Origin of the sequence: Haloarcula japonica DSM 6131 (assembly GCF_000336635.1) — an archaeon.
GTDB classification, from domain to species: domain Archaea; phylum Halobacteriota; class Halobacteria; order Halobacteriales; family Haloarculaceae; genus Haloarcula; species Haloarcula japonica.
In genome coordinates, this window is record NZ_AOLY01000008.1 from 1 (window position 1) to 56972 (window position 56972).

Here is a 56972-nt window from a genome sequence, read left to right on the forward strand (position 1 = left end):
CCGCTCAGAGATGTGTATAAGAGACAGCCTGCTCTTCTTCCTTCTTGTCGAGTTCGCGCAGGCGCTTCTGGACGCGGACGAAGTCCTCGTGGTGCTGGTCGGCCGCTTCCTGGGCTTCGACGAACTCCTCGTGCTTCTCGTCGGCCTCGTCACGGATCTCGTCGGCCTCGCGGTAGGCCTCGATCATCTCGTTGTGGTGCTTCTGGGCCTCGTCGGCCAGCTCCGTGACCTTCTGGTGGTGCTTTGAGGCTTCCGAGCGGACCTCTTCCGCTTCCTCTTTGAGCTCTTCGAGGTCGCCGCCCTGATCGAGCTTCTCCTGTTTCTCCTGAAGCTTCTCGCGCTTCGTCTCGATCTTCTCGATGAGCTCCTTCTCGTCCTCCGAGGAGAGCACTTCGGTCTGTTGCTTGAACTCGAGGTCTTCGATCTCCTCTTTGAGCTGTTCGACCGACGTGCCCTCGTCGAGTTCGAGGTCGTTTTTCAGGTTGTCGACCTTATCGAACAGCTCGTTTGCTTCCGCATTGAGCTCGTTACGCTGGTCCTTGTGCTCCTGGACCTGTTCGTTGAGCTCGTCGCGCTTCTCGCGGTGTTCCTGTGCTTCGTCGACCTTCTCGCGAGTCTTCGCGTTCAGGTCGTCGCGGGCGGAGGCCCGCTCGGACGCCATCTGGTTCAGCTCGTTTCGTCGGTCGCGGAGCTGGCCGGCGAGTTTGATGAGCTCGCCTTTCGATTTGTTTTCGAGATCCTCTTCGGTTACTGTAACGTTCTTTGATTCGTCTATCGAGTCTGCCATTGTTGAATCCTCTATGCCATCACCGCTTCAGCACAGACAGTCGGCCCACTACTGAGGGGCTGACACCAATAACAAGGGTTCCCTCTCATGTTGGGCTGAAAGCGATACTGCCTGAACGCGGAAGCGTTCTGGTGTCTACAAATAGAGGAGGATATTGTTTAAACATTCCGGTGCATTGAATACCGCGTCAACCTCTCACACGCCATATTTCAGGGGTGAGACGGTCGCTATCACACCGTGGTTCCCCTGTATATCATGGACATGTATTACTCGCTAATACGATACTCGTTCTTGACGACAGTCTGGCCGTCGGTGGCGGCGAGTGTCACGTCGTCACCGGCCGATAAAGTAAGCGTATCGACGGTGACGCGGGCAAACGGGCCGACGGTGTGTTCGGCCTGTTCGCGATCCCCGTTGCAGTCCCATTCCACTGTGAGGTCCGCTTTTTCCGGACGGTCGTGGAGGACAACGATATCTTGTTCGCCGGGCGCTGCGTCCGAGAGGACGACTTGTGTGGGTTCGTAGCTGTCGGCGAGAGCGCGGAATGCCGTCTTTTCGGTACCGTCAGCGGCGAGCAGACCCATGCCCGCGTCACCGACATCACGGAGGCTATCCACGACGATGAGCGGCGCGTTACGTTGCCGGAGCGTTTCGGCGACCTCGCGGACGACGCCGGACTGATACGCCTGCGATGCTTCGACTCCGCCGTCGACGTGGCGGTCGTGGCAGGCGCTATCGAACCCAGGGCTGTCGCCCGGGTCCGGCGTTCCTAGCGAACCAGCGCCAAAACCGGCGACGACATCCCCAACGTCGAACTGGGAACAGAGCCACTGGAGGTCGGCTGTGTCGCCGTATCGCCAGCCGGGGTACAGCGTGACCGCATCGGGATCGATTCCGGGGGGGCCGACCACCGGGAACGTTGGGACGGAGTCGACAGCCGTCGCCACCGATGCGGCATCCGCATCGTCGTAGCTGGCTCGCCAAGCGCGCCAGCGAAAGCGAAGCCTGTCGAGGAACCCGGTACCCAGTCCGTCAGCGTACGACGGCACCGGTTCGTCATGAACACCAACCGCCGTGAAACTGGGATGCTGTGCGTATGCCGCATCAAGCTGCGTCGCGATGGCAGTTCCCCGTTCGGTGTCGAACGAACCGGGACCCGACAGCGGGAGGTCCTGCCAGAGCAGGACGCCGTGATCGTCACAGGCGCGGGCCACCTCCGGCGGCGTCCCCTGGGCCCGTACCCGGACCAGGTTCGCGTTGGCGTCGACGGCCCGTGCGACATCCTCGGCGGTCGGGTCGAGCAGCGTCACGCCGCGAACCGGCATGTCCTCGCCGTTGACCCGCAGACCATCGTCGTACGAGACGGTGCGCAGTCCCGTCGTCACCGAATGTTCGGCGTCCCCGAGCTTCGCGCTGAGGACATAGCGGGACTGCTCGCCGCGGTCGTGGGGCCACCACAGCGACGGGTCCCGTACGTCCATCGTGTAGCTCACCGTCGCCGTCTCCGCGTCGGTCGAGACACGGGCCCGGTCCATCATCCCACCGCCGCGAACGTCGCCCTCCGGCCGGAGCGAGAGCGTGATCCGGTCATCGAGTGGCTCCTCGGTCAGGACGGTCGCCGACACCTCCACCGTCGCGTCGGTCACGTCTGCTTCCGACACCTGTGGCTGGACCGAGAGCTCGCTCACACAGGGGTCCGGTCGGGTTTCGAGGCTCGCGTCCCACCAGATGCCCGGAACGCAGCGCTCTGGTGGGAGTTGGTCGGTCGCGTGTAGACCGCCGAAACGGTCCTCGGGCGCGCGACATTCCACGACGACCCGGTACTCCTCACTCTCGGGGAGCCGCACCCGGAGCGGTTCGAAGTAGGCGTCGTGACTGGCGAGCCGGTCGCCGTTGCACCACACGCGTGTGTGTGCGTATGTCCCGTTCAGTACGAGCAGGGTGTGTGCGTCGCTCTCATCCCGCGGGTCCGAGAACGTCGTTTCGTAGGCCACGGCCTCGGCGCCGGCGAACTGCTCGGGTCGGCCGGGCACCGATACCGGCTCCCACGACTCCGGGGACGGCATCTCGTCGTCCGGCGCAACCGCCGCGCCGCGCCACTCCAGCGACATACCTTGTGGCCCGTTCCCCGAGGGCATATCCTTTGCCCCACGGCTTCACTTTCACTTTCACTCCGGGGATGGCTCGCTTTGACATAGGTAGCCACCTACTATCCAGATATGCTCACCGAACTGCACGAGGCGGCGACACCGACCTGCGAGGCCCAGCACTGCGAGCGCCCGCTCGGCGAGCCAGCGCTGGTGTTCGAAACCGAGGCCGGTCGCCGTGAGGCCCACGAGTGTGCTTGCGGTGCGGTGACGGTTACCGTCGTGAAAGCGGAGTCGTCCCGCTGAAGTACGCCCGGCAGTGACGGGGAAGTATGACACTTGAGGAAGTGGTCCGGGCACAGGGCCACGAAAACGTCTCCGGCGAGCACGCCAGCACGCTGGAAGTGACGAGCGACGACTTCCTGACTCCTGCAGGTGACTGTATTCTAGCTATCGAAGCCGACCGCGTCCCCGCCGACTTCGATGAGGAGTTTGTGAAGGCCTGTCAGGACGCCAATGCGACGATTACGGCGACTATCGAGGCCGACGATCAGAATGTTACCGTGACCGGGACCGGCCACCCCGACCTGTCCTTTGAGAACGACCGCAGCCACGTCTTGCGGACGAGCGACTACGTCGACGACCGGACGGTGATGGTGAACGCCGACGCCGCAGCCGGTGACGTGGATCGGGACCTCGTCGACGCGCTCGCTGACGGCAGTGAAGCGACGCTGACACTGTCCGTCGAGCACAGTAACGAGTAAGCGGCGTCTTCTCTGTCGGCGGTCGTGCCGCTATTCGGCAGTGTCAAAAGAAAACAGGTTAGAGCGCCTGTACCGCTATCTCGCTTAACTCGACGAGATGACGTCGTCGATGCGGACGATCATCGTCGCCGCCTCGGTGGCGGAGTCGACCGCTTCGCGCTTGACAGCGGCGGGGTCGAGGATGCCGTAGTCGACGGGGTCACCGACGACGCCGGTCTGGCCTTCGCTGATGATGCCGGCGATGCCCTCGCTCTCGTGTTCGGCGCGGAGATCGACGAGCGCGTCGATGGCGTCGAGGCCCGTGTTCTCCGCGAGCGTGCGGGGGAGCACGTCGACGGCGTCGGCGAACGCTTCGACGGCGAGCTGCTTGCGGCCCTCGATGGACGCCGCTTCGGAGCGGATGTGGTCGGCGATGGCGATCTCAGTCGCGCCTGCGCCGGGGACCACACCGCCAGCGTCGAGCGCGGCGATGACGGTGTCGAGTGCGTCATTGAGCGCGCGTTCAAGCTCGTCGACGACGTGTTCGGTGGAGCCGCGGGCGATGACCGTGACGGACTCGGCGGTCGCGCCGCCGGTGATGAACGTCACGTCATCGTCGCCCTGCTTCTCGACGTCAACGCTGTCGGCGTGGCCGAGCGCGTCCTCGTCAAGGGATTCGAGGGAGCCGACGCGCTTTGCGCCGGTCGCCTCGACGATGTCCTTGGCGGTCGAGGAGCTGATGCTGTCGGCAACGAAGACGCCTTCCTTGGCGAGCTGGGAGGCGACGCGGTCGGCGACGTCCTCGGTGACGAACGCGACGTCAGCGCCGCTTTCGAGGACATCCTCGGCGTAGCCCTGCAGTTCGCCCTCTTCGGCGTCGAGTGCGGCGTTGAGCTGGTCGACGCTGGAGACGTTGTACTCGGCGTCGATGTTGCTCTCGCGGACGTCGAGCTCGGTGTCGATGACCGCGATGGACGCGTCCTCGACCGAAGTCGGCATGTTGTCGTGGACGGCCGTCTCGTCGACGATGACGCCCTCGACGAGCTTGGTTGCGGAGGAAGCCGCACCCGTCTGGGTGTGGACTTCGATGTTGTCCCGGCGGACGCCGTTGTCGCTCTTGGCGTGGCGGACGGCGTCGACGACGACTTCCGCGAGTTTCCCGGCCTCGACGTCACCGGTGCCCTTACCGGTCATCGAGGATTCGGCGACTTCGACGAGCGTCTCGTCGTCGAGATCGACGTCGAGGACGATCTCGTTGATAGCGTCCTGTGCGAGTTCGGCCGCGGCGGAGTACCCCTCGACGATTGTTGTCGGGTGGACGTCGTCGTCGAGCAGGTCCTCGCCCTTCGTCAGCAGTTCCCCGGCCAGCACGGACGCGGTCGTCGTGCCGTCGCCCACTTCGTCCTCCTGCGTCTGGGCAACTTCGACGATCATCTGGGCCGCGGGGTGCTCGATGTCCATCTCGGAGAGGATGGTCGCCCCGTCGTTGGTGATGACCACATCACCGTCGTCGGAGACGAGCATCTTGTCCATGCCGCGGGGACCGAGCGTGGTCCGTACGGACTCGCTTACGGCCTTTCCGGCGGAGATGTTCGATGACTGTGCGTCCTTCCCGTGTGTGCGCTGGGCGTCCTCATCAAGGATGAAAAGAGGCTGGCCGCCCATGCGTCGCTGGCCAGATGACATATGTGTTGAACCTCACTTAAGACAAGGCAAGCGGTTCTATATAAAACTTTCTAACGGCGTAGACCGCTCGTCGGGCGACAGCGCCGTGCTGTCCCTGTAATCCTGGCCGGACCTACACACCTTTTAATATGGGTTATACACACCGTATAGTAGATGCTGGAGCTGGAGCACGGCTTTCGCGTCGTCGACGTACACGCACGACTGGAGCCCGACGAGCAGCGCCGAGCCCGAGACGGCATGGGTGATCCGGAGCAACTGGAACGGGAGATGCACCAGGCCGGCGTCGTCCGCTCCGTCGTCTTTCCTGGCGAGCGAGACGGCTCGTATCTGAAAGCGAACAACGCTGTCGCCCGGATGACTGTCGAGCGACCGATGATCGCCTTCGCCAGAGTCAACGGCGCTCGGGATCCAGGGACCGGCCCCGGATCGACCCTTCGCAACCTCGCGAGCAGTCGCACGGAGGAACACACCTCTCCTGCGGATATCGAACAGTACGCCTACGACGACCGGTTCTACGGCTTCAAGCTCCATCCGCCGACCGACGGGCTGCCAGACGAGGACGTGCTCGCAGAGCTAGAGTCGGTGTCGCTGCCCGTCATCGTCCACGGCGGCGAAGGCTTCCAACCCGAAGCCGTCGCCGAATCGCTGTTAGCCTACGACTTCCCGGTTATCCTCTCACATTTCGGCGCGCATCCGCTCCGGAAGGACCTGATGGAACGCGCCATCGACCTGCTGGAGGGCCACGACAATCTGTATCTCGATACCAGTGCAGTCCGCTACCGGGGGCCGATGGAACGAGCGGTTCTGGAACACCCCGACCGCGTTCTCTTCGGGAGTGGCGTCCCCGGCGTCCATCCAAACGTGGCCGTAATGGAGATTCTGACACTGGACGTCCCCGAAGACGCGATGCGCAAGGTCTTTTCGAACAATCCAAACCGCGTCATCGAGGCGCTGGCCCCCTGACCGCCACAGCGCGGGTCGCGTGACTACCGCCAGTCGTACACAGTAACTGCGCGGTCCGCGCGCGCGGAGCGGCCGTTCGGGTTCCGACAGGGTGTCCGGTCGGTCACCCGTGCGCGGAGCCCGTCGACGATTCCTGACCCGATCCCGCCGAACACGTCCTGCCCGTTGCCGAGCCACTGCGACGGGGTCGTCTCCCCGCGGATGACATCGATCAGCGCATCTTTCGCGTCACCGACCGCGTGGCTGAGGAGTCGCCGTACCACGGTTGGCCGGACGTTGTAGTTTTTCACCAGCCGATACGCAAGCGAACGGTACTTCCAGTTCCAGTCGGTCTCTGCGATGCCGCCGTCGGCCTCGAACTCGCGACTGACACACATTTGGGTGCTCCAGTCGACGCCGTACTCACTGGCGGCCATCCGGTGTGCGAAGTCCCGGGCGCTGCCGACGTTCAGATACTCGTCGAACCCGTCGAGTGCTTCCAGCACCTCCGCGTCGAACGCGACGTTGCCGGGGTTGAAATACGTCACGTCGCGACCGGCTATCGTCCGTGTTTCCTCTGTTTCGGTCGTCATCCCGGCCCACAGCTGCTGGTGTGTTGGCCCGGTGATGGCTTGGGTTGCCCCCGAGAGCCCGTTTTTCACGGCGTCAGCCCAGCCGGACTCGACAGAGAGCGACTGATGGACGAGCGCGATAACGTCCCCTGTCGCACGGTCAATCCCTGCATTGCGGGCGACCGTGACTGAGCGGTCGGCGATTTCGACGAGAATAGACACGTCATCCCGGTCGCGAATCATTCCGGTCGTGCCATCGGCCGACGGGCCGTTGACGACGATCACTTCCGCATCCGGAACCTGCTCGGTGAGTGCGTCCAGACAGCCGGTCAGCTCTTCCCGGCCGTTCAGCGTCGGGACCACTACCGAGATATCCATACCTCTGGGTACGACGGCGAAGGCGCTTAAAAGTCGCGGGAGACGGATGGCGACCCTCTCATTCGGTGGAAAACGGGTCGTTCGAGCCGCGGGACGCTACACGTGGGTGTTCCAGTACGACACCGAAGCCAGCTTTTCACCCAGTGGCGTGCCGCCAAGCGCAGTATCGAGCGAGCGGAACGAGGCGGCCAGTTCGTTCGGAATCTTCCGATAGAAGCCGTAGGGAAGCAGCCAGTCGTGGTTCGCGTCGGTCAGTTCCAGCCCGGCCCCGTCTAGCAGCCGGTCGATCTCCCAGCGGGAGTAGAGCCGCGACCCCATCGGGAGCGCCCAGTTGTATATCGAGCGGGTCGAGAATCGATTGAACGTATCGAAGAAAACCTGTTCCTTCGAGACGCGGCGCATCTCCGCGAGGAACGCCGCCGGCGTATCCGCCAGATGGAAAAAGCGCATCGCAAACACGGTGTCGAAATGGTCGTCCGGGAACGGTAGCCGGGCCGCGTCGCCCCGCATAAACTCGACGTGGTCGTCGACACCGGTCGCCTGTGCTTTCTCACGGCCCTGCTGGAGCATCGGTCCTGAGATGTCCAGTCCGGTGATGTTCGCACCGCGCTCGGCCAGCATCACGGTGAACCGTCCGGTCCCGCAAGCTACTTCCAATACGTCCTTGTCAGCCACAGGGCCGATAGCGTCGAGGACGGCCCGCTTCTCGCGTCGGTCGATCAGTCGACCACCGCGGGAGAACCGCTTGGCCTCGTACTCTTCGGCCACGGTGTCAGCCTGATACCACTCCTGCCCTTTCACGGTGTATTGCTCACCCCGCGGGGGATAAAACGATACTGGAATCCCCTTTCATCGGTCGGATGGGTTGCCAACCAATCCAGCGCTGGCCACACCCCCAACCCTGAAGCTTCTGGGCGTGCTTTCTGGATAGCGACCGGAACCGCACGATGGCGGATCTGTATAAGGGTACATTAAACACTTCATAGAATCTGTATTGTTTGGTCATGCATATAGCCAAGTTTTACCAGTAAGTCTGGAATATCAGCCACTATGAGCGCATTAACTGAAAACGCCGCACCGGCACCGTTCACCGACGAGGAGTTCCGCGATACGCTTCGTGAACTCCCACCGAGCGCGAAGCTCGTTGCGAAGGTGCTGGAGGACGACGCCCCGCTGTCACAGGGCGAACTGGCCGAGAACTCACTACTCCCGGACCGCACCGTCAGGTATGCCCTGAACCGACTGGAGGAGTCTGAGCTGGTAGACTCGCGGTACAGTTTCACCGACGCACGCAAACAGGTTTATTTCCTCACGGTCTGACCCGCCGGCATGGACTGGCAGCGGGCCGACGTGTCCGTCCCGACACGGGCACCGACCGGCAGCACGGCAGCGTACGTTTGCGGCGACGAGGCGGCTCTTCTCGTGGACCCCGCGGCGACGGCTGATGCGCTCGATTCGCTTCTCAGTGACCGCACCCTCGCCCACATCGCGCTCACGCACCACCATCCTGACCACGCCGGAGCCGTTGCACACTACGCCAGAGAGACGAACGCGACGGTCTGGGCGCGCCACGGTCGGGCGGGTGCGTTCGAGGCCGCGACCGGCGTTTCCCCCGACAGATTACTCAGCGAAGGGACAACGATTCCGACCGATGCAGGCCCAGTGACCGTCCTCGACACACCGGGCCACGCGCCGGAGCACGTCGCCTTCGCAACCGACGGGACCATCGTCTCCGGCGACCTCGCTGTCGCCGAGGGGAGCGTCGTCGTCGTCGCACCCGAGGGCGACGTTCGGGCCTACCTCGCGTCGCTGCGTCGTCTCCACGCCAGAAACCCCGACGCACTGTTGCCGAGCCACGGGCCACGTATCGAGAGCCCACGGGAGACCTGTGCGCGCCTCATCAATCATCGACTGGAGCGCGAGCGGCGTGTTCGGGACGCTGTCGACGACGGGGCCGATACCCTCGACGAAGTCCTCGACGCCGCCTACGAGAAGGAACTCACCGGCGTGCGTGATTTGGCCCGCGCGACAGTGCTGGCCCATCTGGAAAAACTGGCCGTCGAGGGCACGATCTCGTGGGACGGCCAGCGGGCCGCACCGAATCCGGCGGACTGACGCCTTTTTGCCTATCGGCCCGCTATCGAGGCTGTGGACTCCCTGGAAACCGAACTCGAACGGGCCCGTACGCTCGACGAGTCGGAACTGGCCGACGCTATCGAGACAATCGGGTTCGAATGCACCCGCTGTGGGGCCTGCTGCAAGGCCGAGTCGGCGTGTGGCGAGGGTGGAGAGAGTGACAACGAGGTTGGCGGAGCCGCCGGTGGCGACTCCGGGACCCACGGGTCCGGCGAGAACGCTGCTTCCGCCGAAAACGATGCTGAACCCCACACTGCGACGGTGTTTCCCGACGAGATTCGACGGCTACAGGCGGCCGGGGAGTACGACTTCCGGGACGTGGCCCGGCCGATGCCGTACGGACTGGCCGACGGCCCGGACGGTCCCGAGGGCGAGACGTTCGAGTGGGCGCTCCAGACCGACGACTGCGGCGACTGCACGTTCTACGCTGAGGACGACGACGGCATGGGAGCCTGTACGGTCCACGACGACCGGCCGCTCATCTGCCAGACTTACCCGTTCAGCGTCGCGCTCGGCGGGACGAGCCAGCCGATGGGTGAAGCCGTCGACGAGGAAGGGATGGTCCGGGCCCACGAGTGCGAGGGGCTGGGTCGGGACATCTCCAGAGCCGAGGCCGAGGAATTAGCCGCGGCGCTCAAGGAACGTGCCGTTCGGGAACTCGAAGAGGCCATCGGCGTCCGCGACAACTATCAGCCGGTCGACCCGTCAGCCGGACAGGTCGTCGTCCACGACTCCGAAGGGGCAAAGCGCCCCGACGGCAGTCCCTACGAGTAGCTTCAGACGTCGTCGATAATTTCGCCGACCGCGAAATTCGACTTGACTTCGGTCACTTCGATCTTGACTCGTTCGTCGATTTCGGCCCCCGGAACGATGATAACGTAGCCGCGCTCGACGCGGGCGATGCCGTCACCCTGCTTCCCGATGTCTTCGATCTCGACGTAGCGCGTCTCGCCCGGTTCGACCGGCGGCTGTGGCTGGTCCGGTGGCGTGTCCGACACCGTCTCCTCGTCCATTTCCGTCCCCTCGTCTGTGGAGATGAGCGCAACACGGTAGGTACTGCCCGAGTCGACTGCGCCCGTCTCGATCTCTCGACGCGGGACCTCCACGACATACCGGTCCCCCTCGTCGCGGATATCAGCACTGAACAGACACAGCAGTTGATCCGAGATTTCCAATGTGATAGACCTCCGTTCGGCCACAAAACGGGCCAATACTAAAGAACTGCCGGAGCGAACGACTGTTACCGTCCCAACTGCGGAGCGATGACGAGCGCTCACGGTGTTTCCCGCCTGTACCAACTACCTGTCGCGTGGCCCAACTCGCGGCAGTATCTCCACTTCAAGCAAGAGAAAACCGCAAGACAGCGAGCCGTTAACCGTCTGTACCAAATCCCATAAGGGTGTCTCGGTACTGTTAGTAACTGTACTAATGAGCGCCACCGCACAAACCACCGACAGTCCGCTTTCGGACAAGCAGCGACGTATTCTGGAGTATCTCCGGTCGAACGCTGACGACCAGACGTATTTCAAGTCACGGCTTATCGGCGACGCGCTCGACCTCTCGGCCAAGGAAGTCGGGACCAATATGACCGCCATCGCCGATGGCGACTACGACCTGGCCGTCGAGAAGTGGGGATACTCTTCTTCGACGACTTGGATGGTCGAAGCCTGAACAGGAACCGACTCTGACGCGGATACACCGGCACTCTCCCTGCCGTCCGAGCGGGTCCGCGATAGAAGTCTGTGTAGTAGAGCCTCGGTGTCGCCACTCATTCTTTGTTACAGCTACTTTACCCTGATATGCCAGAATGTATTGTAACTTGTGAATGTCTATATTAATAACTAATGAGTCCATAGTCAATCACATCAATGGGCGAGGCTGGTTCCGCGATCCGGGTGCTTCACGTCGATGATGACCGGCAGTACGCGGAGACGGCAGCGGCGTTCCTCGAGCGCGAGTCGGCCGAGTTCGATATCGATATCGCAACAAATGCGCAGAAGGGCGCGCGTCTGCTCGAAACAGAACCAGTTGACTGTATTGTTTCCGACTACGAAATGCCCGACCAGAACGGCATCGACTTCCTCGAATCGGTCCGTGAGGACTATCCGGACCTCCCGTTTATTCTGTACACTGGCCGCGGCAGCGAAGCGGTCGCCGGTGATGCGATCTCCGCAGGCGTCACTGACTATCTGCAGAAATCCTCAGACACCAGCCACTACGCCCTTCTCGCGAACCGAATCGTCAACGCTGTCGAGCAGTACCGATCACAGCGAGCCCTCGAAGAGAGCAAAGACAGACTTTCGCTGTTTATCGACCAGTCGCCGCTCGGTTTCGTCGAGTTCGACCGGGATTTCGAGATCATCCGCGTCAACGACACCCTCACAGATATCTTTGGTTACACCGAAGACGAACTGGTCGGGGAAACGTGGGAGGTGTTCGTCAGTGATGAAAGCTACGACCACGTCGAAGCAGTCACGTCTGCCCTCAGCGATGTCAGTGGCGGTTACCACAGCATCAACGAGAACGTCCGGAAAGACGGCGAGCATATCGAGGTCGAGTGGCACAACCGACTCGTCACCGACGACTCGGGCGATGTTGTCACCATCTTCTCGCACTGTCAAGAGGTCACCGAGCGGATCGAGCACGAACAGAACCTTGCCCAGTTACGCGACTTCTTCGACGAGGCGGAGCAACTCGGCGACCTCGGAGCTTGGGAGTACGACGAAAGCGGGATGTCAACTTGGACGGCGGGCACCCGCCGTATCCACGAGGTCGACGACGACTTCGACCCGACGGTCGACGACGGACTATCGTTCTACCACCCCGATGACAGAGAGACGGTTGCGGACGCCGTCGAAGCGGCCCTCGAACACGGGGAACCGTACGACCTTGAGGTCAGGCTCGTCACCGCCAGCGGTAACTGTCGGTGGGTCCGGACCCGCGGCAAACGTGTTGAGGACTCGGAGAGGCGGACAGTTCGGGGCTTCATTCAGGACATCACCGAACAGAAGGAACGCGAACGCCGCCTTCGTGTCCAAAACGAGCGCTTGGATTCCTTTGCCAGTGTCGTCAGCCACGACTTACAGGGGCCACTGACAGTTGCACAGGGCCACTTAGAACTGGCCCAGCAGGAAGTGACCAACGACCATCTCGACAGCATCAACGATGCCCACGAGCGGATGCAGACGCTCATCGACGATATCCTGACGCTGGCACGGGACGGACGTGCGGCGACGACCACTGAGGCCGTCGCGCTCCAGACTGCCGCGACCGCGTGCTGGGAGACTGTCGACACGGGGAACGCGACTCTAGAGACCACGACGGACAGCGTTGTGTTCGCTGACCCTCGCCGACTACAACGCCTGCTGGAGAATCTATTCCGAAATTGTGTGGCGCATGGAGCGGCACCCTCGCTCTCCCAGTTACAGGGAGAGCGTTCGGAACGTGAGTCGATGACCGGTCTGGGACAGTCCGACAGTGCCGTCGAGAACGACGGTGGGGTGACTGTCACTGTCGGTGACCTCGACGGGGCTAGCGGGTTTTATATCGCCGATGACGGTCCGGGTATTCCCGAAGACGAGCGAGACACGGTGTTCGAAGCGGGCTACTCGACCGCATCCGAAGGCACCGGCTTCGGCCTCGCAATCGTGGCCGATATCGCCGCCGTCCACGGCTGGGAGGTCAGCGTGACCGACAGCGAGTCGGGCGGAGCGAGGTTCGAAATAACCGGCGTCGACAAAGAGACGTAAGCGAGAAACGGATGCAACCGGGCCGACAGTGGGCGGGTTCTACCGCTAGTGTCACGGGTCGTAGCGCAGCAGCGAGTCGGCCTCGCCGGCCAGCGCGGCGACATCATCACCGAACGAATCGGCGTACCGTATCAGCAGCGTCAGGACGGTTTCGGGTTCCGTAACCGCGTACCCGTCTTCTCGTGACAGGAGCCCGGCAGACTCCAGGTCAGCGGCGTAGTTGCTCACCGTCGGACGCGACACGTCCAGTTCGCTGGCCAGTTCCGAGGCTGTCACGTCCGGGCGACGGAGGAGCGTGACCAGCATCCCGCGGGCGGTCGACCGGCGGAGGTAGCCAAGTGCCACTTGCTCGAACTCTGTAAATTGGCCGGCCGGGAAGTAGCGCCGGTAATCGCCGTCCTTCTGTGAGGCGACGACGCCCTCGTTTTCCAGTCGGTGGAGGTGGTGCTGGGCCTCACCGGTCCCGAGTTTGAGGTCGTCTCGAAGCTTCGAGAAGTGTGTCCCAGGATGTGCCGAGACGTACCCGGCGATGGCGTCGGGCGCGTCGCTCTCGCTCCCGCTGTCGCCGAAGCGGGCAAACGGGCTCGCTGCCCCGAGGGCGGCAAAGCGACGGAGCGTCGCTCGCTTGTCCTCGTCCACGTCGCCCTTACGTGTCATTGCTACCGAAAAGGTGGGTCGGTAATAAAACGTCTTCGCCTGATTATCAGGCTTAGTCGTCCTTGTCGACTTCCGACGTTCGCGTCGTGTCGTCGGGACCGCCGGCCACATCCGTCGTGCCCGAGTCGTCGTCGATTTCAGCGTCCATCTCCTGAATCATCTCATCGGCGCTGTCGAGGCCACTGTCCTGACCCTGCTTGATTTTCTGTGCCTCTTCTTCCATAGCCTCGACATCGACTTCGGCTTCCTCGTCGATCTGACCGAGGATCTCCTCAATATCGTCCAGACCGAGCATCTCGCGGGTCTCGTCGTCGAAGTCAAGCGCTTCCAGGGAGTGGCCGTTCTCCTTCACGTCCGAGCCCTGGAGGTGCTTGCCGTAGCGGCCCACCAGCGAGGTGAGTTCCTGCGGGAGGATGAACTTCGTCGACTCGCCCTGGCCGATCTCGGCGAGCGTCTCCATCCCCTTGTCGATGACGGCGCGCTCGCCCATCGATTCGGCGGATTTCGCACGCAGGACGGTCGAGATAGCGTCACCCTGGGCTTCCAGGATCTGGCTCTGCTTCTCACCCTGGGCGCGGATGATGTTGGACTGCTTGTCACCTTCTGCCGTCTCGATGGCGGAGCGCCGTTCACCCTGGGCTTCCAGGATCATGGCACGGCGTTTCCGCTCGGCGGAGGTCTGTTGCTCCATGGCCTGCTGGACGTCCTTCGAGGGGTTGACCTCGCGGACCTCGACGCTCTCGACACGGACACCCCACTCATCTGTGGGTTCGTCGAGTTCTTTCCGGATTCGGGCGTTGATTTCGCCCCGCTTGTTTAGCGTGTCGTCCAGTTCCATGTCACCCAGTACGGCACGGAGGGTCGTCTGAGCGAGGTTAGAGACTGCACGCTCGTAGTTGTCGACTTCGAGGAAGGCCTTCTTCGGGTCCATCACCTTGATGTAGACGACGGCGTCGGCGGTCACCGGCGAGTTGTCGCGGGTGATAGCCTCCTGCCGTGGCACGTCGAGCGTCTGGGTACGCATGTCGAACCGCGTCACGTCGGAGACGAAGGGGTAGATGAAGTGAATCCCCTGGTCGAGGACGCCGCGGTAGGTACCGAGGACCGTGTAGGCACCTTTCTGGTACGGGCGGATGATCACGACGCTGGAATACACCAGCGCGATGGCGATCAGGAGGAAAATGACGGTAACGAAACCGACGAGTCCTCCCAGACCTTGCAGCGGTGTCGCGGGGAACATGACAACCGAATCTCCGGAGCGCGCAAGGAAAAGGCTTCGGTGTCCCTGTCACAAACTACCGAATCTCACACCTACGCCCGCTCGGACTCTCGTTCCGGCTCGGCGTCCGTATCGCCCCGGTTTCGATCACGTTCGAGCGCGCGGTCGATTTCGTCGCTCGCTGACTCCACCGCTTCGACTTCGAGCACGTTCCCGCCGCCGGGGTCAATGACGATGATTTCCGCCCCCTCTTCGATGGGGTCGCCGGAACTGCGAGCCTGGTAGTAGGGATTGAAACCGCCGTCTTCCAGTTTGACCTCGCCGTCACTCCGGGTTACGCGCTCAGTCACAGTCCCGAACTGGCCCGTGAGCGAGTCGGAACTGAGCGTCTGGCCACGGCCGGGGGCTGCGAAGTCGAGCTTTCGATACCCCCAGAGCGTGACCGCTGTCGTCGCAAGGACGACGACCGTGAGGATGAGTGGCGCGAGGATACCCAGGCTCGCCGGGATGAACAGCCCGACCAGCCCCGCCGTCAGCAGGGCCACGCCGAGAACGAAGAAATGCGTCCCGGGGGCGAGCGCCTCGCCCACGATGAGGCCCGCGCCGGCCAGAAACAGCAGGATGGAGAGCGACATACCTAACAGTGGTTCGGCCTGCAGCGGGGCAACTGTCGCCAGCGGGTTCACCATGCCCTGACTTAGTGTCGGAGCAGGATTAAGTGTCGGGGTGGAGAGCACGACTCTGTAGTCACCGGTGTAGTCTCACGCGTCGCTCGTCCGGACGAAGAACCCGTACAGCGCCGCCGTACCGATTGCAACAGCCAGAACCACACCGCCGAGAGTCATCGGCGCGTATATCTCCGCCCCGAGGAACATCCGGCCGAACGCGAGAATCGCGATGCAGACCCCCAGCGCGACGAAGACCACGTTCTCGGGCTTCGGAACGCCGGGCGTCACGTCCAGGTCCGGGGCGAACGAGCCGGCGACCGCGCCCTCCTCGTCGGCGGCGTCACTGTCGGGTTCATCCTCGATACGAATCACGTCGGCGTCTGTCGCCAGTTCGTACTCCTCGGTGAACGTGTCGCCCGTCGCGGCCGCGTCGTCCTGTGCGGCCCCGTCGTCATTCATGGGTCGCGGTACGTGCCGTGACTACAAAAGCGCTGGCGACTGCCGTTACTTGATGCGGGTCCCCAGCGGGGCGTCCTCGTGGGTCGTCAGCAGGTCCGCCTCGTCGCCGGCGGCCAGCACCATGCCGTTGGATTCGATCCCGAACAGCTCGGCTTTCTCCATGTTGGCAAGCAGAATGACCCGCGTCCCTGGGAGGGCTTCGGCGTCGTGGAGCTGCCGGAGGCCGGCGACGACCTGCCGGACTTCGTGGCCGATGTCGACCTCCAGGCGCAGGAGCTTGTCCGCGCCCTCGACCGGTTCGGCGCTGCGAATCTCGCCGACGCGCATGTCGACCCCCTCGAAGTCCTCGAAGCTGATGCGCTCTTCGACGAGCGGCTGGCGGTCGGCGACCTCGTCGTCGCTGTCGTCTCCCTCGCTGTCGCCATCCGCGTCGTCGCTGGCCTCCTCGACTCGCTCCTGTAGCTCCTCGTTCAGGGCTTCGATGTGGTCGTCCTCGACCTGCTCGAACAGCTCCGCGGGGTCGTCGAACTCGGCCGGTGGCGCTTCGAGCGCGCTGTCGAGGGTCACGTCCGCGACGGAGCCCTGTTCGCCCAGTTGGCCCCAGAGGCGCTCGGCCTTGCCCGGCAGCACAGGCTGCATCAGCACCGCGACGGCCTTCGTTAGCTGGACGCAGTCGCGGATGACCTGCTCGGCTTCCTCGGGGTCGTCGTCGACGAGGTTCCACGGCTCGTTGCGCTGGATGTACTCGTTGCCGTAGTTCGAAAGTTCGATAGCGATTTCGGCCAGCTCGCGGATGTCGTACCCGCGGACGGCGGCCTCGAAGTTTTCAATCGCGTCCTCGATGCGCTCGCGCACGTCATCGCTAACGGCAGTGTCGGGCGTCCCGTCGTAGTTCCGCTCGGCGAACAGCAGCGAGCGGTAGATGAAGTTCCCGACGTTGCCGACGAGTTCGCCGTTGACCCGCTCCTGGAAGCGGTCCCACGAGAAGTCCACGTCGGTGTCGATCTGTGCGCCGGTGGCGATGTAGTACCGGAACAGGTCGGGGTGGAACCCGGCGTCGAGGTACTCGTCGGCCCAGACGGCACGGTTCCGCGAGGTCGACAGAGCGTTGCCGTCGATTCCGACGAACCCGGTCGCCAGAATCGACCGGGGCTCGTTGTAGCCTGCGCCCCGAAGCATCGCGGGCCAGAACACCGCGTGGTGCTGGATGATGTCACGGCCGATGACGTGGATGATCTCGCCGTTCTCGTCGGACCACTCGTCGTCCCACGCGGTGCCGTGGCGCTCCTCGCCGTCGACCTTCCAGACCTGCTCCCAGTCGTACTCGTCGTCGCCGACGCGCTCTGCGTACTGCTTCGTCGAGGCGACGTACTCGATGGGGGCGTCGACCCAGACGTACAGCACTAGTTCGTCGCCGCCGTCAACGTCTTCGGGATAGTCCACGCCCCAGTCCATGTCCCGCGTGATACAGAGGTCCTGCAGTTCGCCCTCGATCCACTCGCGGGGCTGATTCTGGGCGTTGTCGGTCCCCTCTAGGCGGTCGAGGAAGCCCTGAAGGTACTCCTGAAAGTCCGCAAGCCGGAGGAACTTGTGTTCGCGGGTGCGGTACTCCGCTGGGTTCCCGGTTAGCGTCGACACGGGGTCCTCGATTTCGCCGGGTTCGAGGTGGCGCTGGCACCCCTCGTCACACTCGTCACCGCGGGCCTGCTCCCCGCAGTAGGGACAGGTCCCCTCGACGTAGCGGTCGGGGAGGGGCTGGTCCTCCTCCGTGTCCCAGGCGACCTCGATCTCTTTCTCGTGGACGTGGTCGTTTTCGACCCACGAGCGGACGAACTCCTGTGTGAGTTCGACGTTGGTCTCGTCGTCAGTGTGTCCGTAGTTGTCGAACTCGATGTTGAACTGCGGGAACGTCTCGGCGTAGGTCTCGTGGAAGTCGAGCGCGAACTCCCGCGGCGCGACGCCTTCTTCGGCGGCGTTGACCGCGACTGGCGTGCCGTGCATGTCCGACCCCGAAACGAACGCTGTTTGCTGGCCGATCCGCCGGAGGGCGCGCGACAGTGCGTCTCCGTCGACGTACGTCCGGAGGTGGCCGACGTGCAAGTCACCGTTCGCGTAGGGCAACCCGCAGGTCACGACCGCCGGCTGGTCCGTCGGAAACTCGTCGTGGCTCATACCTGTTCGTGTGCCACCGACGGGTCAAAAGGGGGTTGGTTTCGGCGTGGGAGCGACGCTCCGGTCACAGCAACGCGAGCGTGCCGCTGGCAAGCCCGAGTGTCACGACGAGCCGCCCAGCACTGCCGAAGAACGTCGCCGCGCCGAACCGATAATAGTCGCGTTCGAGGACGGTGAACGCGTAGATAGAGATCGTATCGGGGAAGAACGGAACACAGAGTGCGAGCGCCAGTCCAACGTAACCGAACTTCCGTGCAAGCTGTACCGTCTTTCGTTCAGACCACTCGACGAGATCGAACCGTGAGCGCTTGATCCAGCGCACGAGTGGGCCGTACTCCTTTGCCTCCTGCCCGATATGGAAGGCGACGAGACTACCGAAGGCCTTCCCGAGGCCACTGACGAGGATAATCGCCGCTATGTTCCCGTTGGTTGACAGCCCGAGCCGAAGGGTTTCGGCCGGAACTAGCACGACCTCGCTCGGGAGCGGGAGAATGAACGCAATCAGGAACGAGTACACCGCGATGATACCCAGTCCGGTGGGGCCGGTGGCCGTACAGACGGCCTCTTCCAGCGGCGACAGTGGGGTACCGGCGGTCGTACAGTCACCGATGAAGGCAATGAACGCTGTGGTCGGTACTACCAAGTCCACGCCTACCTGTAGCAAACAGGCACTTCTAAACCTTCGTATGTCTTCTCGGGAGCGCTCAATACTGATACGTTCGAGACCAGAGACAGCGACTCAGTACCAGTCGAGGTCCGCGACAAACGACCGCAGCATCGACCGCGTGACGTGGGGCATACACACGACGCGCATCTCGCCGGCCCCGGTCTTCGAGACCCGCCAGCCGCGCTCCCGGAGTTCGTCTGTCATCGGCATCGAGAGGTCGGCCGCGACGAGCGGGAGTTCGGGGCCGACAACGTCGTGGCCCCGCGCCGATAGCTGGTCGGCCAGCCAGTCGGCGTTGGCCATCGACGTTTCGTACTGCTGCTCGTAGCCCGCGGGCCACAGCGACTCCATCGCCGCGACAGCGGAGGCCACGCCAGCTCCCGACCGCGTGCCCGTCAGCGTGAGCTGGTCCGTTGATTCCAGATACGGCGTTTCGACGGCGAGTTCGTCGAGCAGCGACCGGTCGCGTGCGAGCAGCCCCCCGGCGGGAACCGCCGCCTGTCCGACCTTGTGCGGGTCGATGGTCATCGTGTCGATGTCGGCGTGGTCGAAGTGCCAGTCGTGGTCGGTAAACGGGAGGTAGAAGCCGCCCCACGCAGCGTCGACGTGACAGAGCGCGTCGACCGTCTCGGCGAGGTCGGCGATGGCCGGAATCGGGTCGACGTAGCCGTACTCGGTCGAACCGGCGACGCCGACCACACACACGGTGTCCTCGTCGACGAGTTCAGCCATCGCCGTCATGTTGCTACGGTAGTCCGTCGCCGGCGCGGTCCGCAGTTCGACGCCGAGCACGTCCGCAGCTTTGGTAAAGGAGAAGTGTGCGTGGACGGGCGCGACCACATTCGGGTCGTCGGTATCGGCGCGGTTGCGGGCGATGCGTATCGCCTGAAGATTGGCCTCTGTCCCGCCCGAGGCGACGTAGCCCGCGGGGTCCGAGAGCCCGGTTATCTCACCGAGATACTCGACGGCCTCGCGTTCCAGATCGGCGATGGTCTCGTACGTACCCGGGTCTCCAGGGTTCGTCGCGAGGAAGCGTTCTGCCGCTTCGCGTGCCGATGGATGCGGCACGGTACACATCGACGAGAGGACGCGCTCGAAATCCTGTGGCTCTGCCCGCTGGAGCATCTATCGCGAGTATAGAGGGGGAGCGGTTTAGCCGTTGTGCTCGTCCGTGTCGTTGTCTGCTGTTTATTCCTCCTGATGGCAGCACGCTGGTCAGGCGGGACGGCCACCCGGACTCGGTGCGGGAGCGCGCTTTACCGTCGAGTTACCAGTTCGACGGCCCGATCTTCTTCGTCGCCTTCGCGCGAAAGCCCGTGGGACCGATCAGCGACTCGAAGACGGTCTGGCGCTCCGTATCGAGCGCGCCGCCGAAGGAGCCGACCCGCATTGTCCGATACGTCTCGAACCCCTTGTCGTTGGAGTAGAAGTAGACACTGCCGTGCAACAGCCCGTGGATGAGTTCGTCCGACCGCACGTCGCCAGCGGGTCGGTCAAGCTTGACAAAGGCCACGTTCCCCCAGTTGACGACCGCTTCCCGGAGCCCCATCAGGAACGCAATCTCGTGGTTCTGGGGCAGCCCGAACTCCGTCGCCCGTTCGAGGTCGGTCAGCGAGTCGATGACGATGAGCGTCTCTGCGGCGTCGCTCACCCGGTCACTGATATCGGATAACAGTTTCTCGAACGTTTCCTCGGCTGGCTCTTGTTCCGGTGGCTCCGCGTCGGGTTGTTCGATTTCAGTGTCGCTCCGTCGAGCATCGAACAGCGGCTCAGGGACCGGCAACAGCTCCATGAACCGCTGGGAGAAATCGGCGACGGTCATGTGTTCGGTGAGCGCCTCGAACTGGTAGCCGTCGAGCACGGCGTCGAGTTCGCTGTAGACGTGTTCCCGGTCGTGCGAGAGCGTGATGTAGGTCACCGACTCCGGGATCGCCTCGCTGCGCCGGGCAATACCGTTCGGGACCATCTCGGGGCGGTGTTTCGCAAGCATCAGCGTCGCGAGGCTGGTGTAGGTGAAGGCATCGCCGCCCGCGTCCGACGCCCCGGCCAGCAGGACCGTGCTCCCGGTCGGAATACCCCGAACCTGTCCGTCCAGCCCGGGGATGCCGAAGGGGATGTAGGACACGCCGGAGCTGATACTCTTGGCTTCCGGTGTCGATTCGGGTGCCATACTGCAACGAAGCGAACGTCGCAAAAAAACCTGCTGGCTACGTCGGCCCGTCGTCCCTACCGGACCGATTCCAGCAGGAGGCGCTGTTCGACGCGTTTGACCTCGTGTTGGACGTCACGCACGGCGTCGATGTTCGGCGAGATGGAGGTGACTCCCTCGTCAACGAGGAAATCGACCATCTGTGGCTTCGAAGCGGCCTGGCCGCAGATGCTCGTGGCGACGTCGTGCTCGCGGCAGGTCCCGATGACCTGTCGCATGAGTTCGAGGACGGCCGGGTGGAGTTCGTCGAAGCGGTCGGCGACGTTGCCGTTGTTGCGGTCGACGGCCAGCGTGTACTGGGTGAGGTCGTTCGTCCCGAAGGAGACGAAGTCGATGCCGGCCTCGCAGATGTCCTCGATGGACAGCGCGCTCGCCGGCGTCTCGACCATGACGCCCCAGTCGCGCTTCTCGGGGTCGATGCCGACCTCCTGCATCAGCGCCTTCGCCCGCAGGATGTCCTCGGCGTCGGTGACAAGCGGGAGCATCAGCTCGACGTTGTCGTAGCCCAGGTCGTACAGGCGCTCGAACGCGCGGAGTTCGAGCTTGAACTCACCGGGGCGGTCGAGCGAGCGGCGGATGCCCCGGTAGCCCAGCATCGGGTTGTGCTCGCTGGGTTCGTCCTCGCCGCCCTGCAGTTGGCGGAACTCGTCGGAGGGGGCATCGAGCGTGCGGACGCGGACCGGGCGCGGGTAGAACGCCTCGGCGACCGAGCGGACGCCCTCGACGATTTCGTCGACATAGGCGCGCTCGCCGTGGTCCTCGACGTAGCGCGAGGGCGTCTTGTCCGTCGAGAGAATCATGTGCTCGATTCGCAGTAGACCGACGCCGTCGGCTCCCGTCGCGGCGGCCCGCTCGGCAGCCTCCGGAATAGAGACGTTGACCTTGACCTCCGTTCCGGTCATCGGCTTGACGGCCGAATGGGCCTCGACCGGCCCGGCGTCTTCCTGCTCGTCAGACGTTTCCGGGACCTTGGTCCCTTTCTCGACCGTGCCCTTGTCGCCGTCGAGCGTAACCGTTTCGCCGTCCCGGAGCTTCTGGGTCGCGTCCTCGGCCCCGACGACGGCCGGAACGCCCAGTTCTCGGGAGACAATGGCGGCGTGGCTGGTCATCCCGCCCTCGTCGGTGATGATCCCGTTGGCGCGTTTCATCGCTGGGACCATGTCCGGCGTGGTCATCTCGGCGACGATGATGTCGCCGTCTTCGACCTTGTCGAGGTTGTCGAGCTTGTCGACGATGCGGACGACGCCGGTGACCCGGCCCGGCGCGGAGCCGATACCGGAGAGCCGAACCGCATCCGACTGGCTCTCCATCGCCCCGCCGTCGGCGACGCCCGACTTCGCCCCCGGCGGCTGACTCTCGGCTTCGTTGGCCGAGCCGGCGCTTCCTTCGGGGTCGTCGATAGTCGTGATCGGGCGGGACTGCAGCAGATACACCTCGCCCTCGTAGACCGCCCACTCCACGTCCTGTGGGGTGTCGTAGTGGTCCTCGACGCGTTCGCCGACCTCCAGAAGACGGTGAATCTCCTCGTCGGAGAGGACCCGCTCGTTGCGCTTTTCCTCCGGGACGGAGCGTTCGATGGTCTCCCCGTCCTCACCCCGAACGCACATCACCTTCTTGTCGGCGACGGTCACCTCGTCGATGGTACCCGTCTCGCGGTCGATGATGTAGTTGTCGGGCGAGACTGCGCCGGAGACGACCGCTTCACCCAGTCCCCACGCGGCCTCGATGATGGCCGTTGGCCCACCGGTCGAGGGGTGGCTGGTGAACATGACGCCGGACTTCTCCGCGTCGACCATCTGCTGGACGACGACGGCGATGTCCACGGCGTCGTGTGCGAAGTCGTTCTCGTTGCGGTAGTAGATGGCCCGCTGGGTGAACAGCGACGCCCAGCACTCCTTGACCCGCTGCAGGAGGTCCGTACGCGAGACGTTCAGGTACGTGTCCTGTTGGCCGGCGAAGGAGGCGTCCGGGAGGTCCTCGGCGGTCGCCGAGGACCGCACCGCAACGTCCTCGTCGCCCATCTCGTCGTAGGCGGCCAGCAGGTCCTCGCGGACCGACGGCGGGGTGTCCGTTTCCAGGATCAACTCCTGGGCGCGTTCGGCCGCCTCGGCCAGCGCCTGCGAGTCGTCGCTGTCGACATCGACGGCCTCGAACAGCGGCTCGTCGATTCCAGTTGCTTCGATGAACGACCGATACGTGTCGGCGGTAACGACGAACGCCGACGGAACGGGCAGGCCCGCTCCGGTCAGTTCTCCGAGAGACGCCGCCTTGCCGCCGACCCGCTCCAGGTCGTCGGCACCGATTTCATCGAGCCACAGTGTTGGCATGGACTCACTCGTATCATCTTCAACGACAATTAAGGAAGTTCCGGTTACAGCCAGTGAGGCGTCCGCTCTTCACTCGATTTCGAGTGAATCAGGCAGTCACGCCGCCGGTACGGTTGCACGGTCACGCCTCGATGATATCGTCGTCATCGGCAGCCGGGACGGTCACTGTGCCGTCCAGTGCAGTGACAGCGCGCCCGCCGACCCACACCTCTGTCCCGTCGGTATCGACCGACACCGTTCCAGGTCGGTCGCGGAAGTGTCCGCCCTCAGCGATAATCTGTTCGATGGTGTCATCGAGCGCTCCGTAGCGGCGGACGAACGCCGCGCACGCCCCTGACGCTGCCGCGGTTACTGGTTCCTCTGTTCGGCTCCCGGCCCGGAAGGCTCGGCCGTGGAACGTCGACCGGCGTGTCGCGTCAGCACCGACCGTATCGAACGTGAACGGATACACGCCGGCCGCGTCCGCGCGGTCACAAAGCGAGACGACGGCAGCCACGTCAACGCTGAGATCGCTCAGATGCTCGAAGTAGTTGACCGGAACCATGAGCCACGGCTCGCCCGCGTCGGCTGTCACGAGCGGCAGGTCGGCACCCACGTCTTTGAGCGTGGCCTCGTCGAGTCCGAGCGCGTCCGCGACATCGGCGTAGGGGATGTCTACCTCGGTGATGTCGGCCCGCCCCTGTTCGACCCAGACCATCCCGTTCTGTTTCGTCTCGACGGCGACTTCGCCGGCAGTGGTGGCGACTGTCCACTCACCGTCGTCGATCCCGCCACGCTCGTAGAGCGCCGCGTGCGCCGCAACTGCGGCCGTCTCGGCCTGCACCAACTCCGCTGTCGGCGAGAAACAGCGAAGCCGGCGGTCGGCGTCTTCCGCCGGCAGGACGAACGCCGTCTCGGTGGCCCCCAGTTCGCTGGCGACGGCCTGCATCTGGTCGTCGGTCAGTCCGTCGGCTTCCGGAACGACGCCGGTCGGTGTGCCCGCCGTCGGCTCTGCGGCGTACGCGTCGACAAGCAACGCCTGTCGGGTATCCATGGCACGCAGTTGTGCTGACCCGCAGATAATCTTTTCCGGAGGGAACCGTCGCCGTCCGACGGTGAATTCCGGTGTGATACGCGCCGATGACCGAGACGCGCCCCTGACGGACGACTTTAGTACAGGGAGCTACCACCGGAACGTATGAGCGAGGACGTCGACCTCCCTGAGAGCCACCCCCGCTACGAGTCGCTTTTGACCCGCCACCGTATCGAAGCGGGCGTCGACCGCGGTATCACCTCCCGGCAGGGCCTCATTGCACAGGGCCGTGGCGAGGCCTTCGACTACCTGCTGGGTGAGCGCACCATCGACAGCGCCGACGACGCCGAACGCGCCGCCGCGGCACACCTCCTGTCCGCAGACCACGCCGTCGTCTCGGTCAACGGCAACGCTGCCGCCCTCGTCCCCGGCGAACTCGTCGAACTCGCCGAGGTGACCGGCGCTGACCTCGAAGTGAACCTGTTCAACCGGACCGAGGAGCGCATTGAGGCCATCGCCGAGTATCTCCGCGAGCACGGCGCGACCGACGTGAAGGGGCTGACCGCCGACGGCCGCATCCCCGGCCTTGACCACGAGCGCGCGAAGGTCGACGCCGACGGCATCGGCGCGGCGGACGTGGTGCTCGTTCCCCTGGAGGACGGCGACCGCGCCGAGGCATTGGGTGAGATGGGGAAGACGGAACTGGTCGTCGACCTCAATCCACAGAGCCGCTCGGCCGAAGTGGCGACGGTGCCTATCATCGACAACATCATCCGCGCGATACCGAACATCACCGAGCACGCGCGGGACCTCAGGGACGACCCGGACGCCCAGCGAGACGCTATCGACACCTTCGACGCCGACAGCGCTCTGACCGACGCCGAGCGGACGATTCGGGAGGGAGACCTGGAATGAGCCTGCCACCGTACATCTACGCTGACCGTCGGGTACCAGAGGAGGAGACCGTCAGAGAGACGCTCGACCAGCGGACGATGACCGCTTTCGGGGACGTCGAACAGCTTGAACGCCTCCATCGGGTGTTCTACCCGGTGTTCAAGGTCGACTACGAGTACGAGACCGGCAAGGGGAAGCTGCTCGGGACGACGACGAAGTCCGAAACGGCGTTTCTCGACGGTCTCTGGGCGGACAACGACCGGGCAGTCTCGCAGTACGTCGACGACACCGACGCGGTGGTCCGCCGAGCGACCAGCGACTACGACCTCGGCCGTAGCGACCCGGCGCTTGGCCGCTCTGTCCTGCTGCAGTTTCAGGTTACTGACGACGACGCCCGAGCGTTACTGCCCCAGCGCGTCGCGGAGTACCGCGACCAGCGACAGGACGCCGCCTCCGGCACAGCAAACGTGTTCCTGCGGAAACTACGCGAATCCTACGGGCTCCCCGGAGATTTCGACCCCGACGGATTCGACGGCGTGACCGGTGTTGACCGCCTGTATCTCCCCTTCTGGCTCGCCGAGTACCACTCGCCCGACAGCACGGACGTCAAGCTTGTCACCTTCCGGGACCCCGATGCCCCGACCGAGGAGCTACAGCGCCACGGCTGGCTCGCGGAGTTTTTGAGCGCCGAACCCCGCCGGCTGGCCGAGTACGGCTACGAGGTCAACCCCGACCGGCTCGAACGGAACATTCGGGAGCGAATCGACCAGCCCGATGAATCAAGTTCGGCCGGGACGAGCGGCAATACCGACTCGGACAGTACCGACGGCGTGCCCTCGATAAACCGCGAACGCCCCTCGGACGACGGGACGGTGGTCCAGCCCGACGGCGTCGATATGCAGGCCGATGGGCTGGTCGACCCGAATCCGTCCCGGAGTTTCGCCGATGTGGGCGGGATGTCAGAGCTACTGGAGACGCTCAACCACAAGGTCGTCCGACCGCTGCAGGACCCGAGCGCCTTCGAAGAGTACGGCATCGGCGTCGTCAACGGCGTTCTGTTGCACGGCCCGCCCGGCTGTGGGAAGACCCATCTCGCTGGCGCGCTTGCGGGCGAGGTCGACCATGCCTTCATCGAGGTTACGCCGGCCGATGTTACGAGCAAGTATATGGGCGAACCCGCACAGAAGGTCGAGGAACTGTTCCAGATCGCCCGCGCGAACGCCCCGTGTATCCTCTTTATCGACGAGATCGACGGCATCGCTGGCGCGCGTGACGGCGACAGCAACATGAACAGCAGCGAGCAGCAACTGGTGAACCAGCTGCTCACCGAACTCGAAGGAATCGCAGACGAGGATGTGGTGGTGCTGGGCGCGACGAACCTCGTCGAGGACGTGGACGACGCCATCCGACGCTCGGGTCGGTTCGACGAGCGGGTGGAGGTCCCGCCGCCGGACCCGCAAGCGCGCAAGCAGATTCTGGAGATTCACCTGGCCGGCCGACCGACGGCTGCCGATATCGACCTCGACCCAGTCGTTGAGGAGACGGCCGGCTTCGCGGCCAGCGACATCGAGCTCATCGCCGAGGACGCAGCCCGAAAGGCGTTGCGGGCCGACGCCCCAATCGGGACAGCCCACCTGAGACAGGCCGCCAGGGAGACTGACACCAGCATCCCGGACTGGGTCGACCCCGAGATGGTCGCCGAGAACGGCGTCGTCCAGCCCGACGGCGTCGACCTGCAGGCCAGTTCGCTGGTCGAGACCGACATCGGACGCGACTTCGGCGATGTGGGCGGGATGGGCGAACTGAAGGACCGGCTCGAAGACACGGTCCTCGACCCGCTTCAGAACGCCGACGCCTACGCCGAGTACGGCATCGACGTCCTCTCCGGGCTGTTGCTGTACGGCCCGCCAGGCTGTGGGAAGACCCACCTTGCCGGCGCGCTCGCGGGCGAACTCGGACACAGCTTCGTCGAAATCAGCCCCGCCGACGTGACGAGCAAGTGGATGGGCGAGCCGGCCCGAAACGTCGCCGAGGTGTTCGAGGTGGCCCGCGCGAACGCTCCCTGCGTGCTGTTCATCGACGAAATCGACGGCATCGCTGGCTCGCGGCGCGGCTCGATGAACACGAGCGAGCAACAGCTGGTCAATCAGCTGCTAACCGAACTCGAAGGTGCGGCGGCCGAGGATATCGTCGTGGTCGCCGCGACAAACTTCGTTGAGGATATCGACGCGGCGTTGCGGCGCTCGGGCCGGTTCGACGAGCGGGTGGAGGTCCCGCCGCCGGACGCCGAGGCTCGGAAGCAGATTCTAGAGATCCACCTGCAGGACCGGCCTGTCGCCGACGACATCGACTGGGACGCCATCGTTGAGCCGACAGCTGGCTACGCCGCCAGCGACCTCGAACTCGTCGCCGAGGACGCGGCGCGCCACGCTCTGCGAGACGGCTCGGAGATAACGCAGACACACCTCGAAACCGCCGTCCGGGAGACGCATTCGAGCATCGCCGACTGGGACGACCGCGACCGCTATCAGGGGGCTGAGGGCACCGCGGACCTGGGGCTCGGGTCCTGAGGCTGAGTCACTCTAGCGCCTCGTCGAGCGCCGCAGCAACCCGCTCGGTGAAGGCCGGTGACTCGACGAGCGTGCTCGCGGCCTCGATGTCTTCATGGACCGGGCGGTCCGCCGTCAGCTTCGGGACCACTGCACGGACGGCGTCGTAGGCCTCGGCCGACCCGACACCCAGTTCGAGGTCGTCGTCGACGAAGTCGGCGGCCTGCGCCCCACAGCACAGCTCGACGCCGAGAATCGCGGCGGCGTTTCGCGCTGCCTTTCGGGCCAGATAGGCCGACTGCGCGCTCATGCTGACGTGGTCCTCCTGATTCCCGCTGACGGGGGTGTTGTCCATCGAGGGCCGACCGAAGGACCGACATTCGTTCAACAGCGCCGCAGCGGTGTACTGGGCGATCATGTAGCCAGAGCGGACGCCGCTGCGCTCGGTGAGAAACGGCGGCAGGTGTGGCTCCTGTAGATTCGGATTGAGCATCCTGTCGGTCCGGCGCTCCGAGATGGCCGCGAGTTCGGTGAGCGCGTTCGTCAGATAGTCAAGGCGCATGGCGAGTACCGCGCCGTGGAAGTTCCCGCCGGACAGCACGCCCGCGCTGTCGGAGCCGGAGGCCCGGTCGTCGACGCTCACAGCGCTTGCCTCGCTCGCTTCACGTCGGTCGCTCCTGCTCGCTCGGCCCGAGGATTCACTGCGCTCGTCTTCGCTGGGGAACACCAGCGGATTGTCCGTCGCGCTGTTAAGCTCGACCTCGACAGCCTCCCGGAGGTGGCCGACGGCGTCACGGACCGCGCCGTGGACCTGCGGCAGACAGCGCATCGCATAGGCGTCCTGCACGCGGTCGCAGTTTCGGTGGGACTCGACCACGTCGGAGTCGGCCGTCAGTCGCCGGACGTTTCGCGCGCTCGCGGCTTGGCCGGCGTGGGGCCGGACGGCGGTGATGGCTTCATGAGAGGGTACCGTCGAGGAGAGGGTCACCTCCGTCGTGAGCGCACCGGCGATGTCGGCGGCAGCGACCAGTTGTTCGGCGTCGTTGAGGAGTAGCGCGGCGACGCCGACGGTCAGTTGCGTCCCGTTAATGAGCGCCAACCCTTCCTTGGCACGGAGCGTCACCGGTTCGAGGTCGGCTGCGTCGAGCGCCTCGTCGCCAGGGAGTCGGTCCCCCTCGACCTCGGCGTCCCCCTCGCCGATGAGCACCAGCGACATATGGGCGAGCGGGGCGAGGTCGCCGCTCGCGCCGAGGCTACCACGCGACGGGACGACCGGGTGGACACCCGCGTCGAGCATCGCCACTAGCAAATCGACGACGGATTCGCGGATGCCCGAATACCCCTTCGCCAGCGTGTTCGCCCGCGTGACCATCATCGCCCGGACTTCCTCGGTAGTCAATTCCCGGCCGACTGCGGCGGCGTGGCTCCGCAGAAGGTTCCGCTGGAGGTTATCGAGATCCTCGCGTGGGATGCGCTCGTCGACGAGGTCGCCGAAGCCAGTGGTGACGCCGTACACCGCCTCGTCGCTGTCCAGTACGCTTTCGACGCGCTCGCGGGACTCGCGGATTCGCTCGCGGGCGGTCTCGGCAACGGTGACGGTCGCGCCGTTTCGGGCGACGGCGACCACGTCGGCGGGCGTGAGCGACTCGCCGTCGAGGACAACGTCGGCGGTCATGGTTGTATCTCCCGGTGGTATGACTCATGTGTTGGGGTGCTGACGACCGAGCCGTCTTTCAGGACGGTGTCGACGACGTTGGTCCCGTACTGGTACGGAATGTGGACGTGACTCGGCGCGGCAAGGACGACGGCGTCACCGGGCGCACCCTCGCGGAGCGTCCCCAGTCCATCGGTCCTGTCCAGTGCGAGCGCGGCGTGTTTCGTTCCGGCGACCAGCGCTTCGGCCGGCGTCAGTCCCATCTCGACGCAGGCCAGCGACAGCGCAAAGCCCATGCTGTGGCTGTGGCAGTTCGGATTGAAATCCGTCGCCACCGCGACGGGCGCACCACGGTCGCGGAATGCCGCTGCGTCCGCGTACGTTGCGCCGAGACCGAACGCCGTTCCGGGGAGCAACACCGGCGTCACGTCGGCTTCGACAAGCGCGTCAATGTCTTCGCTGGTCGCGTGCAGGAGGTGGTCGGCACTGGCCGCACCCACGTCCGCCGCCAACTGGGTCCCGCCGATGTGGGCCAGTTCTTCGGCATGGACCTTCGGCGTCAGCCCGGCGGCAATGCCTGCTTCGAGGACCCGTCGGGACTGCGCGACCGAGAAGACACCTTCCTCACAGAACACGTCGCAGAACTCGGCAATGCCCTGTGACTCGACCGCTGGAATCTGTTCGTCGACGACCGACGCGGTGTAGTCGTCGGTGTCCCATCCCTCGGGGACCGCGTGTGCGCCCATGAACGTCGGGACCACGTCGACGGGATGGATGTCATCGGCGCTGTCGATAACCCGGAGCATCCGTAGCTCTGTCTCCGTGTCGAGCCCATAGCCGGACTTCACCTCGACTGTCGTCGTCCCGTGGGCGAGCATGGTGTCGAGATGGGCCAGCAGGTTCGACAGCAGCGTTTCCTCGTCGGCATCCCTGACCGCCCGGACTGTTCGGAGGATGCCGCCGCCTTCAGCGAGGATGTCCTGATAGGACTTCCCGCGCAGTTTGGCGGCGAACTCATCAGCGCGGTCGCCGGCGAACAACGCATGGGTGTGCGGGTCGACGAAGCCCGGCACGACGGCCTGACCGCTTGCATCGACAGTGTGGCTGGCGTTCTCTGGCGGATACTCAGCGGTCACCTCCGCCGTCGGACCGACAGCCGCGACCGTGCCGTCAACGATGGCGACCGCGCCGTCCTCGTAGGTCTCCAGCCCGCTGCCATCCGCTGTTGGGCCCGCAACGAGTTCGTCCGCGCCGTAGACCACGGCGTCGAGGGCTGTCATCGGTCACCTCCCAGGCCGCTGAGGAAGTGCGCGATGGCGCGGGCCCCGGCGCGGGCGGTCCGGTTCCCGGTGTCCAGCGGCGGCGCGCATTCGACCACCTCGAACCCGGCGATACGGTCGTCGGACGCCACGCGACCCAGCATTCGGAACAGTTCTCGCGTCGAGAGGCCGCCCGGTGTTGGCGCGCTCACGCCCGGTGCGGCTGTGGCGTCGAGCACGTCAAGGTCCAGACTGGCATAGACAGCGTCTACGTCGCCGAGGGCGGCGAGCGCGTCGTCCACCGCACCAAGGGGATCACTGGTCACCGACTCCGGAGACAGGACTGTCCCACCCTGCTCGGCGAGGTAGTCGTGATACGCTGTCGAGGTTTCGAAGTGGCGCGCGCCGACGACGGCCAGCGTGTCGAGGCCCGCATCGTGGAGTTGACGGTACGGCGTCCCGCTCGTCGGTTCGTCTTGCACGGCGCGGCAATCGAGATGGGCGTCAAAGCTGACCACGCCGACAGTGTCGTCAGACACTAGCGGCGCGGCGTTCGGGAACGTCAGTGAGTTGTCGCCACCGAGAAACACCGGTACCGCGCTCGTTGCATGAACACGGGTCGTTACCGAACGGACGGCGCTCTGGACCCGTTCGACACCGCCGGCCGGAATCTCGATGTCGCCGAGGTCGGCGACTGTGTGGATCGGTCCACGCTCGATGTGATGGGTCTTCGTTCCGCTGAGTTCGCGTCGGAGGGCCGCCGGGCCGGCACGCGCGCCCGGCCGTCCGATGACGGCCCCGTCGTACGGCTCGCCCACCAACACAGCGTCGTACTTGCCAGCGGTCGCGAGCGTGGCCGTCTCGACAACGTCACCGAACTGCTCGTCGTTTGGGTCGCCGGATGTGCCGGTCCACGGCGACGGTACTGTCAGGTCGGTCATCGCTCACGGTTGCGGTCGCGCATCGGGACCGCGACGTCGTTCTCGTCGGCGATGTCCTGTGCGATTTCGTAGCCGGCGTCGACGTGGCGAATGACGCCCATCCCGGGGTCAGTCGTGAACACGCGGCGGGCCTTCTCGGCTGCGAGATCAGACCCGTCGAGGACGACGTGGTTGTTCGTATGGAGTGAGTTGCCGATGCCGACGCCGCCGCCGTCGTGGACGCTGACGATGTCCGCGCCGGCGGCACAGTTCAGCAAGGCGTTCAGGATCGGCCAGTCGGCGACGGCGTCAGTTCCGTCTTTCATCGCCTCAGTTTCGCGGTTGGGCGAGGCCACGCTCCCGGCGTCCAGATGGTCCCGCGTGACGATGACCGGCGCGGAAATCTCTCCGTCGGCGACGAGTTCGTTGATACGGAGCGCGAGGCGGGCGCGCTCGGTCAGCCCGTCCTCGGTCGCGTACCCCAGCCAGCACACTCGCGAGGGAAGCCCCTGGAAGGATACCTGCTCTTGGGCGAGGTCGATCCAGCGATGGAGGTCGTCTTTCTCCGGGAACAGTTCCTTGACTGCGTCGTCGGTTCGATGGATGTCCGCGGGATCGCCCGAGAGCGCGGCCCAGCGGAACGGCCCCTTGCCTTCACAGAACAGCGGGCGGATATAGGCGGGAACGAACCCTGGGAAATCGAACGCGCTGTCGAGGTCACGCTGGTCCTCGACCTGCCCGCGGATGTTGTTGCCGTACTCGAAGGCGATAGCACCCCTGTCCTGCAGTTTCAGAATACCCTCGACGTGTCTCGCCATCGTATCGAGGCTCTCCGCAACGTACGTTTCGGGGTCGCGCTCGCGGAGTCGGTCGGCTTCCGCAACGGTGTAGCCAGCGGGGTAATATCCTTCCAGTTCGTCGTGTGCGCTCGTCTGATCGGTCACTACATCGGGGACGAACCCTATCTCCAGCATCTCCGCAAGCATATCCGCGGCGTTCATGTGGACGCCGATGCTGTAAGGCTCACCGTTCGCCGCGGCCTCCTGTGCGCGCTCGATAGCCGTCGAGAGGTCGTCGGTCTTCTCCTGACAGTACCCCGTCTCGATGCGCCGGTCGATACGATCTTCGTCGACTTCGGCCGCGATGCAGACGCCGTGGTTCATCGTCACTGCAAGCGGTTGCGCGCCGCCCATTCCGCCGAGGCCACCGGTGACGACAATCTTCCCGCGGAGGCCGTCGTTGTCCGGGTAGTGTTTCCGGGCGAGCGCGGCCAGCGTCTCGTAGGTCCCCTGAATGATGCCCTGCGTGCCGATGTAGGCCCACGAACCGGCGGTCATCTGGCCGTACATGATCTGTCCCTTCGCTTCGAGTTCGTGGAAATGCTCCCAGTTGTCCCACTTGCCGACGAGGTTCGAATTGGCGATGAGGACGCGCGGGGCCTTCTCATGGGTCTCGAACCGGCCGACCGGCTTGCCGCTCTGGACGAGGAGGGTTTCGGTGTCGCCGAGTTCACGGAGTTCGTCGACGATGGTGTCGTAAGCGTCCCACGACCGGGCTGCACGCCCAGTCCCGCCGTACACGACCAACTCTTCCGGCTTCTCGGCGACTTCGGGGTCGAGGTTGTTGTTCAGCATTCGCAGCGCGGCCTCCTGTCGCCAGCCTTCACACTCGATATCGGTGCCGGTGGGCGCACCCTGGTACTCGCGCCACTGTTCTGAGGGAGTCCCGACGTCGTGGTCGGTGTCTGGGGTAGACTGCTGTGCCATACCACACCATTAGTAGAGAACCGTGTTAGCAGGTTATCACCGTTCGGAACTGTTTTTATATACCTATGTGAACTGGTGACTATGTACGAGGTGATGTTCCGTGTCTACGGTGACGGGGCCTACGAGACGGCAACCGACGGCACCGGCACGCGCATCGAGCTGTGGTGTAACGACCACAGCGACCTGCTCCACGTTAGCGGCGGAGAGGTCGGGAACGTCATCGAGCAGGTCCGCAACACCGTTGGTATCGGGGAGCGTCTGGAAAACGGCGACGAGCAGGTACTGGTGACTGAGGAGTGTCTGAAAGCACAGCTCGACAACAACGTCGAGCGCTTTCTGGCGAACGAAGGCTGTCTGCTCGTCCCGCCGCTGAAATACGCCAGTGGCGGCAAGCTCGTCCGGGCACTCGGCCTCAGCCCCGACGCACTGGCGAGGGTGTACCAGTCCCTGGCAGGACAGTTCGACGTTACCGTTGAATCGAAACGTGAAATCAGCTCTGTGACCCCGGATGCACCGCTTTTGACCGTCGATGCTATGCTCCCGGACCTGTCGCCGCGGCAGCGTGAGGTGTTCCTGATGGCCTACGAGCAGGGATACTACGAACTGCCCCGCGAGACGACGACGGCAGCTGTTGCGGAGCAGGTAGGCGTAGAGCGCCGAACCGCGGAGGATCATCTGCGGCGGGCGGAGAAGAAACTGGCCGAAGCGCTGGTCGAATTCCTATAGGAGGCCCAGAGCAGCGAGAGCGTGGGTGATGCCGGCGACAAGCGGCACGAGGAGCACCGTTCGCATGATGAACAATGCCACAAGGTCCCGAAACCGGATGGGGACGTCACTGAACATGTCCATCATCATCGGGCCGACGCTGGAGAAGAAGATGAGCTGCGAGACGGCCAGCACGCCGACGAAGAACTTTGCCTTCACTGCCGTCTCAGTCACGAGCAGGACGGGGACGTACATCTCGGTGATACCGACAATGGTCGCCGGCGCGACCACCGCTGCGTTCGGGATCCCGAGCGCAGCGATGACCGGCGTCAGCGGACGACCGAGCATGTCGAAGAGTGGGGTGTGTGCCGAGAGTAGCGTTGCGGCGAGTCCGACAGCGAGGATGGTTCCCAGGATGAGACTAGTGAGCTTCAGGCCATCAACGAAGCCCCGCTTGGCCGCTTGCGCGAACGTCTCGCCTTCCTTGGCCTTCCCGACGGCCTCGCTGACCGCCAGTCGGACGTAATCCGCCGGCGTTCCGGAGAACGCGAGTTCCGGGTCGGGTTCAGCGATGTACTCCTCGGGAATTCTGGAAATAGGCGGCACCCGGACCAGAATAACACCACTGACGACGACACAGAAGAAGTACGCTCCGAAGATGAGTGGGAACTTCGGGAGCATCTCAAGCGTGGCGGCGACGACGCCGACGAAGCCGATAGACACCGTCGAAAAGCACGTCGCGATGGTAAACACGTCGCGCTTGTGGTAGCCACCGGCTTCGAAGACATTGCGGGTGACGTAGAGACCGACGCTGTAGGAACCGACCCACGATGCGAGACTGTCCAGTGCAGCCCGCCCTGGGACTCTGAACAGCGGGCGCATTACCGGCCTCGCGAGCGTTCCGACGAACTCCAGCCCGCCGAGTTCGACGAATATCGTGATGAAGATGGCCCCGATGGGGATGATGACGCCAACGCTGTACACCAGCGTTCCCCACATCAGTCCGCCGGTACTGGGTGTGTGGAGCCACTCGGGACCGAGCTTGAAGAACATCACCGGCGCGATGAGCACGCCGGCGACTCTCAGTGCCCAGAAGACTCCTGATGTCTCGAATGATGACAGGTCGTACCCCGCGACCTCGCCGTCACTGGCCATCGCGACCGTCGTCAGTATCCCGCCGGCGAGGATGATGCCCAGCGAGTAGACGCCGACGACGTCCGGGAACGCCCCGGTTATGTTGCTGACAACGATGTCAAACGGGACTGTAATCTCACCCTGATACGGGACCGGCAGAAGAAAAAATACCCCACCGATGAGAAACGCGATCAGGAACTTCAGCACCGGCCACGCTTCGTATTCGTGCAGGTCGATATCGTCGATGTCTCTTGCTGCTGGTTCAGTGTCGACCGTATACGTGTTGCCTGTTTCGGTAGACATTACCAAACAATACTCTCATTTGATAGTTAGTCCTGAAACCACCGTGTGGAACCATTTATATCAGGGTCATCCACGCCAGCGGCCATGCGCGAGATTCATGCAAGCAGACGAGGCCATCAGAACGACTATGTACCACCAACGAATATCACTAAGTGGTATGAGCAATTCCGATTCATTCGAACAGTTCAGCGACGTCGGCGAAGCAGAGGTCACACGCGCTATCGGGCAGGAATGGACCGAGGAGTTCATGGACTTCTCGGACTCCGATGTCATCATCGTCGGCGGTGGCCCGTCAGGACTGATGGCCGCGAAGGAACTCGCCGAGCGTGGCGTCCAGGTGATGGTCGTCGAGAAGAACAACTACCTCGGCGGCGGCTTCTGGCTCGGCGGCTTCCTGATGAACAAGGTCACGGTCCGCGACCCGGCCCAGCAGGTGCTGGACGAGCTCGACGTCGACCACAAGCAGTCCAAGGACAGCGAGGGGCTCTACGTTGCCAACGGGCCGGAGGCCTGTTCGGGGCTCATCAAGGCCGCCTGCGACGCCGGCGCGAAGATGCAGAACATGACGGAGTTCACCGACATCGTCATCCGTGAGGACCACCGCGTCGGCGGCATCGTGATGAACTGGACGCCGGTCCACGCGCTGCCCCGAGAGATCACCTGCGTCGACCCCATCGCGGTCGAGGCCGACCTCGTCATCGACGCGACGGGCCACGACGCGATGGCTGTCAAGAAACTCGACGAGCGCGGCGTCCTGAACGCGCCGGGCCTCGAAGACGAAGCCAGCGGCATGGACCAGACCGACGACGACACCTACGGTGCGCCCGGCCACGACTCGCCCGGCCACGACTCCATGTGGGTCGGCGAGAGCGAGGACGCCGTCGTCGAACACACCGGCCTCGCCCACGACGGCCTCGTCGTCACCGGCATGGCGACGGCGACCACCTACGGCCTCCCGCGCATGGGTCCGACGTTCGGGGCCATGCTCGTCTCCGGCAAGCGCGCCGCGCAGGTCGCGCTTGATGAACTTGAAGTCGACGCCGACCCCGTCGACGTCACGAGCCGGGACGCCACCCCCGCTGACGACTGAAATCCTCCCACGCCCCTCTGGTCCTTAGACAGTCACTTTTTACTGATTTAGCTGTCCATCTCGACTAGAATATCGCATTAATACAAACAATTATACAAGAGTATGGGGGATATGTTAGTGATTACCAATCAATGTCTGAAGAGATGCAGCGGAGCGACAACCACGGGTCTGACGAGCCAGTCGGCGGTGAGATCGCGGTCCAGCTCTGGAGCCGGCGGCCGGTATGTGGCCCCCGGACGACAGCTATCGACCGTTTCACCGAGCTCGCTGCAACGGGAGTTGTCGATGACTTCGATATCCAGACGTGGCCCGAGGAAATTTCCGTGTCCCAGCGGAGTGAACACGGCGAGGTGCTGGAGACTGTCGACCGGTACGAACAGTGGGCGACCGAACGGGGGCTGAGTCTCCGACCACCGTTCGAGACGCGGACCTCGTCGCTACTCGTCGGCGGCAGTACGGAGGTGCTGCGACTCCCGATGATAGCCGTCGCCGTTTACGCGGACGATGACTTGGTCGGGGTGTACCCGTGTACTGACGGGGAAACAACGTGGTCTGTCACCGATTGCATCAACGCGCTCGCGGCTGAATCGACTGCACTTCCGCACGAATCCGCCCGGTGACGGGCCCTTCGTCGCGGCCCAGTCTGTCACCGTCGGTGTTGTGTCGGAGACCCCCTACCCACTGTGCTTGAACTGCTGACGCATCATACTTTAGGCCAGCCAAAATAATAACGTTTTTGTATTTTTAGGTAAGCCTAAAACATGGCCAACTCATGACAGATGAAAAATCGATCACACGGAGAACATATATCGAAGGCAGTGGGGCAGCACTGCTTGCCGGCGCACTGGCGGGTTGTTCCGAGGACACGACATCTGCCGGCCGAGCGAACGAGTCGAGTCCAGCCATTGAATCGGAAACAGTTGAGAGGTCCGGCACGGTAACAGGCGATTCCTACAACGTTTCCATGGAACCGATGGGTGAGGTCCAGTTCGACGGCCCGCCGGAGACTTGGGTCGCTCTTCTGGGAAGCTACGCCGACATGGGATTTGCGCTCGGCGCGGGCCAGACTATCGGGACGCAACTCCCCTACAGATACGCGACGCACTTCTACGAGGAACTTCCTGACGTTACCTATGATCCCGACTCAGTCACGACGCTGTATCAGAGTGGAAGCGTCGACAAGGAGCGGTTCTACGAGATGGACGCGGACCTCCATTTCATGGAGCCGAACCAGCTCATCTACTGGTACGACTGGGATGAGGCGGATGTCGAAGAGATCGCCGAGAACGTCGCCCCCTTTTTCGGGAATTTCATCCGCCGGCGCAGTGACGACTGGCATCAGAACTACCGGTACTACACACTGTATGAGGCCTTCGAAAAGGTGGCGCAGGTATTCCGGAGAACCGACCGGTTTGCGGCGTTTGAAAGCCTCTACGAGGATTTCATCGGGGATATCACTGGCCGGCTTCCCCCAAAATCGAATCGGCCGCGGTCGCTCTTGGTGTATCCCGCTGACGAATCTGCCACCGCGTTCTACCCGTACCGGCTCTACGAGGGCGGCGTCAGCAAGAAGCAGTTCCGTGATCTGGGCCTGCGAGACGCCTTCGCCGGCTCCGACGTAGCCAACTACTCGGGCGACGGGTCGACGATGGACCTCGAAACGCTGCTCGAAATCGACCCCGACGCCCTCATCGTGCGGGGGCAGGAGCAGAAAACCGACGAGGAATTTCGGGAGTCGGTCGTCGAAAAACTCCAGGCCGATTCGGTCGCAAGTGAGATTACGGCGGTCCAGGAGAACGCGATCCACCGCGGCGGCTACCTGGATCAGGGACCGATCATCAACCTGTTCCAGACCGAACTGGCGGCCCAGCGCATCTATCCGGACGTGTTTACCGAAGACGAACTGTTCGACCGGCAACGGGTCGCCGACATCATCACTGGCGACATCTGAGTAGACCGGCTCACTGTTCGGATAGCCGTCTGTCAGCAGCTGTGAACCGCCGAGACGCAAACGGTATTACTCGGCGGTACCACTGACAAATACATGGAGTCCGTGACGCTGTACCGCGCCCCGACGACGGTCGCCGACGCCGACGCCATCGCCGACTGGCTCGACGTGCGGGTCGACGCCGAGGTTTCCGTCCGGGACCGGTTTCTCTCGCTGCACGGCAACTCGGACCTGGCGGAGCCCTTCGCGGAGGCGCGGGTCCTCTCGCCGTACGACCGTGAAACCGGGAACACGATGCTGGGTATCGTCCGGTACGAGGAGCGAGCGCTGGAGTCGCCAGAGCGGGCCGGCGGTGTCATCTATGACGGGCTAGCGGTCCAGCGGGCGCTCCACGAGCGAATCCCCGAGTCCGAGCGCTCGCTGGACCATCTTCACGTCCCGCTGCTGGACCGCGTCGTCGGGACCTGGGGCGACCACGACGGCCGCTGGCACAAGCGCGTACACGTCCTCGGCCAGCCCGCGGTCGTCTCGGTACCGGGGCTCTACGAGGCCCCCGCAAAGCCCGAGCAGTACTACAAGGAACAGCAGAAACACGCCCTCCTCTCCGGCGGCGCACCGCCTCGTGAGGTGCTCGAAAACGAGGTCGAGGGCGAGTTCCTCGTCGAGGACGACCCGCGGACGACCGACGCACTCAAGGGGTACGTCCTGCAGGCCTACCACTACCTCGACACCGGCGAGGCGTTCTGTGATGAGGAGACCTGCCGGCTCCACAATCCCCACCGCCAGCCCGGCGTCGTCGCCGCCCAGCTCCGAGAGCCCGAATTCTGCCCGGAGCACGCTGAACAGTATCGGCCGTAGCCGTTCGACCCACCACACCCGTCAGGACACGGTCCCACTCAGCAGGCCGAGGTACCCCCCGGCGAAGGTCTCGTAGCGCCTGTCGACCGTCCGCTCGGTGAGTCGCTCGCGGGCCGCCCGCACCCGCCGCTCGAACGCGCTGGCGTGTGACCGCGTCGAGAGCCGCGTCCCTGGCGCGGAGAGGCGGACGAACCCCTCGAACACGAGATTCAACGGCACGGCGAGGGCGCTGGGGCTCCGCTGGAAGTTCAGCAGGGCGACACGGCCGCCGGGGGCGACGCAGTCACACCACGCGTCGACCGCCCCCGCGGGGTCCTCGAAGATGCCGGCGACGAACGTCGCGAGCACGGCATCGGCATCCCGAATCGGCGGGCGGGCGGCATCGGCCTGTACGTAGTGTACGCTCTCGCCCGTCCGCGCGCATCGCTCGCGTGCGTGGTCGAGCATTTCCTGCGTCACGTCGATGCCGACGACCCGGCCCGACGGGCCGACTCGTTCCCGGAGGTGGGGCACGTTCGCGCCCGTGCCACACCCCATTTCGACGACGGTGTCACCGGGTGCAAGCGCCAGCGCCTCCGCCGTTCGAGCGCGCCAGGACGCCACACCGGGGGCACTCGCCAGCCAGTCGTACACTTGTGCCCACCGGCCGTAGAACGACTGCGCGTCGGTCACAGGATTTCGCGGGCGGTTTCGGCGACCGCGACGGCGTCATCGCCGAGCAGGTACACTACCGGTTCGATCCCCATCGCGCCGGTGTGATAGAGCACGTCAGCAGCCGGGTCGTCAGCCAGTGCGGCCGCAACGGCCGGCTCAACGCTCTCCTCGGCGTCGAACTCGACGACGGTGAGGCCCGCGTCTCGGAGCGTGGCCACGACAGACTCGTCGTAGCGGACGTTCAACACCGCGCGGGCGTCGCTCCCGGCGGCCCGCGCCGCCAGCAACAGCGTCGCGACGTGCTCGCTGACGCCGAACTCCGGGTCCGCCGGAATCGTGGCCCGTCCTTTCACGTCGAGAATCCGCCCCGGGACGGCGGCCACATCGTCGATGCTGCCGGCGTCAGGGAGACACTGAACGAGGTTCGACCCCACCGCCGGGATGAGCGTCGCGAACCCGCTGGTGTTTTCCAGCACGCTGAGCCCGCGCCGCACCGACGCGAGCGTCCGTTCGGCCGACCGGAGCTGTGAGTCCGGGTCGTGAACGGCGAACTCGTCGTCGTAATCGCCCAGTTCCGGGACTGCGCCCTCGTGTATCTGTGCCAGCACGCCACCCTGTTCGAGTTCACGGATGAACACTTCCGTCTCGACCAGCGCCTGAACGGAACTCATATCACCATCCGCCAGCCCGTCAGCCAGCCGCTCGACCAACTCTTCCAGCCCGCGGTGGGCCAGCAGGTCCTCGTGGCGCGCCACGTCGCCGTGGACGTACTTCGACACCGCGCTCTGGCTGATTCCCAGCAAGTCGGCGACTTCGGACTGGGTCAGCCCGCGCTCTCTGAGGGCGTCGGCCAGCAGCGAGCGAAACGTCGGCAGGAAGTCGTCGACGACGATCTCCTCGATAAATCGCACTATTGGTCGCCTCCGAACTCTCTGTCTCCCTGTATCTTGCTCGCCTGCGGTCCGGACTGGCCCTGGTACTTCGAGCCGCGCTCGGCCCCGTACGGACGGTCAGCGGGCGTCTTGAGTTCGGTGAACGTGAGCTGGGAGATTCGCATGCCGGGCGTGAGCGCGACCGGTGCGGTGCCGAGGTTCGACAGTTCGAGCGTGATCTGCCCCTCGTAGCCGGGGTCGCACAGGCCGGCCGTCGCGTGCACAACAATCGCAAGCCGACCTAGCGACGAGCGCCCTTCGACGTGGGCGATGAGGTCGTCGGGGATGGCGACCCGTTCGTGGGTCGTCCCCAGTACGAAATCGCCGGGATGGAGAATGAACTCCCCGCCCTCCTCGATGACGGTTTCCTCGACGTAATCAGCGACTTCATCCTCGGAGTTCGGGTGAATACAGGGGATGTTAGCGTGCTGGAACTCCAAGAACTCATGCCCGAGACGGAGGTCGACGCTGGCCGGCTGGATCTGGATATCCGGGTCGTCAAGTGGTTCGACGACGAGGTCACCCTGTTCCAGCCGTCGGAGAATATCCGCATCTGAGAGTATCATGAGAGTGGCGTGTGCGGCCGGAAGCCTAAACTCCCCGATTCTCAGGAGGCCACGACGGGGAGTTCCGCAGGAGGAACGTGCGGACGCTGGAGAGCGTCTCCGGGGTGTGCTCGGCCACGGCGTATGTACTCTGTGGTATGTGCAACCGTGGAGGGAGTCCGACGGGAGTTTAAGTACGGGTGGCCATGTACTCATATGAAGCAGGCTATCGTCGCGCGGGCCGACATCGGCATGGGCGAGGGCAAGCTCGCCGCCCAGGTTGCCCACGCCTCGCTGTCGGCCTACGAGGACGCCGGCCCGAAGCCCCGGAAAGCCTGGAAGGGCGCGGGGCAGAAGAAAGTCGTCCTGAAGGCCACCAGCGAGTCCGAGCTGTTCGAACTCGCGGACGTGGCCGAGCGCGAAGGCCTGCCGCATGCGGTCGTCCGGGACGCTGGCCACACACAGCTCGATCCGGGGACTGTTACGGCACTCGCCGTCGGCCCCGCCGAGGACGAGCTGGTGGACCGCGTCACCGGCGACCTGCCGCTGTTCTGAGGGCAGCGGCCCGCGATACGGTTATATAAGAGCAACCCTAACCTCAGGTGAACAACAACACGATACATTATGCAAGGAAACGAACAACAGGCCTACGACCGCGGGATCACTATCTTCTCCCCGGACGGACGCCTCTATCAGGTCGAGTATGCACGAGAAGCCGTCAAGCGCGGGACCGCCAGCGTGGGGGTCCGCACCGAGGACGGCGTGGTCATCGCCGCCGACCGCCACGCCCGGTCGCCACTCATCGAGCGCGACAGCATCGAGAAGATCCACGAGATCGACTCCCACGTCGGCGTCGCCAGCGCGGGCCACGTGGCCGACGCGCGCCAGCTTATCGACGTTGCGCGCCGGCAGTCACAGGTCAACCGCCTGCGCTACGACGAGCCGGCCTCCGTCGAGTCGCTGACTAAGGAAATCACGGACTACATCCAACAGTACACCCAGACCGGCGGCGCACGCCCGTTCGGTGTGGCGCTGCTGGTCGCCGGTATCGAGGACGGCGAACCGCGCCTCTTCGAGACGGACCCCTCGGGGACGCCCTACGAGTGGCAGGCCGTCGCCATCGGTGGCTCCCGCGAGGACATCCAGTCGTTCCTGGAAGACGAGTACGCCGAAGGGATGGACCTCGAAGGCGGCATCGAACTCGCGCTCCGGGCGCTGGCCTCGGTCAACGAGGACGGCCTCGACGCGACCGGTGTCGACATCGCCACCATCGACGTGGAAAGCGAGCAGTTCGAAAAGCTCGCCGAGGACGACATCGCCGAGCGGCTCGAAGAGTTCGAGCTCGGAGGTGAGGAATAATGTACGACCCCGAGAACCGACTGACTGACGCCTACGATCCCGAAGTCGGCACGCTGCCGAACGAGGACGGCGGCCGCGACGAGGAGAACGTCGTCAAGACCGGAACGACCACCGTCGGCCTCTCGACGGAGAACGGCGTCATCATCGCGACGGACCGGCGCGCCTCCCTCGGTGGCCGCTTCGTCTCGAACAAGCAGGTCCAGAAGGTCGAGCAGATCCACCCGACGGCCGCGATGACGCTGGTCGGCAGCGTCGGCGGGGCCCAGTCGTTCATCCGCTCGCTTCGCGCCGAGGCCGACCTCTACGAGGTCCGCCGCGACGAACCGCTCTCGATTCACGCGCTGGCGACGCTCGCGGGCAACTTCGCCCGCGGCGGCCCGTACTTCGCCATCAACCCCATCGTGGGCGGCGTCGACGAAGAGGGCAGCCACGTCTACAGCGTCGACCCCGCCGGCGGCGTGCTCGAAGACGACTACACCGTCACCGGCTCCGGGACGATGGTCGCGACGGGGACCATCGAGGGGCAGTACGACCCCGAGATGAGCCTCTCCGAGGCGCGTGACCTGGCGATCCGCGCAGTCAACGCCGCGGCCGAGCGTGACACCGGGTCCGGTAACGGCGTCGTGCTTGCCGAAATCACCGACGAGGGCGTCGAGATCGACGCCTTCGATGACTACGAGTCGGCCGAATAACTCGGCTGTCCCAGTTTTCTGCTTCTTTGCGGTCGGTTATCAGCAGCCAGTGGCTACTCACTCCCGCGGCACGACCCGCATCGGGTAGTCAGATTGGCGCATGATGTCCTGCGCGACGCTGCCGAAGATGAGCCGGTCGGTCTGGCTGCGCTTGCGGACGCCGATGACCAGTTCGTCGGCGTCGACCTCCGCAGCGATGTCGAAGATGTCCGTCGCCGGGCTGTTGCCCCGGATTATCTGGTAGGTTTCGACGGACACCTGATCGCCGAGCCGCTCCGAAACGACTTCCAGCGCGGCCTTCCCGTCGGCGACCGTCTCCGATGACGTGCTGTCGCCACCGCGCTGTGAGTTGACCGCGTAGACGCTGTCGTCCGGGTCGAGAACCGTCTCCAAGTACGAACACAGCGTTTCGCTGACTCTCTCGGAGTTCGTCGCGAGCACGAAGGTCTGCATATGCGATGTTCCACACCCATCATGATAAGTATGTGTCTTGTTACCACGATACTGTGTGTATTCAGCTTCTCATGGCAGTCGGCTACTCGGTCAAGACTAGCCAACAGACCGCGAGGAAAACGGTGAGGACGAGCAGTATCGACCCCCAGACCACCGCTCCGAAGGCCGTCGAACCGAGCGCAGCGAGGGTGATGACGGCCGGCGGGGTCATCGCTCGGATCCCCCGTCGGCCACCGGCTCATCGAGCGCACGGACCTCCCGTCCGAGGCTGTCGAGGTCGGCGTCGGCCCCGCCCAGTAGCGTCGCCGCAACCGTGAGTGCAGCCGAGACGAGCGTCGCACCGGCGAAAGCGATTAGGAACGACGGGGCTGGCAGGGCGCTTCCGACGCCCGGCACCGCGGCGACGAGGCCGCGGAGCGACGGGAAGTAGACGAAGCCGACGACCAGGCCCGCGATGCCCGAGACCAACGCGCCCGGGCCGGTGAGCCGCTCGGTGTAGAGGCCGGCGAGGAACGGCACGAAGACGCCGGAGGCAAGCAGGTCGGCCGTCAGGAACAGCTGGAGGACGCTGTACCCCTGCGCGCCGATGAAGATCGCACCGAGGGCGACGGCGACTGTCAGCCCGCGGCCCCCGAGCCAGAGGGTCCGCTGGTCTGGGTCATCGAGCAGTCGAGCGAGGTCCGCGGTGACGACGCTGGCGATGGCGTTGAACATTGTATCGGCGGAGCTCATGACCAGCAAGACGGCGAGGACGACCACAGCGAGGGTCACCCACTGAGGGAACGCCTCGGCGACCACGAGGAAGAAGGCGATGCTCGCGGAGCCGGATTCAGTGAGTCCCAGTCCCGTGGCGGCGATGCCGAACAAGCCGGACAGCAGGAGCATCGGCACGACGACGACGGCGGCAATGCCCATGCCGCGGCGGAGCGCGCCCTCGCCATCGGCGGCGTACACCCGCTGCCAGACGCCCTGGTTCAGCATGTTCGCGCCCAGGAGGGCAAACGCCACGTACAGCCCGAACTCCAGGCCGGGACCGAACGTCGGGTCGAGCAGCGTCGGATCGGCCGACACCACCGTTGCGTGGAACTCGCTCGTCCCGCCCAGCGAGAGCAGCGCGCCGCCGAAACCGACGGCCAGGAGCGGCAGGATGACCAGCGTCTGGACGGTGTCGGTGACGATGCTGGCGAGCAGGCCACCGTAGGTCGTGTAGACCAGGACGAAGCCGCCGATGAGCAGCGAGGTCTGCCAGAGGGGCACGTCCGCGACGAGCGCGAGCGCGCTGGCGATGCCGGTCATCTCCGCGGCGAGGAAGATGAACATGTAGAACACCGAGACGAGCAGGACGAGCAGGTACATCCCCGAACCGAAGCGGGCGTAGGCGAACTCCGTCAGCGAGTGGCCCGCGGGCATCACCTCGCGGATGCGAGCGCCGACCGGAATAAAGAGGAGAAGCGGAATCGCGCTGCCGATGGCGTAGCCCAGCACGGCGGGGAGTCCGCCGAAGGCGGCCCCGGCCTCAGCCGGACTCAGTAGAATCCAGACGCCCATCATCGAGGCGATGACCGTCGCGGCGAGGGTCCCGCTTCCGGCCGAGTCACGGGCCGAGATGTAGGTCTCCACCGAGTCGATGCGGCCGCGCGCGGCGAAGAGACCGACGCCCGTGAACACCAGAACGGTCGCCGCGGTCAAGCCGAGAACGACAGCCGAGGAGACCATCTACGGGCTCACCTCGTGGTCGGCCGTCTCCCCGTAGGCTGTCTCGAAGAACTGCCGTTCGAGCGCGACCGTGCGGTCGAACAGCGACGCCACCCTGGCCTCCCGACGGGGCGAAAGCGTCGGTCCGACGGCGTCGAGTTCGCGCCGTAGCCAGTCGACGAACGCGACGAAGGAGTCGACGGCGTGGAGATCGACCCACTCGGCGAAGTAGAAGGGCAGTTCCATCCCGGTGCTGGGCGGGCCGTCGCTGTCCGGGTCACCGTGCGTTTCCGCGGCCGCCGTCGCCCAGGACTCGTATATCCACTCGGCGGGAACGAGCACGGCGAGCGTCTCGGCGTAGCCGCCCTCGTGCGCGGCGCGACCGAGCAGGTCGATGAACGCCGCCGTCGCCGGCGTCGGCTCGGGGTCCTGCCAACGTGACTCCGAGACGCCGAGCGCGGTAACGGAGCGCTCGAAGTAGTCGTCTTCCTCGTCGGTCACGGTGTCGAGAAACTCGACGAGGCGACGCTTGGACGCCATATCTGGAGCCTGCCCGACCGCGTGGCCGAACGTCCCGACGAGTTCGTCGACGAAGGCGTAGTCCTGCACCAGATACGCGGCGAACGCGTCCTCGTCGAGCGTGCCGGCTCCGAGTTCCTCGACGAACCGGTGCTCGACAGCGGCGTCCCAGTCCGGTTGACTCCGCTCACGGAGCCAGTCGGTGAATCGGGGGTCGGTGACGCGGTCGGCGTAGGCTTCGTACGTCTCGGCCGCGGTCATAGCTCCCATCCCTCCCGCGTGTAGGCCATTTCCCAGAACCGGTGCTCCAGTTTCGCGCTCGTCAGGAACGCGTCCTCCATCACGTCGTGCTGGCCGGGATACCGCTCCCCACAGCGGTCGACGTACGCCCGACACCAGCCCGTCGCCTCCCGGAAGTCCTCGCCCGTGTACATCTCGATGAACGGCGTGTATCGGTGTTCGCCGTCGGCCAGGTCCGCCATGTGCTCCGCGACATCGAGATAGCCCTGCATACAGGGGTACAGCGCCGCGACGATCTCTGCTTCGTGGCCCTCGTAGGCCGTCCGGACGAGGAAGTTCGTGTACGCCAGGCAGGTCGGGGCCTTCTCGGTTGACTCCAATTCCCGTTCCGAGATCCCGTAGTCCGCTGCGAACTCCCGGTGGAGGTCCATCTCGGTGTCGAGCACCTGATGGCCGACGCCCAGCAGGTGCGTCATCGTCGACTCCTCGCGGGCCGTCGCGCCGGCAAGCGCGAACAGTCGCGCGTAGTCCTGCAGGTACCGGTAGTCCTGTGTCACCCAGTGCTTGAATGCCGCCTCGTCGAGCGTCCCGTCGGCCAATTCCCGGACGAACGGGTGGTCTTTCTGTGCGTCCCAGATGTCCTCGCCGATGTCGAGCAGGTGGTCGCTGAACGCCATTGGTAGTCGACACAACAGACTCCGAGGTATTATATTCTGCTAATACAACTTGGTTGTAATTCGGGAAACGAGATAATCTCGGCCGGCAGGGTACTTGAGGCTGGGGCGTTTCACTCATGGCAATGACACTGCAGTTGCCGAGCGAGATCGTGGTCGAGCGGTTCCTCCCGACGGCCCGGGCGATGCTCGCCACGGAACTCGACGAGAAGGGGTGGACCCAGCAGGAAATCGCCGACCAGCTCGGCGTGACACAGGCCGCAGTGAGCAAATACGGCAGCGGCTCGGTCACCATCGAGGAGCGGTTCCACGAGGACGCCCGAATGCAACAGACCATCGAACGGATCGCCGACGGGCTAGCCGCAGGCGAGATGGACGAGTTCGCGGTGCTGGGCGAACTGCTCGCTCTGGTACGGGAGTTCGAGGACCGGGGCCCCATCTGTGCGGTCCACGAGGAAGAGATGCCGGCGCTACAGGGGATGGGCTGTGACCTCTGTGTCCGAGGGACAGACACCGCAGTCCAGGCGGAACGGGCTGTGCTGTCTTCGGTCCGGCGAGCCACGCGACTGCTGGCGGACAGCGCTGTCATCGTCGACGCCATCCCGAACGTGGGGATGAACGTCGGTATGGCGCTGCCGGACGCTGAAGACGCACTCGACGTGGCGGCAGTCCCTGGTCGGATTCACGACCTGCGAGGGCGGGTCAACGTCCCATCGAACCCCGAGTTCGGCGCGTCAGAACACGTCGCAGGGACGATACTGGCCGCGATGGCGGTCGACCCCTCGCTCCGAGCGGCGCTCAATCTGACGAGCGATGAAGCGTTCCTTGACGCCGCCCAGGAACGGGGTATCGAGCCGCTGGAGTTCGACGCCGGCTACGAGGACCGGGACGAGCGGCTCGAAGCGACGTTCCGCGAACGCGGCGACGTCCCTCGTGTCATCTACCACAGCGGCGCGTTCGGCATCGAACCGATAACCTACGTCTTCGGCGAGTCCGCGGTCGAGGCGGCCGAACTTGCAGTCGAACTCCTCGACGCGGCCGACACCTAACCGCCTTGGCCGCCGAAACAGTCAGAACCAGCCGGTCTCGGGGTCGATGGGGTTCTCGGGGTCCTCGCCGCGCAGCACCCGGACGACGTCTTCGGCCACGGTCCGTGTCAGTTCAACCCGGGACTCCTCTGAGTACCACGCGACGTGGGGGCTACAGACCACGCTGTCGAGGTCGTGCAGCGACGACGCTCCGGGTGGCTCCGATTCGCGTACGTCCAGTCCGGCCCCGCCGAGGTCACCGCTGACGAGCGCGTCGTACAGCGCCGTCTCGTCGACGAGCCCGCCCCTGGCCGTGTTCACGAGCAGCGCGTCGTCCCGCATCCGGTCGAGCGCGTTCGCGTCGATCAGCCCTCTCGTCTCGTCGGTCAGCGGTGCGTGCAACGAGACGACGTCCGAATCTGTCAGCAGCGTCTCGAACGTGACCGACTCGACGCCGAGGTCGCCCATCGGGTACTCGGGAACGTAGGGGTCATAGGCGATGACGTCGACGTCGAACCCCCGGAGCTTCGCGGCGAACCGCCTGGCGAGCTTGCCGAAGGCGACAAGGCCGACGGTGCTGCCGGCGAGGCGATGTAGCGGCTGCCCGGTAGACCACTCCCACTCGCCGCTTTTCACCGACCGGTCGAACATCGGTATCTTCCGCAGACAGGCGAGCATGAGCGCGAACGCGTGCGTCGACACTTCTTCGACGGAATAGTCGGGGACGTTGACCACCGTCACGCCGGCGTCGACCGCCGCCCGCACGTCGATGTTGTCTACGCCGATGCCAGCCCGGCCCACCACTTTGAGCGAGTCGGCGGCGTCAATGACCTCGGCCGTAACCTGCGTGCCGGCGTCGACGATTAACGCGTCCGCGCCCTTCACTGCGCGTGCGACGGCCGACGGTTCTTTCGCCCCTGTCGTTTCGACGGTCGCGTCAACCGCGTCCAGCACCGCCGCCCGTGTCTCCCCATCCATCACTTTAGTATCAGAGACAACAATTTTGTATGACATACTCTGGCTTGCTTCGGGCCTAAAATAAAATCATCTGTCAGGATCAGTCCGGTCGTCGGAATCGCGGCACAGGACTGTGGCTGCACAGCGGTGACTAGCGAAGAACTGACAGAATAGCAGCAAACTTTTATGATAAATTCGCGAGGAGGTGGCAACAGTATGTCGGCTAGTAACACAGGTGAAACTTCCCTCGAACGCATCGGCTATCGACTCTCCGCGTGGGTGGAACGGTGGATGCCCAGCCCGTTCCTGTTCGCGCTCATCCTCAGCTACGTCGTGTTCTTGGCCGGCGTCGGCCTCACCGGGTCCGGCCCCGTCGAGATGGTGCAGTTCTGGTACGACGGCTTCTGGGCGTTTCTGACGTTCTCGATGCAGATGGTCCTCATCCTGATGACGGGCTTCGTCGTGGCGTACCACCCGCGTGTCAACGCCGGCATCCGCCGGCTGACGCAACTCCCCAGCACCGGGAAACAGGCGGTCGTCCTCGTCGGCCTGTTGACGATGCTGCTTGGCTGGATCCACTGGGGGCTGAGCCTCATCCTCGGCGCTATCTTCGCCCGAGAGATGGGCAAGACAGCCCACGAAAACGACATCGACGTCCACTACCCGGTCCTCTGTGTCGCCGGCTACCTCGGCCTCGGGCTCACCTGGCACTGGGGGCTATCCGGGTCCGCGCCGCTGCTCCTTGCGACGGAGGGCAACGAGTTCATCCAGCAGGGCGTCATTGACGTCGTCGTCTCCGCCTCCGAGACCATCTTCCATCCCTACGGCCTCATCCTGACGGGGCTGTCGATAGCCTACGCCCTCGTCGTCCTGTACGTCATCACGCCGACCGGCGACCAGGCACGGGGTATCACGCATTACATCCCCGAAAACGACCTGTTCGAGTCCGCGAGTGACGGCGGTACGGAGACGACCGCCGATCAGTCCCGGCAGCAGGTCCCGGCGGAACGCATCAACCACAGCCGTTTGCTGGGCGGGATTATCGGCCTGACCGGTATCGCGATGGTCGTCGCCCAGTTCGTCCAGTCCGGTATCGACGCGCTCGGGCTGAACATCGTCAATTTCGGCTTCCTGACGATTGGGATCTTCATCTACATGGACCCACAGACATACCGGGAGAAGTTCGGCGAGGCGGCGACCGCCGCGGCGGGCATCGTGTTGCTGTTCCCCTTCTTCGCCGGCATTCAGGGGATGATGGCGTCCTCCGGGCTGGCGCAGTTGATGGCGGGCGGGCTCATTTCGCTGTCCACGCCCCAGACGTTCCCGGTCATCGCCTGGCTCGCCGGCGCGACGGTCAACATCTTCGCTCCCTCCGGCGGCGGCGAGTGGATCATCCTCGGGCCGCCGATTCTCGAAGCCGCACAGAACCTCGGGGTCCCGGTCGGCCAGGCGACGATGGCCTACGCCGTCGGCGACGCCCACACGAACCTCCTCAATCCCTTCTGGGCGCTCCCGCTGCTAGCTATCACCCGCATCAAGGCCCGGGAGATGTTCGGCTACGCCATCGCGATGTTGCTCGCGCTCACGCCGTTCCTGGCTGTCGTCCTGTTCGTCCTGCCGTACTAAGCAGGGCCACAGTCCCGGAGAACCGACTGATTGCCCCTTCTTCGAGCATTAAGTTGCTGGGAGAACAGCGATCCGACAATGGCAACGGAGACGGGAGCCGAGGAGGACGTGGACCTGCTCGACTCCTTCCGGCAGTTCTTCGCGCTGGAGCGGGACGTGCTCGTGCTCTCGCTGTCCATGCTGGCGTTCAGCCTCGCGTTCCAGATGACCAGCCGGTACGTTCCCGAGTACATGCGTATTCTGGGGGCCAGTGCCGGCGTCATCGGCCTGTACGGCAGCGTCGGGAATCTCATCAGCGCGGTGTACCCCTACCCCGGCGGCGCGGTGTCGGACCGCATCGGATCACGGCTGGCGCTGACCGCGTTCGCCACGCTTGCGACGGTTGGCTTCGGCATCTGGTATCTCGCGTCGGTCGTCGGCGACATCGCGCTCGGCGCAGTGACGCTGCCGGCCTGGACGCTCGTGTTCGTCGGCCTCTTTCTCGCACAGGCCTGGAAGTCCTTCGGACTGGGCGCGACCTTCGCCATCGTCAAGCAGAGCGTCCCGCCGGGGCGGCTGGCGATGGGGTTCGCCAGTACGGAGGTGTTCCGCCGCATCGGCTTCCTGCTCGGGCCGCTTGCAGCCGCGGCGCTGCTCGCGACGACCGCGACGTTCGTCGACGGCTTCCAGCGCGTGCTGCTGGTCGCGCTGGCCTGTGGTGTCGTCGCAACAGTCGCCCAACACGTCCTCTACGACGCCAGCGAGGACACACTCGGGAAATCCTTCGAGGGCATCGACCAGATACTCGCTGACCTGCGGACGATGCCGGCGACGCTCCGCCCGCTCTTGGTCGCTGATACGTTCGTCCGCTTCGCCAACGGCATGGTGTACGTCTTCTTCGTCATCGTCGTCACGGAGTTCCTCTCCGTGGGGTTCACCGGCTTCGGCGTGCAACTTCGCCCCGACGCCTTCTTCGGCATCCTACTGGGTGTCGAGATGGTCGTCGCCATCGTCTCGATGGCTCCCGTCGCAAAGCTCACCGAGTGGGCCGGCCTCAAGCCCGCCGTCGCGCTGGGCTTCCTCGTCTACGCCGTCTTTCCGCTCCTGCTCATCTTCGCCCCGGGCGACCAGTGGGTGCTGGTGCTGCTGTTCGCGTTCTCCGGGCTGCGGTTCGCCGGTCTGCCGGCCCACAAGGCGCTCATCGTCGGCCCGGCGGAACAGGACGCCGGCGGCCGTGTCACCGGGACCTACTACCTGATCCGGAACACGCTGGTCATCCCCAGCGCCGCCTTCGGCGGCTGGCTCTACGGTAGCGAGTGGGCGGTGGCGGTCGGCGACATCGTCATACAGACCGGCCCGGAACTCGCCTTCGGCGTCGCCACCGTCGTCGGGCTGGTCGGCGTCGCCTACTTCGCCGTCTTCGGTCGAGAGTTCGAGGCCTACGAATAAGGTCGCCGCGCTGTGCCTACCTACCACTCGTCGCGCGGCGGGAACTCCTCGCCACAGCGCGGACAGTACCGCATCGGTGCGCGGGACTCCTGGCCGTCCCTGTCGAACGTTATCTCTCGTCCGCAACTTTTGCATGCTAGCTTTGGCATCGTGGTGGTCTCCGGTCGCCAACACAGCCACGACCTAGTCACAGATAGTATGTGTGCCGTGATAACACTAGGTGCTGGCCGTGATGCGGGACGGTGGGGAGTCCGCAAACGCCAACCATAAGCGCTGACCCGCGAACATCCACACAATGAGAGCGGCCCACTCTATCGAGCAAGCGGTCGGCATGGAGTACTACGTCAGCGACGCCGATGGGGTGGGCGGCCGCCTCCGCGCCTCCCCCGCGGACTTCCGTGTTCGGGAGTTAGAGGCGTTCGATACTGAACCAATTGGTGCCGACACTGGCGCGTACCCGCATCTCGTCTTCCGGGCGGAGCTACGGAACTGGGAGACCAACGACTTCGCCAGCAAACTGTCGGACCGGCTGGGCATCTCCCGCGAGCGGGTGTCGTGGGCGGGGACGAAGGACAAGCGCGCGGTCACGACCCAGCTGTTCTCGGTGAAGGGGGTCGCGGCTGAAGACCTGCCCGAAATCGGCGGTACGGATATCGAGGTCATCGGCCGCGCCGGTCGTCCGATTCTCTTCGGCGACCTGGCGGGCAATGCCTTCGAAATTGTCGTCCGGGATACCGAGAACACCGACAACGCCGCCAGCGTGGTGGCGGACCTCCAAGCCTTCGCTAGCGGGGACACCCCAGCCGCGAGCGAGGAGCGCGCCGGCGACGCCACGCTGCCGGACGGCGACACGACGGTCGGCGTTCCCAACTACTTCGGCCAGCAGCGGTTCGGGTCGCGCCGGCCGGTCACCCACGAGGTCGGGCTGGCCATCGCCCGCGGCGAGTGGCAGGACGCGGTCCTCGCCTACGTCGGGAACCCGAACGAGCGCGAACCCGAATCGACGCAAGAGGCTAGAGCCTACGTGGATGAAACCCACGACTGGGCTGGCGCGCTGGACAAGCTCCCCGGCGCGCTGGGCTATGAACGCTCCATCTGTCACCGGCTGGTCGAGAATGGGGCCGACGAGCCGGAAGATTTCCGCGAGGCGCTGGAGGCGCTGCCGTCGAACCTCCAGTCGCTGTTCGTCAACGCCGCCCAGTCGTACGTGTTCAACCGCATCCTTTCCGAGCGGCTGGACCGTGGGCTCCCCTTCGACCGCCCCGTCGAGGGCGATGTGGTCTGTTTCCGGGACAGCGACGCGCCCGAGGACTTCCCGATTCCGGATGCCGACCGCACCCAGCAGGTCACGGCGAAGCGGCTCTCGACCGTCGAGCGCCACTGCGAGCGCGGGCGAGCGTTCGTCACTGCGCCGCTGGTCGGGACCGACACCGAGCTGGGCAGTGGCGAACCGGGCGATATCGCCCGTGAAGTCCTCGACGATGTGGGCCTCGAACAGGGCGATTTCGACCTCCCGGGGGCGTTCGACAGCGACGGAACACGGCGGGCCGTTCTGCTCCGGACGGACCTCGGTGTCGAGCGCGACGGTGCTGACCTGACGTTCACGTTCTCGCTACCGAAGGGGAGCTATGCGACGGTCCTCCTCCGTGAGTTCCGGAAAGGCGACCCGGACGCGTAGCGGTTCGACCGTGTTCGGCAACTGATGCGGAATATGCAACGGTTAAGTCCGGCCACACACGCCATCTCGTATGGGCGAGCTACCGGACGAGTTTTCGTGCACCATTACCGACTGGGAGTACATCTACGGCCTCTGTCGAGACGTAGCCAACGACGTGAAAGCCGCCGAGTTCGAGCCCGACGTGGTCGTTGCGCTGGCACGCGGCGGCTGGTTCGGCGGGCGCTGTCTCTGTGATTTCCTCGGGCTGGACGACCTGGCGAGCCTGAAGGTCGAACACTACGTCGGCACCGCGGCGAAAGGCGAGGAGGCCCAAATAAAGTACCCGCTGGCCGACGGCGCGGTCGAGGGCAAGGACGTACTGGTCGTCGACGACATCGCCGACACCGGCCAGTCAATCGAGACGGCCGCTGAGTGTGTACGTGACCAAAACCCGAGCAGCGTCCGAACGGCGACGCTCCAGTTGCTCCAGACCAGCGACCACGAACCGGAGTTCGTCGGCGAACGCCTCGACGAGTGGACCTGGGTCGTCTACCCCTGGAACTTCGTGGAAGACATGATCGAACTCACCGCGGGCGTGATGGCGAAGAGCGACCAGCAGACCCACACCGAAGACGACATCCGCCAGCTACTGCGGGAGTACCACGGCGTTAGCCGCACGGACCTGGAGATCGCACAGCCGAACCGACTGGGCGAGGTTACCACCGAGATGGAGCGGCGCGGCGTCGTCGAATCAGTCGGCGACGGCTGGCAACTCACCGACGACTGAGCAGGGTAGCCGCGGTAGCCCGACAGGCGTCGCTCACACCCGCTAGTCTCGCCGTCCACTATCGCTAGTCACGCGCTCCGCCGCTAGTCAACAAAAACCGATTAGCGACGGCTGCGACCGTCGTCTCGAACGTACTCTAACGCGCTGACGAACTGCTCTTTGTCGACCCGACCGTCTGCCTCTTCGAGTCGCTCACGAATTTTCGTCGGAGTCATGTGTATTGGTAACATGGAACTACGTCGATATAACTCTTTCTCATCCCCTAACAGATTCGATGCGGGATGCGGGCCTGAAATGGAAGCTGGCCTACCCAGTGGGCCGTCCAAACCGCTGTACTGGGACGACATCCCTGTCGAGGGAATATATTTATACCTTGCTCACCCAACGGAAACTATGGCCGCTTACGGCCGGCCGTCACTTCGAGACCTGTTCGATGAATCACCGACGCCGCACATCGCGCATCCGCCGCGGAGTCACCATCGAGACTTCTACATCGCCACAGACGGGTCGTTCAGACCCCATAACGGCACGACATCGCCCGACAGCGAGGCGGACAGCCCGACAGGCGGGCTGGGTGTCGTCGTCGAAACTCTCGACGGTGAGCGCGTTGTCAGGCTATCTGTCCCGGACACCTGTCCCGACAACAACGTCGCGGAGTATCGGGCGCTCCATCTGGGACTCGACGTGCTTGCGAGACGGGCCCCGCCCAACGCCCGCGTCGGCTTACTCATCGACCACGACCAGCTCGCTGAGAACGTGAACGCGGAGGTACTGGCCTCTCACGGCTCTGCCTACGATCCGCCACACTCCGTGTCGGTCCCACCGGCGACAGGACTGCACTGGCGCGGGATTCAGGCACGTATCAACGGGTTCGGCGAGGTCCGTGCCGCGCGGATCTCCGGCGACCGCAACCCCGCCCATCCGCTGGCGAACGCCCCCGACCAGTACGCCCACGTCAACGGCGAGCCGGACCGGTGTGTCCTCCCTGACGCGCCGACCGTAAACGAACGCGTCCCGCCGCCGTCGCGCGCGGAGCGTGGCGGCGCGTCGGACTGACGGAACCCGGCCGGCGCCCTCGCCGGTCCCGGTACCGGATTCTCTCACACCGCTGTCGATAGTAGCACGTAGCCGTAGCAACGCCTCGCTCAGCACCAACTGTCATGCTTGAAATATCACATGCGACTGTGGCTCCGAGCTGAAATCCGATCACGGGCAGAAAATATCGTATCCACTGGTTCCGTGGCTCTCTATCGGTCGCCTTTCACTAGAAATAGCTTCCATAAGTTATAGAAATAGTCGTACCTGTTACCATGTACGTTCGGGGAACGTCACACAGACCAAATTTTATGTATTAGAAATGGGATAGTATACGGTGGGAGGTGAGCTACGTTGAGTACCAGAACTGACGGACCGGACGGTTTCAGCGGACAGTACGCCGAACAGCTGTTGCCGCGTCAGTCGCCGACGCGGCACGACCTCGTACTCGCCGTCATCCCTGCGGTGTTCGTCTTCACACTCGCCGCCGCAGTCGTTCTGGGCCTCTCTATGCAGGCAGCAACCGCTGGCGCATCACTCGTTGGCGCTGTGGCGGTCATCGACGCACTCTTCGTCCACCCGCCGACCTGTGGTCGACGGCGAGGCGATACGTGACATCGCGTTCCGGCGACGGGCCAGAACGCTGTGTCTTTTACGAGGGGGTACTCCGCGTACCTCGATAGAATCGGACCAGAGTATCATACAACTAGTGTTGCTTTCAGTCAGACTAGTCTGAATAGACTGCACAGTAGGACTGCGTACACGTTAAATCTAAGAATATTACACAGGTCTTGCTCACAAAACATATTATACAAGATACATAATATCGGCAGGCATGCGTCGAAGACACTACCTTTTAGCCACCACCAGCTTCCTCGGATTCGCCGGTTGTTCGAGCATCAGTAGCAATCCGACCGAGACAGCTGCAAAAACGGAAACCGAGAATACTGATGAAAAAACAGCCAGAAATGCCGAAAATATGACAGAGAGTCAACTCAGTGGCCACGTTCGGCCAACTGGTGGTCCTTGGGAGCCGGTGAAAGGGTTTTCATGTGAGAAGAGCAACTTCACTCGCCACCCGCCAAGGTATGACGACATTTCATGGGGAGATACTGAAAATATATCTCTACGGATTAATGAT

56 protein-coding genes and 1 pseudogene (1 of these 57 running past the window's edge) are annotated in these 56972 nt (G+C 64.5%); 26 read left to right on the top strand and 31 right to left on the bottom strand.

The window, feature by feature from the left end:
* Positions 1-19: 19 nt before the first annotated feature.
* Both C444_RS04855 and C444_RS04860 read right to left on the bottom strand, forming a co-directional pair.
* Positions 20-787: pseudogene (locus C444_RS04855) on the bottom strand (coiled-coil protein); the annotation flags it as partial.
* A 266-nt stretch (positions 788-1053) separates the two neighbouring features.
* Positions 1054-2898 carry a glycoside hydrolase family 2 protein gene (locus C444_RS04860; protein WP_004591311.1) on the bottom strand — a complete coding sequence of 615 codons (1845 nt, stop codon included), beginning with the start codon at positions 2896-2898 and terminating at the stop codon, positions 1054-1056.
* A gap of 108 nt (positions 2899-3006) precedes the next feature.
* Here C444_RS04860 and C444_RS22195 point away from each other — a divergent pair, with 108 nt between their 5' ends.
* Together C444_RS22195 and C444_RS04865 are read left to right on the top strand one after the other, a co-directional pair.
* Complete coding sequence (locus C444_RS22195; protein ID WP_004591312.1) at positions 3007-3180, top strand: hypothetical protein; 174 nt, start codon at positions 3007-3009, stop codon at positions 3178-3180.
* A gap of 26 nt (positions 3181-3206) precedes the next feature.
* On the top strand, positions 3207-3638 hold the full coding sequence (locus C444_RS04865; RefSeq protein WP_004591313.1) for a DUF371 domain-containing protein: 432 nt from the start codon (positions 3207-3209) through the stop codon (positions 3636-3638).
* Positions 3639-3722: 84 nt separating this feature from the next.
* On the opposite strand, the gene thsA is transcribed toward C444_RS04865, so the two are convergent.
* Positions 3723-5282: a thermosome subunit alpha gene (gene thsA / locus C444_RS04870; RefSeq protein ID WP_004591314.1), complete on the bottom strand. Its 1560-nt coding sequence runs from the start codon at positions 5280-5282 to the stop codon at positions 3723-3725.
* 174 nt (positions 5283-5456) lie between these two features.
* On the opposite strand from thsA, the gene C444_RS04875 reads away from it, so the two are divergent.
* Positions 5457-6266 carry an amidohydrolase family protein gene (locus C444_RS04875; protein ID WP_004591315.1) on the top strand — a complete coding sequence of 270 codons (810 nt, stop codon included), beginning with the start codon at positions 5457-5459 and terminating at the stop codon, positions 6264-6266.
* A gap of 23 nt (positions 6267-6289) precedes the next feature.
* Here C444_RS04875 and C444_RS04880 read toward each other — a convergent pair whose 3' ends face one another.
* Positions 6290-7195 (bottom strand): glycosyltransferase family 2 protein, encoded by a 906-nt coding sequence (locus C444_RS04880; protein WP_004591316.1) that lies wholly within the window; start codon positions 7193-7195, stop codon positions 6290-6292.
* 96 nt (positions 7196-7291) lie between these two features.
* Positions 7292-7996 carry a class I SAM-dependent methyltransferase gene (locus tag C444_RS04885; RefSeq protein WP_004591317.1) on the bottom strand — a complete coding sequence of 235 codons (705 nt, stop codon included), beginning with the start codon at positions 7994-7996 and terminating at the stop codon, positions 7292-7294.
* Positions 7997-8245: 249 nt separating this feature from the next.
* On the opposite strand from C444_RS04885, the gene C444_RS04890 reads away from it, so the two are divergent.
* The 3 genes from C444_RS04890 to C444_RS04900 are packed head-to-tail and all read left to right on the top strand — an operon-like array spanning position 8246 to position 10105.
* The gene (locus C444_RS04890) at positions 8246-8515 is read left to right on the top strand and encodes a MarR family transcriptional regulator (RefSeq protein WP_004591318.1); all 270 of its coding nucleotides are present in this window, start codon (positions 8246-8248) and stop codon (positions 8513-8515) included.
* A 9-nt stretch (positions 8516-8524) separates the two neighbouring features.
* On the top strand, positions 8525-9310 hold the full coding sequence (locus C444_RS04895; protein WP_004591319.1) for an MBL fold metallo-hydrolase: 786 nt from the start codon (positions 8525-8527) through the stop codon (positions 9308-9310).
* 33 nt (positions 9311-9343) lie between these two features.
* Positions 9344-10105, top strand: a complete 762-nt coding sequence (locus tag C444_RS04900) for a YkgJ family cysteine cluster protein (protein ID WP_004591320.1) — start codon at positions 9344-9346, stop codon at positions 10103-10105.
* A gap of 2 nt (positions 10106-10107) precedes the next feature.
* Here C444_RS04900 and C444_RS04905 read toward each other — a convergent pair whose 3' ends face one another.
* A complete protein-coding gene (locus C444_RS04905) occupies positions 10108-10506 on the bottom strand; it encodes a TRAM domain-containing protein (RefSeq protein ID WP_004591321.1) in 399 nt (132 codons plus the stop codon).
* A gap of 253 nt (positions 10507-10759) precedes the next feature.
* On the opposite strand from C444_RS04905, the gene C444_RS04910 reads away from it, so the two are divergent.
* Together C444_RS04910 and C444_RS04915 are read left to right on the top strand one after the other, a co-directional pair.
* On the top strand, positions 10760-11002 hold the full coding sequence (locus C444_RS04910; RefSeq protein WP_004591322.1) for a DUF7123 family protein: 243 nt from the start codon (positions 10760-10762) through the stop codon (positions 11000-11002).
* Positions 11003-11199: 197 nt separating this feature from the next.
* Positions 11200-13080, top strand: a complete 1881-nt coding sequence (locus tag C444_RS04915) for a hybrid sensor histidine kinase/response regulator (RefSeq protein WP_004591323.1) — start codon at positions 11200-11202, stop codon at positions 13078-13080.
* Positions 13081-13131: 51 nt separating this feature from the next.
* Here the strand turns inward: C444_RS04915 and C444_RS04920 are convergent, their stop codons facing one another.
* From C444_RS04920 to C444_RS04965, 10 genes are all read right to left on the bottom strand, one after another.
* The gene (locus C444_RS04920) at positions 13132-13737 is read right to left on the bottom strand and encodes a winged helix-turn-helix transcriptional regulator (protein ID WP_004591324.1); all 606 of its coding nucleotides are present in this window, start codon (positions 13735-13737) and stop codon (positions 13132-13134) included.
* Positions 13738-13789: 52 nt separating this feature from the next.
* Positions 13790-14977, bottom strand: coding sequence for an SPFH domain-containing protein (locus tag C444_RS04925; protein WP_004591325.1), 1188 nt, complete (start codon positions 14975-14977; stop codon positions 13790-13792).
* Positions 14978-15048: 71 nt separating this feature from the next.
* Positions 15049-15645, bottom strand: a complete 597-nt coding sequence (locus C444_RS04930; protein ID WP_004591327.1) for an NfeD family protein — start codon at positions 15643-15645, stop codon at positions 15049-15051.
* 72 nt (positions 15646-15717) lie between these two features.
* Positions 15718-16083 carry a DUF7312 domain-containing protein gene (locus C444_RS04935; protein ID WP_004591330.1) on the bottom strand — a complete coding sequence of 122 codons (366 nt, stop codon included), beginning with the start codon at positions 16081-16083 and terminating at the stop codon, positions 15718-15720.
* 45 nt (positions 16084-16128) lie between these two features.
* A complete protein-coding gene (metG, locus tag C444_RS04940) occupies positions 16129-18255 on the bottom strand; it encodes a methionine--tRNA ligase (protein WP_004591331.1) in 2127 nt (708 codons plus the stop codon).
* A 64-nt stretch (positions 18256-18319) separates the two neighbouring features.
* A complete protein-coding gene (locus C444_RS04945) occupies positions 18320-18904 on the bottom strand; it encodes a YqaA family protein (protein WP_004591333.1) in 585 nt (194 codons plus the stop codon).
* A gap of 90 nt (positions 18905-18994) precedes the next feature.
* Positions 18995-20047: a tyrosine decarboxylase MfnA gene (gene mfnA, locus C444_RS04950; protein ID WP_004591335.1), complete on the bottom strand. Its 1053-nt coding sequence runs from the start codon at positions 20045-20047 to the stop codon at positions 18995-18997.
* 142 nt (positions 20048-20189) lie between these two features.
* On the bottom strand, positions 20190-21092 hold the full coding sequence (locus tag C444_RS04955; RefSeq protein ID WP_004591337.1) for an RAD55 family ATPase: 903 nt from the start codon (positions 21090-21092) through the stop codon (positions 20190-20192).
* A gap of 56 nt (positions 21093-21148) precedes the next feature.
* Positions 21149-23458: a phosphoenolpyruvate synthase gene (gene ppsA / locus C444_RS04960; RefSeq protein WP_004591339.1), complete on the bottom strand. Its 2310-nt coding sequence runs from the start codon at positions 23456-23458 to the stop codon at positions 21149-21151.
* 121 nt (positions 23459-23579) lie between these two features.
* Complete coding sequence (locus C444_RS04965) at positions 23580-24491, bottom strand: PhzF family phenazine biosynthesis protein (protein WP_004591341.1); 912 nt, start codon at positions 24489-24491, stop codon at positions 23580-23582.
* A 144-nt stretch (positions 24492-24635) separates the two neighbouring features.
* Between C444_RS04965 and C444_RS04970 the strand changes: the two genes are divergently transcribed.
* Positions 24636-25385 carry a 4-phosphopantoate--beta-alanine ligase gene (locus tag C444_RS04970; protein WP_004591343.1) on the top strand — a complete coding sequence of 250 codons (750 nt, stop codon included), beginning with the start codon at positions 24636-24638 and terminating at the stop codon, positions 25383-25385.
* The gene (locus C444_RS04975) at positions 25382-27934 is read left to right on the top strand and encodes an AAA family ATPase (protein ID WP_004591346.1); all 2553 of its coding nucleotides are present in this window, start codon (positions 25382-25384) and stop codon (positions 27932-27934) included. Before C444_RS04970 ends, C444_RS04975 begins: the two co-directional genes overlap by 4 nt.
* Before the next feature lie 7 nt (positions 27935-27941).
* On the opposite strand, the gene hutH is transcribed toward C444_RS04975, so the two are convergent.
* The 4 genes from hutH to hutU are packed head-to-tail and all read right to left on the bottom strand — an operon-like array spanning position 27942 to position 33512.
* Positions 27942-29588, bottom strand: a complete 1647-nt coding sequence (gene hutH / locus C444_RS04980) for a histidine ammonia-lyase (protein WP_004591348.1) — start codon at positions 29586-29588, stop codon at positions 27942-27944.
* On the bottom strand, positions 29585-30847 hold the full coding sequence (gene hutI, locus C444_RS04985) for an imidazolonepropionase (protein ID WP_004591350.1): 1263 nt from the start codon (positions 30845-30847) through the stop codon (positions 29585-29587). The genes hutH and hutI overlap by 4 nt, the downstream gene beginning before the upstream one ends.
* Positions 30844-31767: a formimidoylglutamase gene (gene hutG / locus C444_RS04990; RefSeq protein WP_004591352.1), complete on the bottom strand. Its 924-nt coding sequence runs from the start codon at positions 31765-31767 to the stop codon at positions 30844-30846. Before hutG ends, hutI begins: the two co-directional genes overlap by 4 nt.
* Positions 31764-33512, bottom strand: coding sequence for a urocanate hydratase (hutU, locus tag C444_RS04995; protein WP_004591354.1), 1749 nt, complete (start codon positions 33510-33512; stop codon positions 31764-31766). Before hutU ends, hutG begins: the two co-directional genes overlap by 4 nt.
* Before the next feature lie 81 nt (positions 33513-33593).
* Between hutU and C444_RS05000 the strand changes: the two genes are divergently transcribed.
* Positions 33594-34238: a helix-turn-helix domain-containing protein gene (locus C444_RS05000; protein ID WP_004591356.1), complete on the top strand. Its 645-nt coding sequence runs from the start codon at positions 33594-33596 to the stop codon at positions 34236-34238.
* Here the strand turns inward: C444_RS05000 and C444_RS05005 are convergent.
* Positions 34233-35654: a YjiH family protein gene (locus C444_RS05005; RefSeq protein WP_004591359.1), complete on the bottom strand. Its 1422-nt coding sequence runs from the start codon at positions 35652-35654 to the stop codon at positions 34233-34235. The two genes, C444_RS05000 and C444_RS05005, sit on opposite strands and share 6 nt — an antisense overlap.
* A gap of 157 nt (positions 35655-35811) precedes the next feature.
* On the opposite strand from C444_RS05005, the gene C444_RS05010 reads away from it, so the two are divergent.
* The 4 genes from C444_RS05010 (at position 35812) to C444_RS05025 (ending at position 39550) form a co-directional block, all read left to right on the top strand.
* The gene (locus C444_RS05010) at positions 35812-36744 is read left to right on the top strand and encodes a sulfide-dependent adenosine diphosphate thiazole synthase (RefSeq protein WP_004591361.1); all 933 of its coding nucleotides are present in this window, start codon (positions 35812-35814) and stop codon (positions 36742-36744) included.
* Between the two features lie 131 nt (positions 36745-36875).
* Positions 36876-37364 carry an HTH domain-containing protein gene (locus tag C444_RS05015; protein WP_004591364.1) on the top strand — a complete coding sequence of 163 codons (489 nt, stop codon included), beginning with the start codon at positions 36876-36878 and terminating at the stop codon, positions 37362-37364.
* A gap of 152 nt (positions 37365-37516) precedes the next feature.
* Positions 37517-38695, top strand: coding sequence for an ABC transporter substrate-binding protein (locus C444_RS05020; protein WP_004591366.1), 1179 nt, complete (start codon positions 37517-37519; stop codon positions 38693-38695).
* Positions 38696-38788: 93 nt separating this feature from the next.
* A complete protein-coding gene (locus C444_RS05025) occupies positions 38789-39550 on the top strand; it encodes a DUF7001 family protein (RefSeq protein ID WP_004591367.1) in 762 nt (253 codons plus the stop codon).
* Between the two features lie 21 nt (positions 39551-39571).
* Here the strand turns inward: C444_RS05025 and C444_RS05030 are convergent, their stop codons facing one another.
* From C444_RS05030 to dcd, 3 genes are read right to left on the bottom strand one after another with little or no spacing between them, the layout of a single operon-like run.
* Positions 39572-40222 (bottom strand): class I SAM-dependent methyltransferase, encoded by a 651-nt coding sequence (locus C444_RS05030; protein ID WP_004591369.1) that lies wholly within the window; start codon positions 40220-40222, stop codon positions 39572-39574.
* On the bottom strand, positions 40219-41115 hold the full coding sequence (locus C444_RS05035; RefSeq protein ID WP_004591371.1) for a thiamine-phosphate synthase family protein: 897 nt from the start codon (positions 41113-41115) through the stop codon (positions 40219-40221). Before C444_RS05035 ends, C444_RS05030 begins: the two co-directional genes overlap by 4 nt.
* Positions 41115-41702, bottom strand: a complete 588-nt coding sequence (dcd, locus tag C444_RS05040) for a dCTP deaminase (protein ID WP_004591373.1) — start codon at positions 41700-41702, stop codon at positions 41115-41117. The genes C444_RS05035 and dcd overlap by 1 nt, the downstream gene beginning before the upstream one ends.
* 195 nt (positions 41703-41897) lie before the next feature.
* On the opposite strand from dcd, the gene pth2 reads away from it, so the two are divergent.
* The 3 genes from pth2 (at position 41898) to psmB (ending at position 43732) form a co-directional block, all read left to right on the top strand.
* Positions 41898-42236: a peptidyl-tRNA hydrolase Pth2 gene (pth2, locus tag C444_RS05045; protein ID WP_004591375.1), complete on the top strand. Its 339-nt coding sequence runs from the start codon at positions 41898-41900 to the stop codon at positions 42234-42236.
* Positions 42237-42305: 69 nt separating this feature from the next.
* Positions 42306-43040 carry an archaeal proteasome endopeptidase complex subunit alpha gene (psmA, locus tag C444_RS05050; protein ID WP_004591377.1) on the top strand — a complete coding sequence of 245 codons (735 nt, stop codon included), beginning with the start codon at positions 42306-42308 and terminating at the stop codon, positions 43038-43040.
* Positions 43040-43732: an archaeal proteasome endopeptidase complex subunit beta gene (gene psmB, locus C444_RS05055; protein WP_004591380.1), complete on the top strand. Its 693-nt coding sequence runs from the start codon at positions 43040-43042 to the stop codon at positions 43730-43732. Before psmA ends, psmB begins: the two co-directional genes overlap by 1 nt.
* Positions 43733-43789: 57 nt before the next feature.
* Here psmB and C444_RS05060 read toward each other — a convergent pair whose 3' ends face one another.
* The 5 genes from C444_RS05060 to tenA all read right to left on the bottom strand — a co-directional run bounded on the left by C444_RS05060 (position 43790) and on the right by tenA (position 47316).
* The gene (locus C444_RS05060) at positions 43790-44185 is read right to left on the bottom strand and encodes a universal stress protein (protein ID WP_004591382.1); all 396 of its coding nucleotides are present in this window, start codon (positions 44183-44185) and stop codon (positions 43790-43792) included.
* Between the two features lie 82 nt (positions 44186-44267).
* Positions 44268-44396, bottom strand: coding sequence for a hypothetical protein (locus tag C444_RS22900; protein WP_004591384.1), 129 nt, complete (start codon positions 44394-44396; stop codon positions 44268-44270).
* The gene (locus C444_RS05065) at positions 44393-45901 is read right to left on the bottom strand and encodes a sodium:solute symporter family transporter (protein WP_004591385.1); all 1509 of its coding nucleotides are present in this window, start codon (positions 45899-45901) and stop codon (positions 44393-44395) included. Before C444_RS05065 ends, C444_RS22900 begins: the two co-directional genes overlap by 4 nt.
* On the bottom strand, positions 45902-46660 hold the full coding sequence (locus C444_RS05070; RefSeq protein WP_004591386.1) for a TenA family protein: 759 nt from the start codon (positions 46658-46660) through the stop codon (positions 45902-45904). It lies immediately after the preceding gene.
* A complete protein-coding gene (gene tenA / locus C444_RS05075; protein ID WP_004591388.1) occupies positions 46657-47316 on the bottom strand; it encodes a thiaminase II in 660 nt (219 codons plus the stop codon). The genes C444_RS05070 and tenA overlap by 4 nt, the downstream gene beginning before the upstream one ends.
* A 122-nt stretch (positions 47317-47438) precedes the next feature.
* Here tenA and C444_RS05080 point away from each other — a divergent pair, with 122 nt between their 5' ends.
* Positions 47439-48362: a thiamine-phosphate synthase family protein gene (locus C444_RS05080; RefSeq protein WP_049909145.1), complete on the top strand. Its 924-nt coding sequence runs from the start codon at positions 47439-47441 to the stop codon at positions 48360-48362.
* A gap of 21 nt (positions 48363-48383) precedes the next feature.
* On the opposite strand, the gene C444_RS05085 is transcribed toward C444_RS05080, so the two are convergent.
* On the bottom strand, positions 48384-49355 hold the full coding sequence (locus C444_RS05085; protein ID WP_049909135.1) for a C-terminal binding protein: 972 nt from the start codon (positions 49353-49355) through the stop codon (positions 48384-48386).
* Between the two features lie 159 nt (positions 49356-49514).
* Here C444_RS05085 and C444_RS05090 point away from each other — a divergent pair, with 159 nt between their 5' ends.
* Both C444_RS05090 and C444_RS05095 read left to right on the top strand, forming a co-directional pair.
* A complete protein-coding gene (locus C444_RS05090) occupies positions 49515-50924 on the top strand; it encodes a short-chain fatty acid transporter (protein ID WP_049909137.1) in 1410 nt (469 codons plus the stop codon).
* A 78-nt stretch (positions 50925-51002) separates the two neighbouring features.
* Positions 51003-52352, top strand: coding sequence for an MFS transporter (locus C444_RS05095; RefSeq protein ID WP_004591399.1), 1350 nt, complete (start codon positions 51003-51005; stop codon positions 52350-52352).
* A 20-nt stretch (positions 52353-52372) separates the two neighbouring features.
* Here C444_RS05095 and C444_RS22905 read toward each other — a convergent pair whose 3' ends face one another.
* Positions 52373-52501 (bottom strand): hypothetical protein, encoded by a 129-nt coding sequence (locus tag C444_RS22905; RefSeq protein WP_275039445.1) that lies wholly within the window; start codon positions 52499-52501, stop codon positions 52373-52375.
* Positions 52502-52647: 146 nt separating this feature from the next.
* Here C444_RS22905 and truD point away from each other — a divergent pair, with 146 nt between their 5' ends.
* The 5 genes from truD to C444_RS05120 all read left to right on the top strand — a co-directional run.
* Positions 52648-54030, top strand: a complete 1383-nt coding sequence (truD, locus tag C444_RS05100; RefSeq protein WP_004591401.1) for a tRNA pseudouridine(13) synthase TruD — start codon at positions 52648-52650, stop codon at positions 54028-54030.
* A gap of 70 nt (positions 54031-54100) precedes the next feature.
* The gene (locus C444_RS05105; protein WP_004591403.1) at positions 54101-54796 is read left to right on the top strand and encodes a phosphoribosyltransferase; all 696 of its coding nucleotides are present in this window, start codon (positions 54101-54103) and stop codon (positions 54794-54796) included.
* Positions 54797-55189: 393 nt separating this feature from the next.
* Positions 55190-55852 (top strand): ribonuclease H family protein, encoded by a 663-nt coding sequence (locus C444_RS05110; protein WP_004591407.1) that lies wholly within the window; start codon positions 55190-55192, stop codon positions 55850-55852.
* Between the two features lie 333 nt (positions 55853-56185).
* Entirely contained in the window at positions 56186-56446 is a 261-nt protein-coding gene (locus C444_RS05115; protein ID WP_004591409.1) for a hypothetical protein, read from the top strand.
* A 220-nt stretch (positions 56447-56666) separates the two neighbouring features.
* Positions 56667-56972: the beginning of a hypothetical protein gene (locus C444_RS05120; protein ID WP_049909138.1), read on the top strand. 342 nt of this gene lie beyond the right edge of the window; only the first 306 of its 648 coding nucleotides appear in the window; its start codon is at positions 56667-56669; its stop codon lies beyond the right edge, outside the window.

Bases quoted from the DNA above. Each gene is read 5' to 3' on its own strand.
- C444_RS04860 (WP_004591311.1), bottom strand. From the start codon at position 2,898: ATGTCGCTGGAGTGGCGCGGCGCGGCGGTTGCGCCGGACGACGAGATG.
- C444_RS22195 (WP_004591312.1), top strand. From the start codon at position 3,007: ATGCTCACCGAACTGCACGAGGCGGCGACACCGACCTGCGAGGCCCAG.
- C444_RS04865 (WP_004591313.1), top strand. From the start codon at position 3,207: ATGACACTTGAGGAAGTGGTCCGGGCACAGGGCCACGAAAACGTCTCC.
- thsA (WP_004591314.1), bottom strand. From the start codon at position 5,282: ATGGGCGGCCAGCCTCTTTTCATCCTTGATGAGGACGCCCAGCGCACA.
- C444_RS04875 (WP_004591315.1), top strand. From the start codon at position 5,457: ATGCTGGAGCTGGAGCACGGCTTTCGCGTCGTCGACGTACACGCACGA.
- C444_RS04880 (WP_004591316.1), bottom strand. From the start codon at position 7,195: ATGGATATCTCGGTAGTGGTCCCGACGCTGAACGGCCGGGAAGAGCTG.
- C444_RS04890 (WP_004591318.1), top strand. From the start codon at position 8,246: ATGAGCGCATTAACTGAAAACGCCGCACCGGCACCGTTCACCGACGAG.
- C444_RS04895 (WP_004591319.1), top strand. From the start codon at position 8,525: ATGGACTGGCAGCGGGCCGACGTGTCCGTCCCGACACGGGCACCGACC.
- C444_RS04910 (WP_004591322.1), top strand. From the start codon at position 10,760: ATGAGCGCCACCGCACAAACCACCGACAGTCCGCTTTCGGACAAGCAG.
- C444_RS04915 (WP_004591323.1), top strand. From the start codon at position 11,200: ATGGGCGAGGCTGGTTCCGCGATCCGGGTGCTTCACGTCGATGATGAC.
- C444_RS04920 (WP_004591324.1), bottom strand. From the start codon at position 13,737: ATGACACGTAAGGGCGACGTGGACGAGGACAAGCGAGCGACGCTCCGT.
- C444_RS04925 (WP_004591325.1), bottom strand. From the start codon at position 14,977: ATGTTCCCCGCGACACCGCTGCAAGGTCTGGGAGGACTCGTCGGTTTC.
- C444_RS04930 (WP_004591327.1), bottom strand. From the start codon at position 15,645: ATGGTGAACCCGCTGGCGACAGTTGCCCCGCTGCAGGCCGAACCACTG.
- C444_RS04935 (WP_004591330.1), bottom strand. From the start codon at position 16,083: ATGAATGACGACGGGGCCGCACAGGACGACGCGGCCGCGACGGGCGAC.
- metG (WP_004591331.1), bottom strand. From the start codon at position 18,255: ATGAGCCACGACGAGTTTCCGACGGACCAGCCGGCGGTCGTGACCTGC.
- mfnA (WP_004591335.1), bottom strand. From the start codon at position 20,047: ATGCTCCAGCGGGCAGAGCCACAGGATTTCGAGCGCGTCCTCTCGTCG.
- C444_RS04955 (WP_004591337.1), bottom strand. From the start codon at position 21,092: ATGGCACCCGAATCGACACCGGAAGCCAAGAGTATCAGCTCCGGCGTG.
- ppsA (WP_004591339.1), bottom strand. From the start codon at position 23,458: ATGCCAACACTGTGGCTCGATGAAATCGGTGCCGACGACCTGGAGCGG.
- C444_RS04965 (WP_004591341.1), bottom strand. From the start codon at position 24,491: ATGGATACCCGACAGGCGTTGCTTGTCGACGCGTACGCCGCAGAGCCG.
- C444_RS04970 (WP_004591343.1), top strand. From the start codon at position 24,636: ATGAGCGAGGACGTCGACCTCCCTGAGAGCCACCCCCGCTACGAGTCG.
- C444_RS04975 (WP_004591346.1), top strand. From the start codon at position 25,382: ATGAGCCTGCCACCGTACATCTACGCTGACCGTCGGGTACCAGAGGAG.
- hutH (WP_004591348.1), bottom strand. From the start codon at position 29,588: ATGACCGCCGACGTTGTCCTCGACGGCGAGTCGCTCACGCCCGCCGAC.
- hutI (WP_004591350.1), bottom strand. From the start codon at position 30,847: ATGACAGCCCTCGACGCCGTGGTCTACGGCGCGGACGAACTCGTTGCG.
- hutG (WP_004591352.1), bottom strand. From the start codon at position 31,767: ATGACCGACCTGACAGTACCGTCGCCGTGGACCGGCACATCCGGCGAC.
- hutU (WP_004591354.1), bottom strand. From the start codon at position 33,512: ATGGCACAGCAGTCTACCCCAGACACCGACCACGACGTCGGGACTCCC.
- C444_RS05000 (WP_004591356.1), top strand. From the start codon at position 33,594: ATGTACGAGGTGATGTTCCGTGTCTACGGTGACGGGGCCTACGAGACG.
- C444_RS05005 (WP_004591359.1), bottom strand. From the start codon at position 35,654: ATGTCTACCGAAACAGGCAACACGTATACGGTCGACACTGAACCAGCA.
- C444_RS05010 (WP_004591361.1), top strand. From the start codon at position 35,812: ATGAGCAATTCCGATTCATTCGAACAGTTCAGCGACGTCGGCGAAGCA.
- C444_RS05015 (WP_004591364.1), top strand. From the start codon at position 36,876: ATGTCTGAAGAGATGCAGCGGAGCGACAACCACGGGTCTGACGAGCCA.
- C444_RS05020 (WP_004591366.1), top strand. From the start codon at position 37,517: ATGACAGATGAAAAATCGATCACACGGAGAACATATATCGAAGGCAGT.
- C444_RS05025 (WP_004591367.1), top strand. From the start codon at position 38,789: ATGGAGTCCGTGACGCTGTACCGCGCCCCGACGACGGTCGCCGACGCC.
- dcd (WP_004591373.1), bottom strand. From the start codon at position 41,702: ATGATACTCTCAGATGCGGATATTCTCCGACGGCTGGAACAGGGTGAC.
- pth2 (WP_004591375.1), top strand. From the start codon at position 41,898: ATGAAGCAGGCTATCGTCGCGCGGGCCGACATCGGCATGGGCGAGGGC.
- psmA (WP_004591377.1), top strand. From the start codon at position 42,306: ATGCAAGGAAACGAACAACAGGCCTACGACCGCGGGATCACTATCTTC.
- psmB (WP_004591380.1), top strand. From the start codon at position 43,040: ATGTACGACCCCGAGAACCGACTGACTGACGCCTACGATCCCGAAGTC.
- C444_RS05060 (WP_004591382.1), bottom strand. From the start codon at position 44,185: ATGCAGACCTTCGTGCTCGCGACGAACTCCGAGAGAGTCAGCGAAACG.
- C444_RS22900 (WP_004591384.1), bottom strand. From the start codon at position 44,396: ATGACCCCGCCGGCCGTCATCACCCTCGCTGCGCTCGGTTCGACGGCC.
- C444_RS05065 (WP_004591385.1), bottom strand. From the start codon at position 45,901: ATGGTCTCCTCGGCTGTCGTTCTCGGCTTGACCGCGGCGACCGTTCTG.
- C444_RS05070 (WP_004591386.1), bottom strand. From the start codon at position 46,660: ATGACCGCGGCCGAGACGTACGAAGCCTACGCCGACCGCGTCACCGAC.
- tenA (WP_004591388.1), bottom strand. From the start codon at position 47,316: ATGGCGTTCAGCGACCACCTGCTCGACATCGGCGAGGACATCTGGGAC.
- C444_RS05080 (WP_049909145.1), top strand. From the start codon at position 47,439: ATGACACTGCAGTTGCCGAGCGAGATCGTGGTCGAGCGGTTCCTCCCG.
- C444_RS05085 (WP_049909135.1), bottom strand. From the start codon at position 49,355: ATGTCATACAAAATTGTTGTCTCTGATACTAAAGTGATGGATGGGGAG.
- C444_RS05090 (WP_049909137.1), top strand. From the start codon at position 49,515: ATGTCGGCTAGTAACACAGGTGAAACTTCCCTCGAACGCATCGGCTAT.
- C444_RS05095 (WP_004591399.1), top strand. From the start codon at position 51,003: ATGGCAACGGAGACGGGAGCCGAGGAGGACGTGGACCTGCTCGACTCC.
- C444_RS22905 (WP_275039445.1), bottom strand. From the start codon at position 52,501: ATGCCAAAGCTAGCATGCAAAAGTTGCGGACGAGAGATAACGTTCGAC.
- truD (WP_004591401.1), top strand. From the start codon at position 52,648: ATGAGAGCGGCCCACTCTATCGAGCAAGCGGTCGGCATGGAGTACTAC.
- C444_RS05105 (WP_004591403.1), top strand. From the start codon at position 54,101: ATGGGCGAGCTACCGGACGAGTTTTCGTGCACCATTACCGACTGGGAG.
- C444_RS05110 (WP_004591407.1), top strand. From the start codon at position 55,190: ATGGCCGCTTACGGCCGGCCGTCACTTCGAGACCTGTTCGATGAATCA.